54 protein-coding genes and 1 pseudogene (1 of these 55 running past the window's edge) are annotated in these 57,167 nt (G+C 60.7%); 9 read left to right on the forward strand and 46 right to left on the reverse strand.

Annotation, left to right across the window (positions count from 1 at the left end; translation table 11 throughout):
- The first annotated feature begins 18 nt into the window (after nt 1–18).
- Nucleotides 19–255: an IS3 family transposase gene (locus tag DWZ15_RS10890; RefSeq protein ID WP_369833242.1), complete on the forward strand. Its 237-nt coding sequence runs from the start codon at nt 19–21 to the stop codon at nt 253–255.
- Nucleotides 256–1,022: 767 nt separating this feature from the next.
- On the opposite strand, the gene rplX is transcribed toward DWZ15_RS10890, so the two are convergent.
- The 25 genes and pseudogenes from rplX to DWZ15_RS06265 form a co-directional block, all read right to left on the reverse strand.
- Nucleotides 1,023–1,328, reverse strand: coding sequence for a 50S ribosomal protein L24 (gene rplX / locus DWZ15_RS06145; protein ID WP_006235043.1), 306 nt, complete (start codon nt 1,326–1,328; stop codon nt 1,023–1,025).
- A gap of 13 nt (nt 1,329–1,341) precedes the next feature.
- A complete protein-coding gene (gene rplN / locus DWZ15_RS06150; protein ID WP_006235041.1) occupies nt 1,342–1,710 on the reverse strand; it encodes a 50S ribosomal protein L14 in 369 nt (122 codons plus the stop codon).
- A gap of 118 nt (nt 1,711–1,828) precedes the next feature.
- Complete coding sequence (rpsQ, locus tag DWZ15_RS06155; RefSeq protein ID WP_006235040.1) at nt 1,829–2,089, reverse strand: 30S ribosomal protein S17; 261 nt, start codon at nt 2,087–2,089, stop codon at nt 1,829–1,831.
- A 16-nt stretch (nt 2,090–2,105) separates the two neighbouring features.
- The gene (gene rpmC / locus DWZ15_RS06160; RefSeq protein ID WP_006235039.1) at nt 2,106–2,321 is read right to left on the reverse strand and encodes a 50S ribosomal protein L29; all 216 of its coding nucleotides are present in this window, start codon (nt 2,319–2,321) and stop codon (nt 2,106–2,108) included.
- A gap of 107 nt (nt 2,322–2,428) precedes the next feature.
- Nucleotides 2,429–2,824, reverse strand: a pseudogene (gene rplP, locus DWZ15_RS06165) (50S ribosomal protein L16); the annotation flags it as partial.
- A complete protein-coding gene (gene rpsC / locus DWZ15_RS06170) occupies nt 2,824–3,534 on the reverse strand; it encodes a 30S ribosomal protein S3 (protein WP_006235037.1) in 711 nt (236 codons plus the stop codon). The gene rpsC and the pseudogene rplP, both read right to left, overlap by 1 nt.
- A gap of 6 nt (nt 3,535–3,540) precedes the next feature.
- The gene (rplV, locus tag DWZ15_RS06175; protein WP_006235036.1) at nt 3,541–3,912 is read right to left on the reverse strand and encodes a 50S ribosomal protein L22; all 372 of its coding nucleotides are present in this window, start codon (nt 3,910–3,912) and stop codon (nt 3,541–3,543) included.
- Nucleotides 3,913–3,926: 14 nt separating this feature from the next.
- Complete coding sequence (gene rpsS, locus DWZ15_RS06180; protein WP_006235035.1) at nt 3,927–4,187, reverse strand: 30S ribosomal protein S19; 261 nt, start codon at nt 4,185–4,187, stop codon at nt 3,927–3,929.
- Nucleotides 4,188–4,219: 32 nt separating this feature from the next.
- Nucleotides 4,220–5,050, reverse strand: a complete 831-nt coding sequence (gene rplB, locus DWZ15_RS06185) for a 50S ribosomal protein L2 (RefSeq protein ID WP_118449969.1) — start codon at nt 5,048–5,050, stop codon at nt 4,220–4,222.
- Between the two features lie 179 nt (nt 5,051–5,229).
- A complete protein-coding gene (gene rplW, locus DWZ15_RS06190; protein ID WP_006235033.1) occupies nt 5,230–5,517 on the reverse strand; it encodes a 50S ribosomal protein L23 in 288 nt (95 codons plus the stop codon).
- The gene (rplD, locus tag DWZ15_RS06195) at nt 5,518–6,144 is read right to left on the reverse strand and encodes a 50S ribosomal protein L4 (RefSeq protein WP_006235032.1); all 627 of its coding nucleotides are present in this window, start codon (nt 6,142–6,144) and stop codon (nt 5,518–5,520) included.
- 46 nt (nt 6,145–6,190) lie between these two features.
- Nucleotides 6,191–6,811: a 50S ribosomal protein L3 gene (gene rplC / locus DWZ15_RS06200; protein WP_035137484.1), complete on the reverse strand. Its 621-nt coding sequence runs from the start codon at nt 6,809–6,811 to the stop codon at nt 6,191–6,193.
- Between the two features lie 449 nt (nt 6,812–7,260).
- Nucleotides 7,261–7,887, reverse strand: a complete 627-nt coding sequence (locus tag DWZ15_RS06205; protein ID WP_117655029.1) for a histidine phosphatase family protein — start codon at nt 7,885–7,887, stop codon at nt 7,261–7,263.
- Nucleotides 7,888–7,926: 39 nt separating this feature from the next.
- Nucleotides 7,927–9,081, reverse strand: coding sequence for a cation diffusion facilitator family transporter (locus tag DWZ15_RS06210; RefSeq protein ID WP_199580043.1), 1,155 nt, complete (start codon nt 9,079–9,081; stop codon nt 7,927–7,929).
- A gap of 150 nt (nt 9,082–9,231) precedes the next feature.
- Entirely contained in the window at nt 9,232–10,446 is a 1,215-nt protein-coding gene (locus DWZ15_RS06215; protein ID WP_118449971.1) for a PTS fructose transporter subunit IIB, read from the reverse strand.
- A 40-nt stretch (nt 10,447–10,486) separates the two neighbouring features.
- Nucleotides 10,487–12,205 carry an acetyl-CoA carboxylase, carboxyltransferase subunit beta gene (accD, locus tag DWZ15_RS06220; protein WP_233544649.1) on the reverse strand — a complete coding sequence of 573 codons (1,719 nt, stop codon included), beginning with the start codon at nt 12,203–12,205 and terminating at the stop codon, nt 10,487–10,489.
- Entirely contained in the window at nt 12,198–13,541 is a 1,344-nt protein-coding gene (locus DWZ15_RS06225) for an acetyl/propionyl/methylcrotonyl-CoA carboxylase subunit alpha (protein ID WP_118449975.1), read from the reverse strand. The genes accD and DWZ15_RS06225 overlap by 8 nt, the downstream gene beginning before the upstream one ends.
- A gap of 10 nt (nt 13,542–13,551) precedes the next feature.
- Nucleotides 13,552–13,974 carry a 3-hydroxyacyl-ACP dehydratase FabZ gene (gene fabZ / locus DWZ15_RS06230; protein ID WP_118449977.1) on the reverse strand — a complete coding sequence of 141 codons (423 nt, stop codon included), beginning with the start codon at nt 13,972–13,974 and terminating at the stop codon, nt 13,552–13,554.
- Between the two features lie 9 nt (nt 13,975–13,983).
- Nucleotides 13,984–14,460: an acetyl-CoA carboxylase biotin carboxyl carrier protein gene (gene accB, locus DWZ15_RS06235; protein ID WP_118449979.1), complete on the reverse strand. Its 477-nt coding sequence runs from the start codon at nt 14,458–14,460 to the stop codon at nt 13,984–13,986.
- Nucleotides 14,461–14,463: 3 nt separating this feature from the next.
- On the reverse strand, nt 14,464–15,714 hold the full coding sequence (gene fabF / locus DWZ15_RS06240) for a beta-ketoacyl-ACP synthase II (RefSeq protein ID WP_233544650.1): 1,251 nt from the start codon (nt 15,712–15,714) through the stop codon (nt 14,464–14,466).
- Between the two features lie 36 nt (nt 15,715–15,750).
- A complete protein-coding gene (fabG, locus tag DWZ15_RS06245) occupies nt 15,751–16,524 on the reverse strand; it encodes a 3-oxoacyl-[acyl-carrier-protein] reductase (protein ID WP_118449981.1) in 774 nt (257 codons plus the stop codon).
- A 30-nt stretch (nt 16,525–16,554) separates the two neighbouring features.
- Nucleotides 16,555–17,481 (reverse strand): ACP S-malonyltransferase, encoded by a 927-nt coding sequence (locus tag DWZ15_RS06250; protein ID WP_118449983.1) that lies wholly within the window; start codon nt 17,479–17,481, stop codon nt 16,555–16,557.
- Nucleotides 17,469–18,413: an enoyl-[acyl-carrier-protein] reductase FabK gene (fabK, locus tag DWZ15_RS06255; RefSeq protein WP_117862226.1), complete on the reverse strand. Its 945-nt coding sequence runs from the start codon at nt 18,411–18,413 to the stop codon at nt 17,469–17,471. Before fabK ends, DWZ15_RS06250 begins: the two co-directional genes overlap by 13 nt.
- A gap of 2 nt (nt 18,414–18,415) precedes the next feature.
- Nucleotides 18,416–18,652 (reverse strand): acyl carrier protein, encoded by a 237-nt coding sequence (locus DWZ15_RS06260; RefSeq protein ID WP_055285196.1) that lies wholly within the window; start codon nt 18,650–18,652, stop codon nt 18,416–18,418.
- A gap of 52 nt (nt 18,653–18,704) precedes the next feature.
- On the reverse strand, nt 18,705–19,664 hold the full coding sequence (locus DWZ15_RS06265) for a 3-oxoacyl-ACP synthase III family protein (protein ID WP_118449985.1): 960 nt from the start codon (nt 19,662–19,664) through the stop codon (nt 18,705–18,707).
- 177 nt (nt 19,665–19,841) lie between these two features.
- Here DWZ15_RS06265 and DWZ15_RS06270 point away from each other — a divergent pair, with 177 nt between their 5' ends.
- Complete coding sequence (locus DWZ15_RS06270; protein ID WP_118449987.1) at nt 19,842–20,618, forward strand: biotin--[acetyl-CoA-carboxylase] ligase; 777 nt, start codon at nt 19,842–19,844, stop codon at nt 20,616–20,618.
- Between the two features lie 116 nt (nt 20,619–20,734).
- Here DWZ15_RS06270 and rpsJ read toward each other — a convergent pair whose 3' ends face one another.
- From rpsJ to DWZ15_RS06335, 12 genes are all read right to left on the reverse strand, one after another.
- Nucleotides 20,735–21,043: a 30S ribosomal protein S10 gene (rpsJ, locus tag DWZ15_RS06275; protein ID WP_022094184.1), complete on the reverse strand. Its 309-nt coding sequence runs from the start codon at nt 21,041–21,043 to the stop codon at nt 20,735–20,737.
- A gap of 60 nt (nt 21,044–21,103) precedes the next feature.
- Nucleotides 21,104–23,203, reverse strand: a complete 2,100-nt coding sequence (gene fusA, locus DWZ15_RS06280) for an elongation factor G (RefSeq protein WP_118449989.1) — start codon at nt 23,201–23,203, stop codon at nt 21,104–21,106.
- A gap of 19 nt (nt 23,204–23,222) precedes the next feature.
- Nucleotides 23,223–23,696 carry a 30S ribosomal protein S7 gene (gene rpsG, locus DWZ15_RS06285; protein ID WP_006235013.1) on the reverse strand — a complete coding sequence of 158 codons (474 nt, stop codon included), beginning with the start codon at nt 23,694–23,696 and terminating at the stop codon, nt 23,223–23,225.
- 73 nt (nt 23,697–23,769) lie between these two features.
- Complete coding sequence (gene rpsL, locus DWZ15_RS06290) at nt 23,770–24,147, reverse strand: 30S ribosomal protein S12 (RefSeq protein WP_006235012.1); 378 nt, start codon at nt 24,145–24,147, stop codon at nt 23,770–23,772.
- A gap of 552 nt (nt 24,148–24,699) precedes the next feature.
- Entirely contained in the window at nt 24,700–25,776 is a 1,077-nt protein-coding gene (locus DWZ15_RS06295) for a DUF4179 domain-containing protein (RefSeq protein WP_118449991.1), read from the reverse strand.
- Nucleotides 25,727–26,245: an RNA polymerase sigma factor gene (locus tag DWZ15_RS06300; RefSeq protein ID WP_233544651.1), complete on the reverse strand. Its 519-nt coding sequence runs from the start codon at nt 26,243–26,245 to the stop codon at nt 25,727–25,729. The genes DWZ15_RS06295 and DWZ15_RS06300 overlap by 50 nt, the downstream gene beginning before the upstream one ends.
- Before the next feature lie 311 nt (nt 26,246–26,556).
- Nucleotides 26,557–31,035, reverse strand: a complete 4,479-nt coding sequence (locus DWZ15_RS06310) for a DNA-directed RNA polymerase subunit beta' (RefSeq protein WP_199572768.1) — start codon at nt 31,033–31,035, stop codon at nt 26,557–26,559.
- 6 nt (nt 31,036–31,041) lie between these two features.
- A complete protein-coding gene (locus DWZ15_RS06315; RefSeq protein ID WP_233544652.1) occupies nt 31,042–34,470 on the reverse strand; it encodes a DNA-directed RNA polymerase subunit beta in 3,429 nt (1,142 codons plus the stop codon).
- Nucleotides 34,471–35,041: 571 nt separating this feature from the next.
- Entirely contained in the window at nt 35,042–35,950 is a 909-nt protein-coding gene (locus DWZ15_RS06320; protein ID WP_118449997.1) for a UTP--glucose-1-phosphate uridylyltransferase, read from the reverse strand.
- Nucleotides 35,951–36,263: 313 nt separating this feature from the next.
- Nucleotides 36,264–36,641, reverse strand: coding sequence for a 50S ribosomal protein L7/L12 (rplL, locus tag DWZ15_RS06325; protein ID WP_117758628.1), 378 nt, complete (start codon nt 36,639–36,641; stop codon nt 36,264–36,266).
- A 102-nt stretch (nt 36,642–36,743) separates the two neighbouring features.
- Nucleotides 36,744–37,265 (reverse strand): 50S ribosomal protein L10, encoded by a 522-nt coding sequence (rplJ, locus tag DWZ15_RS06330; RefSeq protein ID WP_117758629.1) that lies wholly within the window; start codon nt 37,263–37,265, stop codon nt 36,744–36,746.
- Nucleotides 37,266–37,769: 504 nt separating this feature from the next.
- Nucleotides 37,770–38,906 (reverse strand): pyridoxal phosphate-dependent aminotransferase, encoded by a 1,137-nt coding sequence (locus DWZ15_RS06335; protein ID WP_118449999.1) that lies wholly within the window; start codon nt 38,904–38,906, stop codon nt 37,770–37,772.
- A 105-nt stretch (nt 38,907–39,011) separates the two neighbouring features.
- On the opposite strand from DWZ15_RS06335, the gene DWZ15_RS06340 reads away from it, so the two are divergent.
- Nucleotides 39,012–39,698 carry a hypothetical protein gene (locus DWZ15_RS06340; protein WP_118450001.1) on the forward strand — a complete coding sequence of 229 codons (687 nt, stop codon included), beginning with the start codon at nt 39,012–39,014 and terminating at the stop codon, nt 39,696–39,698.
- 157 nt (nt 39,699–39,855) lie between these two features.
- Here DWZ15_RS06340 and DWZ15_RS06345 read toward each other — a convergent pair whose 3' ends face one another.
- The 9 genes from DWZ15_RS06345 to DWZ15_RS06385 form a co-directional block, all read right to left on the reverse strand.
- Entirely contained in the window at nt 39,856–41,259 is a 1,404-nt protein-coding gene (locus tag DWZ15_RS06345) for a glycoside hydrolase family 1 protein (protein WP_117854529.1), read from the reverse strand.
- Between the two features lie 48 nt (nt 41,260–41,307).
- Nucleotides 41,308–42,705, reverse strand: coding sequence for a PTS transporter subunit EIIC (locus tag DWZ15_RS06350; protein WP_118450003.1), 1,398 nt, complete (start codon nt 42,703–42,705; stop codon nt 41,308–41,310).
- A gap of 51 nt (nt 42,706–42,756) precedes the next feature.
- On the reverse strand, nt 42,757–43,599 hold the full coding sequence (locus tag DWZ15_RS06355; RefSeq protein ID WP_117854532.1) for a PRD domain-containing protein: 843 nt from the start codon (nt 43,597–43,599) through the stop codon (nt 42,757–42,759).
- Nucleotides 43,600–43,977: 378 nt separating this feature from the next.
- Entirely contained in the window at nt 43,978–44,556 is a 579-nt protein-coding gene (locus DWZ15_RS06360; protein WP_118450005.1) for a uracil-DNA glycosylase family protein, read from the reverse strand.
- A gap of 3 nt (nt 44,557–44,559) precedes the next feature.
- Entirely contained in the window at nt 44,560–45,936 is a 1,377-nt protein-coding gene (locus DWZ15_RS06365) for an alpha-amylase family glycosyl hydrolase (protein ID WP_118450007.1), read from the reverse strand.
- A gap of 79 nt (nt 45,937–46,015) precedes the next feature.
- On the reverse strand, nt 46,016–47,212 hold the full coding sequence (locus DWZ15_RS06370; protein ID WP_118450009.1) for an MFS transporter: 1,197 nt from the start codon (nt 47,210–47,212) through the stop codon (nt 46,016–46,018).
- Between the two features lie 123 nt (nt 47,213–47,335).
- Nucleotides 47,336–49,696 carry a ferrous iron transport protein B gene (gene feoB, locus DWZ15_RS06375; protein WP_118450011.1) on the reverse strand — a complete coding sequence of 787 codons (2,361 nt, stop codon included), beginning with the start codon at nt 49,694–49,696 and terminating at the stop codon, nt 47,336–47,338.
- Between the two features lie 121 nt (nt 49,697–49,817).
- Nucleotides 49,818–50,138 (reverse strand): hypothetical protein, encoded by a 321-nt coding sequence (locus DWZ15_RS06380; RefSeq protein WP_118450013.1) that lies wholly within the window; start codon nt 50,136–50,138, stop codon nt 49,818–49,820.
- Between the two features lie 47 nt (nt 50,139–50,185).
- The gene (locus DWZ15_RS06385; RefSeq protein WP_118450015.1) at nt 50,186–51,085 is read right to left on the reverse strand and encodes an alpha/beta hydrolase; all 900 of its coding nucleotides are present in this window, start codon (nt 51,083–51,085) and stop codon (nt 50,186–50,188) included.
- Between the two features lie 246 nt (nt 51,086–51,331).
- Here DWZ15_RS06385 and DWZ15_RS06390 point away from each other — a divergent pair, with 246 nt between their 5' ends.
- From DWZ15_RS06390 to DWZ15_RS06415, 6 genes are all read left to right on the forward strand, one after another.
- A complete protein-coding gene (locus DWZ15_RS06390; RefSeq protein WP_118450017.1) occupies nt 51,332–51,895 on the forward strand; it encodes a PTS glucose transporter subunit IIA in 564 nt (187 codons plus the stop codon).
- A gap of 181 nt (nt 51,896–52,076) precedes the next feature.
- A complete protein-coding gene (gene asnS, locus DWZ15_RS06395; RefSeq protein ID WP_089572552.1) occupies nt 52,077–53,480 on the forward strand; it encodes an asparagine--tRNA ligase in 1,404 nt (467 codons plus the stop codon).
- A gap of 249 nt (nt 53,481–53,729) precedes the next feature.
- A complete protein-coding gene (locus tag DWZ15_RS06400) occupies nt 53,730–54,515 on the forward strand; it encodes a hypothetical protein (RefSeq protein WP_118450019.1) in 786 nt (261 codons plus the stop codon).
- Between the two features lie 160 nt (nt 54,516–54,675).
- Nucleotides 54,676–55,656 (forward strand): ABC transporter substrate-binding protein, encoded by a 981-nt coding sequence (locus DWZ15_RS06405; RefSeq protein WP_118225922.1) that lies wholly within the window; start codon nt 54,676–54,678, stop codon nt 55,654–55,656.
- A gap of 189 nt (nt 55,657–55,845) precedes the next feature.
- Nucleotides 55,846–56,769: an ABC transporter permease gene (locus tag DWZ15_RS06410; protein WP_099432089.1), complete on the forward strand. Its 924-nt coding sequence runs from the start codon at nt 55,846–55,848 to the stop codon at nt 56,767–56,769.
- Nucleotides 56,762–57,167, forward strand: partial view of an ABC transporter ATP-binding protein gene (locus tag DWZ15_RS06415; protein WP_022093887.1) — the 5' portion only. 389 nt of this gene lie beyond the right edge of the window; 406 of the gene's 795 nt are visible here — the first part of the coding sequence; its start codon is at nt 56,762–56,764; the stop codon falls past the right edge of the window. The genes DWZ15_RS06410 and DWZ15_RS06415 overlap by 8 nt, the downstream gene beginning before the upstream one ends.

The raw sequence follows: 57,167 nt of genomic DNA on the forward strand, positions 1-57,167 counted from the left end.
CGAGATGCGTTTGCGAAAGTGGTCAATTTTAGATTAGCGCTAACACGTGGAACTACGTCTGCCTGCTCGTCGACCTCTGCAACGGGGAGATCGTCGGCCACTCCGAAGGACCGAGGAGGGACGCGCGAGCTCCGAGCCAAGCTCTTGGATTACGTGCACTGGTACAACAACTTCAGGATCCACTCGACGCTGGGCTACATGTCGCCGGTCGAGTTCAGGGAGGCGGGGCCGTCCCTCCCGGAATCGTCCAAATAAGTGTTGCCAATCCATAGCCAATCCAGCCATCATCTTCGCGAAGGCGGACGTCAGGAAAAGCTCGGCTTGAGCTCGGTCGGACGCGGTCTGTGGGGCATCATTCAGGCTCAGGGGGTCTCCTTGTCTTCTTCGGTCGCAACCTGAATGATAGGGACGGCCCCTTCTCTCTTTCCCCTTCGTTTTCGACGCGTCACCCTCTCGGCGGGCTTAAGGCCCGCGCTCGCGGGTGCAGGGGCTACGCCCAAACCCCAAAAACGTAACGCCGTGCTCGAAGCGTTTCCGGACGTCAGCGTAATCTCAAATCCCGTTCGTCAACTCATGGGCAAGCCACCTGAGACTACTCATTTCTCCTACTGGCAATGAAGACCTGCGACCTGCAGTTTTGCAAACTGCTTGAAAGCCACCTGCGTTGATTCACTTCCTATTGCAGCTGGCGGCTTGCACGCGAAAAGGCATTTAAGTTTCAAAACGGGCGTTTTCGGCGCTATCGAGCCTCCAAAGGCATCCCGCCGCGCCCTTTGGGACAAAAACAAAAACTCAAAGCCCTGAGTTCGAAAATAGTTTTTGGAGTTGTCCCGACTTTTGTCCCCGAAGCCGACGAAACGCGACAGGGTGTCACCTGGCGGCACTCGATTCGAGACGGCACCGAAAACTGGATGCAACCGGAATGACAGGACGGCAGAACCGAAGCCATCGAGTGGGGATAGAAAAAGGCCCGGGTGCCATGGCATCCGGGCCTTTGCTAGCAACTTGATGTTGCGGGCAGCTTAGAACTTGTGGCCGCACTTCTTGCAGACGCGCAGCTTGTTCTTGCCGTCCTTCTCGTGACCGACGCGGGTAACCTTACCGCACTCGGGGCAAACGAGATTGACGTTGGAGGCGTCGATGGGAGCCTCCTGCGAAACGATGCCGCCCTGCTGGTTGGCAGCGTTGGGCTTGACGGCCTTCTTGACGACCGAAACGCCCTCGACAACGACCTTGTTCTCGGCGGGGAGAGCACGCAGGACAACGCCCTGCTTGCCGCGATCCTTACCAGAGAGAACCTGGACCTTATCGCCCTTCTTGATATACATATATCTCCCCTAACTACAGGGTCTCGGGAGCGAGCGAGACGATCTTCATGTACTTCTTGTCACGAAGCTCGCGAGCGACGGGCCCGAAGATACGGGTGCCGACGGGCGAACCATCGTTGTTGATGACAACGCAGGCGTTCTCATCAAAGCGAATGTAGGAGCCATCCTTGCGGCGGATCTCCTTAACGGTGCGAACGACGACGCAACGGACAACGTCCTTCTTCTTGACGTTGGCGCCAGGGGTAGCCTCCTGGACAGCACCGATGAACACATCGCCGATGCCTGCATAACGACGCTTGGAACCGCCAAGCACCTTGATGCAGCGAATCTTGCGAGCGCCGGAGTTGTCGGCGACGTTCAGCATGGTTTGCATCTGAATCATGGTAGATGTTCCTCCGAACTAAGAACCGAAGAGAGGTGCGCAGCCTTTATACGGCCCGTGGTATGCAAGCCAGGCATACGCACATCTTCGGAAACGTACAAGTCGTAAGAGCGACTGCTTATTTAGCGCGCTCGACGACCTCGATGAGGCGCCAACGCTTCATCTTGGACATAGGACGGGTCTCCATAACGCGGACGGTATCGCCCACGCCAGCCGTGCACTCCTCGTCGTGAGCGTGCAGCTTCTTGGAGCTGGTCATCATCTTGCCGTACTTGGGGTGACGCTTGCGCTCGGTGATGGTGACAACAATGGTCTTGGCACCGGAGACGGAGGTAACGACACCCGTACGGACCTTACGCGAGTTACGCGAATCAGTCATGTTCTCTCCTTAGGTCCTACTCGGCGACAGCGGACTTCTCCGCTGCGATCTCGCGGGCGCGCTGCTCCGTGAGGACGCGAGCGATGTCCTTCTTCACGGTGTTGACGCGAGCGGTGTTGTCCAGCTGGCTGGTGGCCATCTGGAAACGAAGGTTAAAGAGCTCGGCGCGCATTTCCTTCAGCTTCTCAACGAGCTGAGCGTCCGAGAGCTCACGAATCTCTGCGGGCTTCATTAGTTCTCCTCCTTGGCGGCGGCGGCGTCCTCAGCAGCCCACTTGGCCTCGAGAGCGGCCTCCTCAGCCATCTCCTTCTCGATGCGCTGCTCAGCGTTCTTGGCAGCAACAATCTTGGTCTTGATGGGAAGCTTGTGCTGTGCAAGACGTAGAGCCTCGCGAGCGACCTCCTCGGGCACGCCCTTGACCTCGAACATGATGCGGCCGGGCTTGACGACGGCCACCCACTCCTCGGGATTACCCTTACCAGAACCCATGCGAGTCTCGGCAGGCTTCTTGGTGATGGGCTTATCGGGGAAGATCGTGATGTAGACACGACCGCCACGCTTCATGTAGCGGGTCATGGCAATACGAGCGGCCTCGATCTGACGGTTGGTGATCCAATGGGCCTCGAGAGCCTGGATACCAAACTCGCCGAAATGCAGCTCGGTATTACCCTTGGCCTGGCCCTTCATGGAGCCACGCTGCACCTTGCGGTGAAGAATACGCTTAGGGGCAAGCACTACTGACCCCTCCTCTCGGAGTTACGACGACGAGGACGGGAAGAGCCCTCGAGTGCAGGGTTGGGAACGGGCTGGCCCGGGAGCTTCTCGCCCAGGTAGATCCAGACCTTCACGCCGCAAGCGCCCATGGTGGTGCTGGCGACAGCCGTGCCGTAGTCGATCTTGGCACGGAGGGTGTGCAGAGGCACGCGACCCTCGCGGTACCACTCACGACGGCCCATCTCGGCACCGCCGAGACGACCGGAGCACTGGATACGGATGCCCTTAGCGCCGGCCTTGCGGGCAGACTGGACAGCCTTGCGCATAGCGCGACGGAAGGCAACGCGGCCCTCGAGCTGCTCGGCGATAGACTGAGCAACGAGGTTGGCGTCGAGCTCGGGGCGCTTGATCTCGACAACGTCGACGGAGAGCTGGCCCTTGGAGACGCCAGCGACCTTCTCGAGCTCGGTGCGGAGGGTATCGATCTCGGCACCCTTCTTACCGATGACAACGCCGGGGCGAGCGGTGAGGATGATGACCTTCACCTTGTCGCCAGCGCGCTCGATCTCGACGCGGGAGACAGCTGCGCGGGAAAGACGCTTCTCGAGGTACTTGCGGATCTCGAGATCGTTACCGAGGGTCTTAGCGTAATCCTTCTCTGCGAACCAGCGGGAGCGCCAGTTCTCGGTGATGCCAAGACGGAAGCCGGTGGGGTAGACTTTCTGACCCATACAGCTTTACGCCTCCTTTCGAGGAGCAACGACGACGGTGATGTGGGAAGTACGCTTCAGAATGCGAGAAGCGGAACCCTTGGCGCGGGGACGGATGCGCTTAAGCGTCGGACCCTCGTCAACATAGGCAGCGGCGACAACCAGGTTGTCGGCACGCAGACCGTTGTTGTTCTCGGCGTTCGCAACGGCGGAACGGAGAACCTTCTCGACATCCACGGCGACGGCGCGGTCGCAGAAGTGGAGGATGTCGAAGGCCTGAGCGACAGGCTTGCGGCGGATCAGATCGACCACCAGGCGGGCCTTGCTGGGGGAAACACGCACGTACTTAGCGACGGCGCGAACCTCGGTGGCCTCAGTTTCAATAGACTTAGTTGCCATTTACGGTTAACCCCCTATTTGGCCTTGTGGCCACGGAACGTACGAGTCGGCGCGAACTCGCCGAGCTTGTGACCAACCATGGACTCGGTAACATACACGGGCACATGCTTGCGGCCGTCGTGGACGGCGATGGTGTGACCAACCATCTCGGGGAAGATGGTGGACGCGCGGGACCAGGTCTTCACGACGTCCTTCTTGCCAGCCTCGTTCATCGCGGTGATACGCGAGAGAAGGCGAGTCTCCACGAACGGGCCCTTTTTGAGACTTCTGCTCATAAGTGCTTTCTCCTAAAACTCGGTATCCGAAATTACTTCTTACGGCGACGAATGATGTGCTGGTTCGAGACCTTCTTCTTCTTGCGCGTACGAAGGCCCTTCGTCGGCTTACCCCAGGGGGTAACAGAGGGACGACCAGAGGTGTGGTTCTTGCCCTCGCCACCGCCGTGCGGGTGGTCGACAGGGTTCATGACGGTACCGCGGACGGTCGGGCGCACGTTCATGTGACGCTTACGGCCGGCCTTGCCGATGACGATGTTGGCGTGATCGGCGTTGCCGACCTCACCGACGGTGGCGCGGCAGGTAACGAGGATGCGGCGCATCTCGGAGGAAGGCATACGGACGATAGCGTACTTGCCCTCCTTACCCATCAGCTGGCAGGAGTTACCGGCGGAACGGGCGATAGCAGCGCCCTTGCCCGGCTGGAACTCGACGGCGTGGATGAGCGTACCGACGGGGATGTCGGCGAGGGGCAGAGCGTTGCCCGGCTTGATGTCGGCGTCAGAACCAGACATGATGGTCTGACCGACCTCGAGGCCCTTGGGGGCCAGGATGTAGCGCTTCTCACCGTCAGCGTAGTGCAGCAGAGCGATGCGAGCGGAACGGTTCGGATCGTACTCGATCGTGGCAACCTTGGCGGGCACGCCGTCCTTGTTGCGCTTGAAGTCGATCACGCGGTAACGACGCTTCACGCCGCCGCCCTGGTGGCGGGTGGTGATGCGGCCGTTGTTGTTACGACCGGCCTTCTTGGGCAGGGGCTCGAGAAGGGACTTCTCGGGCTTGATGCAGGTGATCTCGGAGAAATCGGAGATCGTCTGCCAACGCCTACCAGCGGAGGTCGGCTTAAGGTGCTTTACAGCCATTACAATCCCTTTCAATAGGAATCCGTTAGCCATCGCAGACAGGGATTCGAGGTTCTGCCTCGGGTGCGATGACACCGGACGTATACACGGTTCCGGGCGTGTCCATTTTATACGCCCGAAACCTTGAGCTCTCGCCTCCCCTATTTGGGAGGCATGAGCTCACTCAACAGCAGCGAGTCTTAGGCCTGGTTGCCAAAGACCTCGATGGTGTCGCCCTCGGCCAGCGTGACGATGGCCTTCTTCCAAGAACGGGTCTTGCCGGCGACATAGCGCACGCGCTTGGTCTTGGGCTTGACCGTCAAGGTGTTCACGCGAACGACCTTGACGCCGAAGATCTCCTCGACAGCGTCCTTGATCTGATACTTGTTAGCATCCTTGGCGACCTCGAACGTGTACTTGTTCTGCTCCATGCCGGAGAAGGAACGCTCGGACACGATCGGACGGATGATGATCTCGTGGGCGGTCATTTATGCAAGCACCTCCCCGAAGTGAGCGGCGATGTCGGCGGGCATCAGCACAGCGTTGTTGTTGACGAGATCGTAGGTGTTGGCCTCGTCAGCGGTGATGATGAACGTCTTGGGAATATTGCGGAACGACAGGTAGGCGTTGACGTCCTCATCGCGAACGATGATGGTCAGACGCTTGCCCTCAAGGCCGAGAGCCTTGAGCATGGCAACGGCAGCCTTGGTGGAAGGCTTCTCGAAGCCGTAGTCGTCGACGAGCACGAGCTCGCCATCGGCCAGCTTGGCGGACAGCGCGGAGCGCATAGCCAGCTTGACCTCCTTGTTGTTCATACGCTTAGCGTAGGAACGGGGCTTGGGGGCGAAGACAACGCCACCGTGACGCCACTGGGCAGCACGGATGGAACCCTGGCGGGCACGGCCGGTGCCCTTCTGACGCCAAGGCTTCTTGCCGCCACCGGAAACCTCAGAGCGGCCCTTAGCGGACTGGGTGCCCTGACGCCAAGAGGCCATCTGGCACTTGACGATGTGGTGCATAACGTGGATGTTCGGCTCGATGCCGTACACCTCAGCGGCGAGCTCGGCCTCGGCGACCTTCTTGCCCTCGCTGTTCTTTACTTCAAACTTTGCCATTTAAGTGTTCTCCTTGGTATGACGCTGGGCTAAATGGGCTGGGCCCTTAGGCCATACGGATGGCGACGAGACCATTCTTGGCACCCGGGACAGCGCCCTTGACCAAGATGAGGTTCTGCTCGGCATCGATGCGGACAACGGAAAGGTTCTTGACGGTAACGCGCTCGTTACCCATGTGACCGGCCATCTTGACGCCCTTGAGGACGCGCGCAGGATAGGCGCACTGACCGATAGAACCGGGGTGACGCTGGAAGTGAGAACCATGCGTCATAGGACCGCGGCGCTGACCCCAGCGCTTGATGCGACCCTGGAAGCCCTTACCCTTGGAGGTACCGATGACGTCGACCTTCTCGACATCAGCGAAATCAGCGACGGTGACGACCTCGCCGACCTTGTGCTCCTCGCCGTTCTCGACGCGGACCTCACGAAGGAAGCGGACAGGCTCGACGCCAGCCTTGGCGAAGTGACCAGCCATGGGCTTGTTCACGTTCTTGGCCTTGATGTCGCCGAAACCGATCTGGACGGCGTCATAGCCGTCGGTTGCCTGAGTTTTAACCTGCGAGACAGCGCAGGGGCCAGCCTGGATGACCGTGACGGGAACGACGTTATCGTCCTCGTCCCAAACCTGGGTCATGCCAATCTTGCGGCCGAGAATCATGCTGATCAAGATATGATCCCAACTCTCGCGTGGTCTTGGGACAATGCGTACACCACCGAGCGTACGCCCCTAGAGGACCACTACTTACACGACGTGCTCCCCAGTCTTGTATTGCGCCCGGACTACCTGACAACCCTATTAAGCAGGCATTTTGTCCAGCCAGAATACTCCCCTGGTTTCACACAGCTGTTTAGTATACACGGCTGCGGGCGTATCCATCGAGATTCATATTTCACTCACATTGTTTACGCAGGTAAAGTGCGTGGATGGCTCCCGAGCACGGCGGAGGGCCGGAGAAATATATTAAGGTCCCTGCTCTACAGTCCTGCGCAAGACGGAGAGCACATTAAGTGCTCTCCTTTGCGTGCGGAACTCGCGATGACCTTAATATATTTCTCCGGCCCTCCGCCGTGCTCGGGAGACGACACGTTGATGTCTGCTTAACTCTGCTCGCTCAGCTAATTACTTTGTTGAGGATCGATGATTTGCTGCAAGATAAACTTGGATTGGGGCGCGTTGCCTTCTTCTCCCGACTTTTCCTCTTCGAAATCGAAAATCATGATGGCGCAGTTGGGGAGTTTTGTTGGGAACTCGAAGCCCTCTGGGGCTGCAGCTTTGATGAATTGGCGGCTGGCGCTGCCGTGGCTTACTGCTAGAAGGGTTTCGATGCCCTCAGAGCCCATGAGATTGGTGAGGGTGCCCACCATGCGCTCCTGCAGGGCATGGCTTCCTTCTCCGCCAAATGGGATCAGGTCCTCGCCGGGGTCCCAGACGTCGGTGGGTAGGGCGTCGTGGGGGCCTTCTTCGAAGGTGCCGTAGCTGCGCTCGATGATGCCTTCGCAGGGCTCGACTGCTGCATCCCGGCCGAGGAGTTCGGTTGCGACGAGACTTGCCGTGTCCATGGCTCGGCCTAAGGGCGAAGAGACCACTTTGTCGGGGACGACGCCGTGGGCTTTGAGCCATGCGGCTGCCATTCCCGCTTGCTTGCGGCCCAGATCGGTCAACGGAGAATCGCAGCGGCCCTGGACGAGCTTTTTAACGTTGAATTCTGTCTGACCGTGGCGGAGTAGATATAGACGCTTCATGCTCTCCCCTTCTGTATAACTTGCTTTGCTGGCACAGCCCTACTCGTGGGTATGGCCTACGTAGTCTTCGTCGATCGTGATCTTGGCGACCGACTTGGGATATTCCGATTCGACCCGTTTCGCCAGCGCGCGCTTCAGGTCCTCGGCGCTCATCGCCAAATCCGAGGGACGTACGCAGTCAAAGATCACGTTGGTATGCGTGGGGCCCGGAACACAGCGTAGGTCGTGGATCGAGAGGCGGCTATCAATCTCTTGAGCCATAGCGTTGATGCGCAGACGCATGCTCGCCACCTTTGGATCGTCGGTCACGATGGGATCGTAATGGAGCGTGACGATCATGCCGTCTTCGACCCTAAACGACTGCTCGATGTTATCGAGCGTGTCGTGACTTTCCAGCGGGCTGGCCTCGGCTGCCATCTCGGCGTGAGCGCTTGCGAACTTCCTGCCCGGGCCGTAGTCGTGAACCATCAAATCGTGAACGCCCAAAACGCCGGGGTAGCTCATGATCTTGTCTCGAATGTGCTTGACCAGCTTTGGATCGGGTGCCTGGCCCAAAAGCGGGCTCACCGTATCCAGGATGAGCTCAAAGCCGCTCCAGCCGATATAGGCGCCAACGGCAAGGCCGACCCATGCGTCAAGATTGATGTGCGTCACCTGCGAAACAATTGCGCACGCCAGCACGGCACCCGTAGCTAGGACATCGTTCTTTGAGTCCTGAGCGGTCGCATGCAGCGTCTCGGACTCAATGCGATCGCCGAGCTTTTGGTTGAGGGCCGCCATCCAGAGCTTAACAATCATCGAAAGCACCAAGACTGCCACCAGGGCAAGCGAGAACTCGACAGGTTCGGGGTGGATGATGCGCTCAACCGAGGACTTCACCAGCTCAACGCCAATCAGCAGCACGAGCGCCGCCACGACCAGACCCGAGAGATACTCGTAGCGGCCATGTCCGTAAGGATGCTCGGGGTCGGCCGGCTTGCCCGCCAGCTTAAAGCCAAGCACGCTCACGATGTTCGAGCTGGCATCGGACAGGTTGTTCATGGCGTCCGCCACAATCGAAACCGATCCCGACAGCACGCCAATTGCACCCTTCGCAGCGCAAAGCGCAACATTAGCGAGAATACACACTATGCCCGTCAACGTTCCCACGCGCGCACGGTCGCCCTGCGCACGACGAACAATCCACTCGACCATCCTCATCAGTCCCCACGGTACTACCTATATATCTATTGCTCAAACGGATTGTAGTGTAGCCACTTTGCCCCCCAGATACAAAAAGGCCGCAACCCACACGGGCCACGACCTTGGAATGTGCCATGCGGGACTGCCCCTTTGTCGATCGATTTATGCGCTTGCTTCAGCAGCGCTCGCCACTGTTTCGAGCGAATCAGCTGCGTCTTCTGCCGCCTGCATCTTTGTCGGCACCACGCCAAAACAGCAGCTCAGCGCCGCAGACACCGCAAATGCTGCGCCGCCGGCAGCGCAGCACCACAGCAGATTCGAGATGCCGCCCGTGGCAAAGCCAATGACCATAAGGACATTCGTCATGCCGATGGTATAGGCCGTAACGTGGCCCACGGCCGCAACAAGGCCTCCGACGGCGCCGCCAATGGCCATGCATGTCAGACACCTGCCATATTTAAAGCCGCAGCCGTACAGCGCCGGCTCGCTTACGCCGCCAAGCACGCCCGAGATCGAATAGCCCAGCATGAGCGCCTTCTCGTCCTTATCCACAACGCGGAGCGACGCGCCAAAGGGCATGCCCCAAACGGCGAACGTCGCCATCGTCGCAGCGATCAGAATGCACGAATCCGTTCCCACACTCATAAACTGCGCATAGGCGAGCGATAGGACAACGTTGCTGACACCCGCGATCTTAAGAAACTCCCAACCCGCGGCAAGTCCCATAAGCGTGAGCAGCGACACGATGCCACCGGAATTGCCAAGCATAAACATAAGCTGCCCCAACAGCATGCCCAGATAGCTGCCCGCCGGCGCCGTAATACACAGCGAGACCGGAACCATGACGAGCATGGTTGCAAACGGAACAAACGAAAACGCCACGGCCCTAGGGATAACGCGCTGGAAGAAACACTCCACTCGCCATAGCACGGGTACCGAGATGAGAACCGGAATAACAGTCGTTGTGTAATCGTTGACCGGCGCGGGAAGCAGACCATACACGAAAGTCATCGCTGCCCCCGTCGTCGATGCGGCATCGACGAGCTTAAGCAGATCGGGCGCAATCAATACGCCGCCCAGCATCATGCCCAACTGCTCCGAGCAACCGAGCTGGCGGGCGGCCGCCCAACCAAGATAAATGGGCAAAAAGTAGTAGCCGGCGTTATAGAGCCAACTGTAGAACAGGCGATAGATTTCGGAATCGGCAGACCACAGGCCCAGCATGCCTTCGCCCATAATGACGGCGGCGGTGCGGAACAACGCCGCGCAAACAATAAACGGCAGCGCCGACATCATGCTTTTGGACAGATAGTCCACCACGGCCATGGCGTTTGATGAAACCGTCGTTGTAAACGAGGTGTTAGAAACTTGTGACATGGAACGCCTTTCCCAATGTGACATGCGGGCTGTCCCTTTGTCACATCGTGCGGTACTGACCGATTGCGCGGTACTTTTCGTAGCGGAGGTTTGTGAGGGTCGCGTCGTCGAGCTGCCCAAGCGTATCGAAGGCATCAAATGCCGAGGACATGACGGCACCGGCGATCTCCTCATGCGACAGGCCCCTATCGTCAACAATGCCATCGATAATGCCGAGCACCAACAGATCGGGGGCCGTGAGCTTAAGCGCCTCGGCGGCCTCATTCGCGCGCTCGGTATCCTTCCACAGGATCGACGCACAGGCCTCGGGGCTCACGACCGAATAGGCCGAGCTCGAGAGCATCAGGATGCGGTCGGCCACGGACAGCGCCAGCGCGCCACCAGAGCCGCCCTCGCCTGTCACCACCGAGACAATCGGCGTCTTAAGGCCGCTCATCTCCATGAGATTCTGGGCAATCGCCTCGCCCTGGCCGCGCTCCTCGGCACCGATGCCGCAAAACGCGCCCGAAGTATCAACCAGGCACAGAACCGGCCGACCAAATTTCTCGGCTTGGTGCATCAGGCGACGTGCCTTGCGGTAGCCCTCGGGATGTGCCATACCAAAGTTGCGACGCATGCGCTCTTTGGTCGTGGTACCGCGCTCGATGGCGATAACCGTCACGGGTCGCCCGTCTTTCCAGCCAATGCCACCCACCACGGCAGCATCGTCGCCAAAGTAGCGGTCGCCGTGCAGCTCTACGAATCCGTCGAGACCCAACGAGATCATCTCGCCTGCCGTGGCGCGGTTCGCCGAGCGAGTCTGTTTGACGATTTCGAGCGCGCTTTTTGGTGCGACCGAGCGCTTAAACAAGTGTCCCAGCTTTTTGTCGCGACGACCCGTATGCACGATCTCATGCGGTGCCCCCAGGCCGGGCGCGTGCCCTTCGTGCAGCGCCAGCAGCTCGCCTACCGTGAGCGCAATCTCACCACGCGGAACAACGGCATCGCAAAAGCCGTGCTCCAGCAAAAACTCGGAACGCTGGAATCCCTTGGGCAGACGCTTGTGCATGTTCTGCTCGATCACGCGCGGGCCGGCAAATGCCGTCAGGGCATCGGGCTCGGCCAGGATAATGTCGCCCTCCATGGCAAAGCTCGCGGTTACACCTCCGGTCGTGGGATCGGTGAGCACCGTGATATACAGGCCGCCCGCCTCGCTGTGGCGCCTAACCGCCGCAGAAATCTTGGCCATCTGCATGAGCGAGGTCACGCCCTCCTGCATGCGGGCGCCGCCCGATACGGTAAAGCCAACGACCGGCAGCCCCAACTCGGCCGCGCGCTCAAAGACACGACAGATCTTCTCGCCCACCACGGAGCCCATTGAGCCCATCATAAAGTTGGCATCCATAAAGAAGAGCGCGGTATCGCAGCCGCAGATTTTGCCCCTGCCGCACACAACGGCATCGCGCTCGCCCGAACGCTCGCTCACGCTCTTAAGCTTGTCGGCATAACCGGGAAACGAGAGGAAGTCCTTCGACGCCAGATTGGCATCCCATTCCTCAAAGGTACCCGCGTCGACCGTCATGCGCATGCGCGCGCGACCGCTCACGCGAAAGTGTTTGCCGCAACGAGGGCAGACCTCGAGGTTGTCGTGCAGGCGCGCCTCATCGATCACACGGCGGCACTCCGGGCATTTGACAAACACGTGGCGCGCGGGGAACTCGGCGCACGACTCGGTTATCGGCCCCTCAAGGACATTGACCGTCTTCGCTTTTCTATTCATCAGCATAGAGATGCCCCATCAGATCGGTGTGATACATGCCCGACAAAAACTCGTCGTTTGCCAGCACGTCGAGCTGAAGCTCGCTATTTTCGCTCACGCCCTCAATCACGAGCTCGCCCAGGGCCGAGCGCATCTTGCGAATGGCACCGTCACGCGTGGGCGCGCACACGATGAGCTTGCCGAGCATGGAGTCGTAGTACGGCGGAACTTTCGCTCCGGTAAACATGGCGGAATCCCAGCGCACGCGCGGACCACCCGGCACACGCAACGCGGTGACCGTTCCACATGACGGTAGAAAGTCCGGCGTTTCGGCATTGATGCGGCACTCCATGGCGTGGTTGCGGACCGGTACGTCCTCCTGCTCAAAGGGCAGAGGCTGGCCGGCAGCCACGCGCAGCTGCCACTTAACCAGGTCGGTATCGGTCACAAACTCCGTAACCGGATGCTCCACCTGCAAGCGCGTGTTCATTTCCATAAAGTAGAAATTGCCGTCATCTGAGTACAAAAACTCGATGGTGCCAGCGCCCTCATAACCGACGGCACGAGCCAAGTCGCGCGCGGCCTTGTGCATGCGCGCGCGAATATCGTCGCGTCCGTCGAGGCACGGCGCGGGGCTCTCCTCGATCAGCTTTTGGTTGCGGCGCTGCACCGAGCACTCGCGCTCGCCGAGTGAAAACACATGGCCCTGCTTATCGGCCATAATCTGTACCTCAACGTGATGCGCCGGCGCGACGAACTTCTCCATGTAGCACTCGCCGTCGCCAAAAACGGCCTCGCCCTCGGCACGCGCCTCGATGAACGCCTTTGCCGCGTCTTCCACGCGCTCGACCTTGCGAATGCCGCGACCGCCACCGCCGGCACGCGCCTTGATGAGCACGGGACAGCCGATGCGCTCGGCCTCGGCCGTCGCCTCCTCGGGGCTTTTGAGCAAATCGCAGCCCGGCACGATGGGCACGCCCGCGGCAGCAGCCGTTCGGCGTGCGGCGTCCTTGTCGCCCATGCTGTCGATCACCTCGGCCGAAGGACCGACAAACGCCAGACCGTATTTGTCGCAGTCGCGCACGAAGCTCGCCTTCTCTGAGAAAAAGCCATAGCCGGGATGAATTGCCTTAGCTCCCGACTTTACGGCACAGGTGAGCACGGCATCGTCGTTGAGGTAGCTCTCGGCAAGACGCGGGCCGCCGATGCAATACGCCTCGTCGGCAAGCTGCACGTGTAGCGCGTCCGCATCGGCCGTGGAATAAACGGCGACGGTCTTGATGCCCATATCGCGGCACGCGCGGATAACACGGACCGCGACTTCGCCGCGGTTGGCGATGAGCACTTTGTCGAACATGAAGCCTTCCTTAACTTTCGTGCATGAGTGCAAAAGACATATCGGCGCGGCAGCAAACCTCACCGTTGACGCTCGCAGTACCCGTCGCAAAGCGGAACGGCCCGTGCGCACGCGTGATGGAGCACACCAGATCCACCGTGTCGCCCGGGCGCACCGGACGCTTAAAGCGCACCTTGTCCAGACTCGTGTAGAACGGCGTCGCGCCGCGCGCCTCCTCATCGCCCATCAGCAGCACGCAGCAGTTCTGGGCGAGCATCTCGCACTGAATCACGCCGGGGACGACCGGGTTTCCCGGAAAATGTCCCTGCAAAAAGTACTCGTCACCCGTAATCGTGATCTTGCCGTGGGCCTCGTCGCCCACCAGCTCGGCTTCGTCGAGCAAAAGCATCGGCTCGCGATGCGGCAACAGCTTCTTGAGCTCTTCTTTGTTCATGGATATCACCTATCCGATCCTCATGAGGCAGCTGCCAAACTCCACGAGGTCGCCATCGGCCACGCAGATCTCGAGCACCTCGCCGTCTGCCTCGGCCGTCACCTCGTTGAGAACCTTCATGGCCTCGATGATGCAAAGGGTCTCGCCGGCCTTGACCTTGGAGCCCACGCGCACAAACGGCTCGTCGCCCGGCGCAGGGGCAGCATAGAAGACTCCCACCATGGGAGCAGTCACCTCGGTGCCCTTGGGCTCCGGCGCGGCGGCAGGCCCCTGCGCGGCGGGCTCCGGCGCGGCGGCAGGCATGGCGACAGGAGCCACCGCCGGAGCGGCCACGGCACCCGGCATAGGCATGGGCACGGCAACCGGCTGCGCCACACTCGCGCGCTCGAGTTCGACCGCGGTGCCATCGGGCTCCTCAACGCGTACGCGCGTGAGGCCGCGGTCCTCCATCACATCGGCTATCTCGGCAAGTCTTTTGGAATCCATGCTCTAGCTCCTCGTATATCTACGCAGCGCGATGGCGGCGTTGTGCCCGCCAAAGCCTAGGTTGGTCGAAAGCGCCCAGGTAAGGTCGGCGCGAACCGCGCGATTGGGCGTGTAATCAAGATCGCAGGCGGAATCGGGCGTGTGGTAGTTAATGGTCGGCGGCACCACGCCCTGCTCGAGTGCCATGGCGCAGGCCATGACCTCAATGGCCCCCGTGGCACCGATCATGTGCCCCGTCATCGACTTGGTCGACGAGACATGTGCGGCGCGCGCCGCGTCCTCGCCGAGCGCTCGCTTAATGCCCGCCGTCTCGGACGAATCATTAAGCTTGGTCGAGGTGCCGTGGGCATTGATGTAGAGGCCCTCGGAAGGCTTGACGTCGCCCTCGGCCACCGCCAGCGATATCGCGCGGGCAATGCCGGCAGCCTCGGGATCGGGGCTCGTGATGTGATAAGCATCATCGGTGTTGCCGTAGCCCACGACCTCGGCATAAATGTGCGCACCGCGCGCCTGCGCATGTTCCATGCTCTCGAGTACCAGCACGCAAGCGCCCTCGCCCATCACAAAGCCGTCGCGGTCTGCATCGAACGGGCGGCAAGCCGTCGCAGGATCGGGGTTGGTGGTCAATGCGCGGCAGGACGTAAAGCCTGCAACGGCATCGGGGATAATGGCCGCCTCGGCGCCGCCCGCGAGGATCGCGTCGGCATAGCCGTGCTTGATGGCGCGGAACGCCTCGCCCACCGCATGGGCCGAGGTCGCGCAAGCAGTCACGACTGGCAGGGTCGGTCCCTTTGCCTTGTGGCGGATCGCGATATTGCCCGAAGCCATGTTGGGGATCATCATCGCAATCATATAGGGCGATGCGCGGCGAGGTCCACGATCGGCGATCGTGTGGACGTTGTCGACGAGCGTCGTCATGCCGCCCACGCCCGAGCCCACGTAGACGCCCAGGCGCTCACGATCGATGGCGCCTTCGACATCAAAGCCCGCATCGTGCATTGCCTCGTCCGAAGCCGCCATCGCAAACTGAACGCAGGGGTCCAGATGCTTGGCGTCACGCTTGCCAAAGTACTCGTTGCCGTCAAAGCCCTTGACTTCGGCCGCCACCTTGACGGTAAACGCATCGGTATCGAAGTGCGTGATCGGGCCGATGCCACAGGTCCCGGCGCACATGGCCGCCCAGGTGGCAAGCGCGGTGTTGCCGAGCGGCGATACGGCACCGATGCCGGTGATTGCAACTCTCTGTTCCATCATGGTCTCCTCATCCAAGCCGTTCTTCGGCCCTGGTTTCTACATCGCCATTCCGCCGTCGACGCGCACGACCTCGCCCGTAATGTAAGCAGCCGCATCGCTCGCTAAAAAGCGCACCACGCCGGCCACTTCCTCGGGACGTGCCATGCGCTTAAGGGGAATCTGTTCCTCGGTTGCTGTACGCACCTTCTCCGAGAGCTTTGCCGTCATATCTGTCTCGACAAACCCGGGGGCGACCGCGTTCGCTCGTACGCCACGAGGCGCAAGCTCGCGCGCCACCGCCTTGGTAAGCCCTATCACGCCTGCCTTGGAAGCAGCGTAGTTGGCTTGCCCGGCATTGCCCATCAGGCCCACGACCGAGCTCATGTTGACGACGCAACCGCCGCGCTGGCGCATAAAGGTCTTGGTGAGCGCGCGCGTCATATTGAATGTTCCCTTGAGATTGACATCGAGCACGCGGTCGAAGGCATCGTCGCCCATACGCATGAGCAGGCCATCGCGGGTGATGCCGGCGTTGTTGACAAGCGCCCAAATGGAGCCAAAGTCGTTGAGGACCGTCTCCACGCACGCGTTGACGGCATCGGGCTCGGCCACGTCACATTGATATGCGCGCGCCGTGGCGCCAGCCGCCTCGCAGGCTTCGCACGTCTCACGCGCCGCATCGACGCTTCCGGCATAGATGACGGCGATATCAAAGCCGTCCTCCGCCAGGCCCACGGCACAAGCGCGACCGATACCGCGCGAGGCGCCCGTGACCAGCGCCACGCGACGCGAGTCGATGCGCTCGAGCGCGCCGTTGTTCAAGTTGCCCATGTCATTCCTTTCGGGTTACAGCCCTATGGGCTATGCGAGCTCGTTGGCAATAGCTGCGACCTGTTCTGCCGTTTCGCACGAATACACGCGAACGTCGCTCAACGTACGCTTGACCAAGCCGGACAGCGTTTTGCCAGGGCCGACCTCAATAAACGTATCGATGCCTTGATCCTGCAGAGCATGCAGCGTGTCGACCCAGCGCACGGCATGACTCACCTGGTTGGCAAGCATCTCCGCTGCCGCCTGCGGGTCGGCCGGATAGGGCGCCGCTGTCATATTTGCCATAACAGGAATGAGCAGCGGGGACGGCGCGTGACCGGCCTCGATATATGCAGCAAGGCCACAGGTCGCCTCGGCCATATAGGGGCCATGGAATGCACCCGACACCGCGACCTTCATGGCGCGACCGCCAGCCTCTTTCACTAGAACGTCGAGCTCCTGCAGCGCCTCGGGCGCTCCGGCCACAACCGTCTGCTGGGGGCTGTTGTAGTTGACCGGCCAGCAGTCCTCGCCGGCCTGTTTTGCCAAGCCCTCGACCTGCGCCGCATCGAGTTTGATGACGGCGCGCATGCCGCCGGGGTGACGCTCGGCCGCCGTGGCCATCAATGCCGCGCGCTCACATACGAGCTCAAAACCCGCTCGCGTATCGAATGCCCCCGCAAAGGTGAGTGCAGCGACCTCGCCCAGCGAGAATCCCGCACAGGCGGCAGGCACCACGCCGCGCTCGCGCAGGGCGACGGCGACAGCCAAGTCGTGCACGAACACGCAAGGCTGCGTGTTCTCGGTCTGCGAGAGCTCCTCCTTGGAGGCGCTCCGGCACTGCTCGCTGGTCCCCGGGCGCACCTCGTCGGCAATGGCGAACACCTCGGCAGCCGCCGGCGATGCTTCGATGAGGTCGACGCCCATCGCGGGGTGCTGGGCACCCTGACCGGCAAACAGAAACGCTACGCTACCCATGCGGACGCACCCTTCAGGACATGCTCGGCGCCGCCGACCAGATCGTCGACGATTTCGCGAGCGCTCTGGCGCTCGTTGACCATGCCGGCAATCTGTCCGCACAAATACGAACCCTCTTCGTAATTACCGTCCTTTGCCGCCTTGCGAAGCGCACCCGTGCCCATGGCCCCGAGCTCCTCGGGACTTGCGCCCGCCGCCTCGTTCTTGGCATACGCGTTGGTGAAGGGGCTCTTGAGGGCTCGAACCGGATGTCCCGTCGAGCGACCGGTCGCGCGCGTCGACGTGTCGCCTGCCTTGAGCACCAGCTCTTTGTACTGTTCGGATACGGTGCACTCGTTTGCGACCAGAAAGCGTGTTCCCACCTGGACGCCGGCAGCGCCGAGCATAAAGGCGGCCGCCACACCGCGGCCATCGGCGATACCGCCAGCCGCGACCACGGGAATATCGACCGCATCGACAACCTGCGGCACCAGTGCCATCGTCGAGGTCTCGCCAATATGGCCGCCTGATTCGGTGCCTTCGGCAACCACGGCGGTGGCCCCGCGACGCGCCACGAGACGCGCCAGCGCCACCGAGGCAACGACCGGGATGACCTTGATGCCCGCCTCGTTCCACGCCTTCATGTACTTGGTGGGATTGCCGGCGCCGGTCACCACAACGGGCACCCGCTCATCAATCACCACTTGTGCGACCTCGTCGACAAACGGGCTCATGAGCATAACGTTGACGCCAAAGGGCTTATCCGTCTTGGCGCGCAGCTCGTGAATCTGATCGCGCAGCCAGTTGGCATCGGCATTCATGGCCGCGATAATGCCTAAGCCGCCTGCCTCGGACACGGCCGATGCCAGCGAGGCGTCAGCAATCCAGGCCATGCCGCCCTGGAACACAGGCTTTTCGATGCCGAGCAGATCGCAGAGAGGAGACTTGAGCATCACTACTTCTCCAATGCCGCCTCGACCGTATCGACGAACTCGCCGACCGTCTTGGGGTTCTCCTCGGTATCGAGCTCAATGCCAAACTCGTCCTCGACGGCAACGAGGATCTCGACGGTACCCAGGCTGTCGAGGCCAATCTCCTCGAGCGTGGACTCGGGCTTCATCTCGACATCGTCAAGGCCGGCGGTCTCGCGGATAACGTCGCAAACGCGCTCGAAGGTCTTCTGATCTGCCATGGTAGTTCTCCTTTGTTTGTGCCCCAGGGGCGTTTTCATTTCCTATGTGCAGCTACTTCCAGCGAAGTAGATAGCCACCTACATCCAAGCCGGCGCCAAATCCAACGAGGGCGATGGTGTCGCCCGCATTCAGTGCGCCGGTATTTGCCAGTCGATCGAGAGCAAGCGGAATACAGGCGCTCGAGATGTTGCCGGTTTCACGCAACGTTCGGACCACACGGTCGTCCGGCACGCCTAAGCGCTTGACCGCCTGGCTCAAGATTCGTTCGTTAGCCTGATGGAATACAAAGTGGTCGATGTCCTCGACCGCGATGCTCGCGTCGCAAACGAGCTTGTTGACCGTGTCGCAGATGGCATTGACGCCAAACTTGAAGACGCGACGGCCGTTCATGGAAAGCACGCTTTCGCGGTCCTGCGCCGTCTTATACGGCGAGGAGCCCGCCAATCCGGGGACGCGCAGTGTTTCGACGTCAGGCGACGTCGAAAGCTCAACGGCGAGGGGATTCTCTCCCCCAGCCTCTATGACCGCAGCACCCGCGCCATCGCCAAAGAGCACGCAGGTGGCACGGTCGGTCCAGTCGAGCGCGCGCGTCATCTGCTCGGCAGCAACAATAAGCACGCGCCTGGCACGACCGCGGGCGATATAGCCCTCGGCGACATCGAGCGCAAATACGAAGCCGGCACAAGCCGCCGAAACGTCGAAAGCAGGACATGTGGCACCCAGGCGCTCAGCAATGGCGCACGCTTCGGCAGGAACGAGATGATCGCCCGTCGTCGTCGAACAGACGATAAGATCCAGCTGGCTCGCATCGATTCCGGACGTCTGGAGCGCTTGCTCGCTCGCCGCCACGGCAAGGTCGTCGAGTGACTCGGTGGTGCACACATGGCGGCTCTTGATGCCTGTGCGGGTAAAAATCCACTCATCCGAGGTATCGAGGAACTCGGACAGCTCGTCATTGGAAACACTGCACTTGGGAAGCGCCGAGCCTGTTCCAAGAATCGTGAAACCCATCACTAACCTCCTTTGAGTTGTTGACGTGTTTACATCGACCAAGAGAGGATAGCGCATTCTTCGCTTTGTTGACGTGTTAACATTAAATTGTCCAAATGCGACAAAGGCTTCACATTGTGTCTATCTCTCGACACCATTCGCGTCATTCACTTATTCATTAAGGAGGTAGCAGCCGCTATGGATGCCCAATTAACGATAGTCGACGTAACCGGATCGACCAACGACGACCTGCTCGAAGCAGGAAAACAGGGAGCGCCGCACGGCACGGGGCTTGCAGCCCGCGCGCAAACGGCAGGACGCGGCCGACGCGGCCACAAGTGGGATTCAACCGCCGGCAACCTGTTGCTCTCGATTGTCCTACGTCCACGTGTTGATCCCGCCAAGTACTCTGGTCTTGCCGCCATCAGCGGCTTAGCGGTGCTCGAGGCGCTCGAGGCGCAAGGTCTTGCTAACGAGATCGGCCTCAAATGGCCCAACGACCTCGTCGCGCGAGGGCGCAAACTCGGCGGCATCTTGGTCGAGGCGGCTCGTGACAACATGGGCATGCCCTTTGCCGTCTGCGGCATTGGCGTCAACGTAAACTACACGCCCCAAGAGGTTCCCGATGGCGGCCTGCCGGCAATCGGTCTGTCAGACTTCAACGAGAATGTTCCCACCGTCGATGTGCTGCTCAAGGAGGTCTATCACACCGTCGTAAACACTGTGGACGCGTGGGCGGATCTACTCAACGCCATGGAAGAAGACGCCGGTCCGATCGCACCCGTCCACGATGAGTATGTCGCTCATCTCAATTGGATTGGGGAGCACGTTATCGCCCGTTCCCCTGCCGGTGACGAGCTGGCGCGTGGCATCTTTCAAACGGTCGATGCCTTTGGTCGCGCGTGTATCGAAATGGAAGACGGCTTGCGTTCCTTCCATTTTGAGGAGGCATCGCTGCGTCCCATGGGTAAATAAGGCGCCACAGCCACCCGCTCGACAGCATTACCCGGTCCCCCAAGGCCATCATGCAAAACAAAAGAGCCCCGCTACCGTAATGGCAGCGGGGCTCTGTAAGCTATGAGCGATATCGCTTAGAGCTTGATGTCGATGTCGACGCCAGCGGGTAGGTCGAGACGCATGAGCGAATCAACGGTGCCCGAGGTGGGGTCGAGGATGTCGATGAGGCGCTTATGGGTGCGCATCTCGAACTGCTCACGGGAGTCCTTGTTCACGTGCGGCGAGCGGATAACCGTGTACAGGTTGCGCTCGGTGGGCAGGGGGACAGGACCGGAAACGCGAGCGCCGGTCTTCTGAGCGGTCTCGACGATGAGCTTCGCGGACTGATCGACGACCTCGTGATCATAGCCCTTGAGGCGAATGCGGATCTTCTGGGTAGCCAACTTAAACCTCCAAAGAGTGCGAGAGATGTTCTCGCGGATTACGTAACAGGGAGCTCGAACTTAGGCGTTCTTGCTCATGACCTCGTCCACGATGGACTTGGGCGCGGGCTCATAAGAGTCGAACTGCATCGTGTAGGATGCACGGCCCTGGGTCTGGGAGCGAAGGTCGGTAGCGTAACCGAACATCTCGCCCAGCGGCACCTTGGCACGGATGAGCTTGCTGTTCTTGCGATCCTCCATGCCCTCGATCTTGCCGCGGCGACCGGAGAGGTTGCCCATAACGTCGCCCATGTACTGCTCGGGGGTCTCGACCTCGACAGCCATGATCGGCTCGAGCAGCTGCGGATCGGACTTCTTGAGGGCGTCCTTGATAGCCATGGAACCGGCGATCTTGAAGGCGGCCTCGGAGGAGTCGACCTCGTGGTAAGAACCGTCGAACAGGGTGACCTTGACGTCGAGGACCGGGAAGCCGGCGATAACACCGGTGTTCAGGGCCTCCTGGATGCCCTTGTCGATGGACGGGATGTACTCCTTGGGCACGACGCCGCCGACGATAGCGTTGACGAACTCGTAGCCGAAGCCCTCCTCCATCTTCTCGAGCTTGATGACGGCGTGGCCGTACTGACCGCGACCACCGGACTGACGGACGAACTTGCCCTCAGCCTTCTCGACGTCGTGACCAGCGGTCTCGCGGTAGGCAACCTGGGGCTTACCAACGTTAGCGTCAACCTTGAACTCACGGAGCAGACGGTCGACGATGATCTCGAGGTGCAGCTCGCCCATGCCGGCGATGATGGTCTGGCCGGTCTCGTGGTTGGTGGACACCTGGAAGGTCGGGTCCTCCTCGGCGAGCTTGGTCAGAGCCAGGGACATCTTGTCCTGCTCGGCCTTGGTCTTGGGCTCAATGGCAACGTCGATAACGGGCTTAGCGAACTCGATCTTCTCGAGGACGATCTCCTTGCCCTCGGCGCACAGGGTGTCACCGGTGGTGGAGTTCTTGAAGCCGACGCAAGCGACGATGTCGCCGGCGGCAGCGTCGTCACGGTCGATACGCTCGGCGGCGTTCATCTCGAGAATGCGGCCGAGGCGCTCGCGCTGACCGTTGGAAGCGTTGACCACGTAGGAGCCGGACTCGGCGCGGCCGGAGTAAACGCGGACGTAGGTGAGCTTACCGACGAACGGGTCGGTCATGATCTTGAAGACCAGGCCGGAGAAGGGCTCGTCGAAGGAAGGATGACGCTGGATCTCCTCGCCGGTGTCCGGATCGGTACCGGTGACGGCCTCAACGTCGAGCGGGCTGGGCAGGTAGTCGACGACAGCGTCGAGCAGCTCCTGGACGCCCTTGTTCTTGTAGGCGGAGCCCACGAAGACGAGGTTAAGCTCGTTGGCCAGAACACCCTTGCGCAGAGCAGCCTTGAGCTCCTCGACGGTGAAGTCCTCCTCCATGAGGATCTTCTCCATGAGCTCGTCGTCAAAGCTGGCAGCAGCGTCGAGGAGCTCCTCGCGCTTGGTGGCAGCGATGTCGGCAAACTCAGACGGGATCTCGTCCATCGGCTCGGGGTAGGTCATGCCCTTCTCGTCGGCCTTGAAGTCCCAAGCGGTCATGGTGACCAGGTCGATGACGCCCCAGAAGTTGTCCTCGGCGCCCATCGGGACCTGAGCGGCCACGGCGTTAGCGTCGAGACGGTCCTTCATGGTCTCGATAGCGTTGAAGAAGTCAGCGCCCACGCGGTCATACTTGTTGATGAAGGCGATGCGGGGGACGTTGAAGGTGGAAGCCTGACGCCAAACGGTCTCAGACTGGGGCTGGACGCCGGCAACGGCGTCGAAGACGGCGACGGCACCATCGAGGACGCGCAGGCAGCGCTCGACCTCGGCGGTGAAGTCAACGTGGCCCGGGGTGTCGATGATCTGGATGCGGTAGTCCTTACCGTCCTTGTTCCAGAAGCACGTGGTAGCAGCGGAGGTAATGGTTACGCCGCGCTCCTGCTCCTGAACCATCCAGTCCATGGTGGCAGCGCCCTCATGGACCTCACCGATCTTGTGGGTCTTACCGGTGTAGTAAAGAATACGCTCGGTCGTGGTGGTCTTACCAGCATCGATGTGGGCCATGATGCCGATGTTACGGGTATCGGAAAGCTTGTACTTAGGCTTAGCCATGTTAGTTCCTTACCTTAACTTACCAACGATAGTGAGAGAACGCGCGGTTGGCCTCGGCCATCTTGAAGACGTCCTCACGCTTCTTGACGGAAGCGCCCAGGCCGTTGGAGGCGTCGAGGATCTCGTTGGCGAGACGCTCGGCCATGGTCTTCTCCTTGCGAGCGCGGGAGAAGTTGACGATCCAGCGGATGCCCAGAGCGGTGGAACGACGGGAGTTGACCTCCATCGGGACCTGATAGGTAGCGCCACCGACACGCTTGGGCTTAACCTCGAGCGTGGGCTTGACGTTGTCCATAGCCTTCTTGAAGGTAGCGAGAGCGTCGCCACCCTCGGACTTCTCGGCAACGATCTCGAAAGCGGTGTAAACGATGCGCTCAGCGGTGGCCTTCTTGCCGTCAAGAAGGACCTTGTTGATGAGCTGAGTCACCAGGCGGTTGTTGTAAACGGCGTCAGGCTGAACCTCACGACGATTAGCTGCTGCACGACGCGGCATGTGAAATCTCCTTAAGTGTCTACCGTGCGGCGCTTAAGCGGCACACGGCGAAAGTATCAAAACGTTATCTGGCTTATTTGGCCTTGGGGCGCTTAGCACCGTACTTGGAACGGGCCTGCATACGGTTCTGGACCGGAGCAGCGTCGTAGGCGCCACGGATGACGTGATAACGGACACCAGGGAGGTCACGGACACGACCGCCGCGGACGAGCACGATGGAGTGCTCCTGCAGGTTGTGGCCCTCACCCGGGATGTAAGCGGTAACTTCGATGCCGTTGACAAGGCGAACACGGGCAACCTTACGAAGAGCCGAGTTCGGCTTCTTGGGGCTCGTGGTGAAGACGCGGGTGCACACGCCGCGCTTCTGGGAGTTGTGCTGCAGAGCAGCGTTCTTGGACTTCTTGGGCACGGAACGACGGCCCTGGCGAACCAGCTGGTTAATAGTAGGCAAAGCGTACTCCTTCTCGAATGATTCCAGCTTTCTGTAAAGTGCAACGGCTTGAATCGAGGGGTCAGCATCCCCCTACGAAACACGCAGTTCGATAGGATACGTGGCGTTAGCTGTGCCGTCAACAGACCACGCCGCCGGGCGTATCCTAAAATCGGCACATTTCCGCAAAGCCTACACAAAAGGAATCCCCTCCTGTGCGCTTGGGAGGATCCCCGGACCGGGCGGCCCAGGTTTTAAGTTTGCTGCTCTACAGTCCTGGCTCGCACGGAGGCCACATTAAGTGGCCTCCGGCTCGTGCGGAACTCGCGACAAACTTAACCCCTGTGCCGCCCGGCCCGGGAATCCGACGTGCTCGTTGGGGCAACGTTCCCTTCCAAATAGGGACAGGTTTATTATGGTCGGTTTTATCTGGGGAAACGTCGCATTCCAGCGTTGATCTGCTCTCATCTGTCGCATGGAAATCGGCGGCGTCTTCGGAAGTATATCGCTCGGTCTAACCGTCCATTTAATGCAAAATGGGCCGCCTCCCCTAATAGGAAGCGGCCCCAAATCTTACGAATAGACGATGGTAAAGGGTTCCGACGTTTCGGCGCCCCCTGTTGAAGTGCAGCGTGTGCCCTCAAGCGTTACTGAGACCACTTGGTCGACATCAATCAACTTCGTTGGCACCCAGATGTTCTCTCCGCTATTGCGCGTATAAGAAAAATATAAGTTGAACGCCCCTGCGTCGTCATCTTCGATAATCTGCTCCGATCCATCCTTGTAGGTAACCGTCAACTTCTTCGTGACTGCGTCAATGCCCAGATCATCGATGTGCGTCTGGATGGAAAACGGGCTGATCTCGAGAGGCGAGTCATCGGAGCGGAGTTCCTTAGTATCGACGTACGCTCCAACGCTAAACTCGGGCGTCGATGCCTCGAACGGCTTCGCATCCTCTCCTTCGCCCTCGGTCCACGAGATATTCCAGGTGACCGCATGTTGAAAACCTCGCTCGCGATCCATAGAAGCAAAGTACATCGTGCCATTAATGACAGTATCGCTTGATGTGTCCTTATCAATGGTGCAGCGTGTATCAGCCCATTCCTCGCCGAAGTTCATGCTGGGTGTACCGATGCCTTGTTCTTCTTCACCATAGAGAACAAGTTCGCCAAGCTCTGCCGCCGGCTTGTAGTAGTTAACGCCATTCGGATTGGACAATGTAAACGTCACAGCACCGCAACCGTTCTCGTCGATTGCCATCTCATGAATGTCGAGCGTATAGCCGTTGCCCTCGACGGACAGATTGACCTTCTGTACTGAGCCCTCCAGGCTTTGGGGCGCGATACCATCACCAAACTCTCTGGTGTAGGTATATTTAGTCCCCGACGAGCCACCTTGAGTCCAGGTAACGGACTCTCCGTTGCCATGGTTTCCCCAGGCAGAGGCAAAATAACTGGAATTGACAACGGCGTAGGCGACTCCTCCAGTCGCCAACACCCCGGCAAGGCATCCGATCACGGCAACATACAGAGGCTTCGCGTGACCCTTTCGACGAAGCGGCTCACCCGCAGCGGCATTAAGGACACGATCGGCAAGATCGCTATCGGCTTGGACGGACTCGAAGGCCTGTTTGATTTGGTTGGATTTCACGGTCGCCCTCCTCTAGGATGAACTTGAGCTTCGATCTACCGCGGGCTAAACGCGTTCGAACTGTCGCGGCTGGTACGTGCAGCAACTCGGCAATCTCTGAAGTTGAGAAGCCCAGATAGTAATAGAGCACGATGGGGATACGGAATCGCTCCGGAAGCCGCATGACGTCCGACAGGACGGCCTTGGTCTCATCCTGCGTCGTCAAGAGCGAATCGGTCAGATTTTCGATATCCTCCACACGCCTCCACGGCTTTCGAAAGAGCGATTTGCATTCATTGATCGTGACCCGGATAAGCCATCGACGAAGATGTTCCCAGCTTTCAAATTGCGCATCGCTTTTGAGTAACTTCAGAAAGACGTCTTGTGCGACATCGTCGGCATCGGCACGATCGCGCAGGTACGTCAACGCGATTCGAAACACGACATCCCGGTGGTCTTCGACCGCCTGTCTAAAAGCTTGTTCTTCCATAATCACCTCCCGGTGACGTTATTGGTTCTCGATGAGGCCCTCACCTTAGATACGCTCTTGTCGGACTAAATGTTTCAAATTCAAGCAGGAAAAAACCTACCAAAATAAACCTGTCCCTTATTGGCAAGGGATCAACGGAACGCAACAGGTTGAACATACGCAAGCGAGCGGCCCCCAGAGCGTACAAGGTGGCATGAAAAAGGCAGGGCATTGACCTTTTGGTCATGCCCTGCCTTTTGAATGACAGATTGTAGCTCTGGGGGCCGCGCAGCGACGGAGGTCGCCGCCGTTCGTTAGAACGGCGGAACTAGTTACTCCTCGTCGTTGTCCTTGGCCTCTTCAGCGTCATCGGTGTCCACGAGCTGGTTGAGCAGCTCGTCGAGGGAAGCCATGTCCTCGTTGATGGCACCGTTGGCGGGAGCCTTCTTGTCGTCGATCGGGGCGCCCAGGAGCTCCTCGTCGGCGTCGGCGTGATGCGTCGGCGTGGCGGAGGTGCCCAGCAGGATGTCGTCCGGACCGTCGGGGCTAAAGACCATCTGCAGCAGCTGCGAGAGGTCTTCCTCGTCGGCAACGTCGTCGTTGTTCTCGAGGATGTAGAGCAGGTCGTGGGCCTCCAGGCCGTCGCGGAGCTCCTCGATCGCCTTGGCACCGATGCCATCGATGCGCAGCAGATCCTCCTCGGACTTGCCGACCAGGTCGCCGACCGTCTCGATGCCGACCTCGCTGAACTTGTTGGTCCAGCGCTGCGACACGCCCAGGTCGTCGAACAGGTACAGGCGAGCCTTCTCGGCGGAGATGGTGTGGCCGTTGCGGGTGAACGAACCGTCAGCACCACCGAACTCGTCGTAGCCGGCCCAGTCGAGCTGCTGCGGGAGCTGCTCGTCCAGGTCCTTGAGCTCAACCGGAGCCCACTCGGGCAGCGACTTGGCGTTGGGCGAAGCCGGGCCGTCGATGTCCACGTAGCCGTCGGCCGTACGATACGTCAGCTTGGCGTTGGCGTACGGCTTGAGGCCGGTACCAGCCGGGATCTTCTTACCGACGATGACGTTGGACTTAAGGTCGAGCAGATGGTCGACCTTGCCCTCGATGGCAGCCTCGGTAAGGACGCCGGCGGTGCGGATGAACGAAGCGCTCGACAGCCAAGAGTCGATGTTGGACGCGACCTTGAGCGTACCCAGGATGACGGGCTCGGCCACGGGAGCCTGACCGCCCAGACGGGCAACGCGCTCGACCTCGTCGGCGAACTCGTAGCGGTCGACATACTGACCAAGCAGGTACTTGGAGTCGCCGGGGTTGGTGATCTGAACGCGACGCAGCATCTGACGTGCGAGCACCTCGATGTGCTTGTCGTTCAGGTCGACGCCCTGGCTGGTGTAGACGTCCTTGACGCTCTCGACGAAGGTGTGCATCGTCGACTCGATGTCGGTCAGCTTGCGCAGGTTGCGGAAGTTGACGAAGCCCTTGGTGATCTGGTCGCCGGCGCGAACCTCGCAGCCGTCCTCGATCTCGGGCATAAAGCGCACCGATGCGGGGACGCGACGCTCGTCGAGGACACGGGTGTGATCCTCGGAGTCGGTGAGCGTCAGCACGTACTCGGACTTCTCGGGCTTAATCGAGAGGTGACCGGAGTACGGAGCCAGCTCGGCCTCGCGACCCAGAATCTTCTCGTTGACGTTGCCGACGATATCGAACATACGGCTGACCGTAGGCAGACCCTGCGTAATATCGTCGACGCCAGCGACGCCGCCGGAGTGAATGGTACGCATCGTAAGCTGCGTACCGGGCTCGCCGATGGACTGGGCGGCAATAATGCCGACCGCGGTACCGATGGCGACCGGACGACGGGTGGAAAGATCCCAGCCGTAGCACTTCTGGCACACGCCGTACTTGGAGCGGCAGGTGAGCAGCGCGCGGAGCTTGACCTTCTTGAGGCCGGCATCAACCATCTTCTGGATGTCGGCGACCTTCTCGATGTAGCCGTCCTGCTCAAAGAGCACGGTGCCATCGGGAGCCACGACGTCCTCAATGAAGCAACGGCCGACAAGGTCGGTGTTGAGGTCGGTGGTGCCGGGGATGATGAGGTTGTAGGTGACGCCCTCGTGCGTACCGCAGTCCTCCTCGCGGACAATGACGTCCTGGGCCACGTCGACCAGACGACGGGTCAGGTAACCAGAGTCCGAGGTGTGGGATGCGGTATCGACCAGGCCCTTACGGGCGCCGTAGGTCGAAATGAAGTACTCGAGCGGCAGCAGGCCCTCGCGGAAGTTCGCCTTAATGGGAAGGTCAATCGTCTCGCCGGACATGTCTGCCATCAGGCCACGCATGCCGCCGAGCTGACGCAGCTGGGTCTTAGAACCACGGGCGCCGGAGTCGGCCATCATGTACAGCGGGTTCTCCTCGTCGAACATGTCGAGCATGAGCGCTGCAACCTTATCGGTACAAGCGGTCCACTCGTTAACGACTTCGATGTGGCGCTCCGTCTCGTTGATGAAGCCCTCCTCGAAGTACTCGTTGATCTGGTCGACGTTGGCCTGAGCGCGGTCGAGCAGCTCCTGCTTCTCGGCAGGGATGAGAGCGTCCCACACCGAGATGGTGAGGCCGGCGCGGGTAGCGTAGTGGAAGCCGGAGTACTTGATGGCGTCGAGGATCGGGCCGACCTTGGCCTCGGGGTAACGATCGCAGCAGTCCGCAACCAGCTTGGCCACGTCGCCCTTGACCATCTTGTAGTTCATGAACTCGTAGTCTTCGGGCAGGCACTGGCGGTTGAAGATGATGCGGCCGATAGAGGTCTCGAAGCGCGCGGTCTTGTTGCCGGTGACGTCGTAGTCGACAAACTCGTTCTTGCCGTTCTTGACGCGGAAGATACGGGTGCCGTCCTCGTTGATGACATTGGCGTTCTCGGCGGACACGCGGACCTGGATCTTGGCCTGCATGTCGACCTCGGAGCGGCAGTCATAGGCGTGCAGCGCGTCGTCGAAGCTCGAGAACACGTGGTTCTCGCCCGGCAGACCGTCGCGGACCTGGGTCAGGTAGTACACACCGATGATCATGTCCTGCGAGGGGATGTTGACCGGCTTGCCGGATGCCGGCGAGCGCAGGTTGTTCGCAGAGAGCATAAGCACGCGAGCCTCGGCCTGAGCCTGGCTGGACAGCGGCACGTGGACAGACATCTGGTCGCCGTCGAAGTCGGCGTTGAAGGGCGAGCAGACCAGCGGGTGCAGGTGGATAGCCTTGCCCTCGACCAGAACCGGCTCAAAGGCCTGGATGGACAGACGGTGCAGGGTCGGTGCACGGTTGAGCAGCACGACGCGGCCGTCGATGACCTCTTCGAGGATGTCCCACACAAAGGTGGCACCACGGTCGATAGCGCGCTTGGCGCCCTTGATGTTCTCGACCTTGCCGAGCTCGACCAGGCGCTTCATGACGAAGGGCTTGAAGAGCTCCAGCGCCATGGTCTTGGGCAGACCGCACTGGTGCAGCAGCAGCTTGGGGTCGGTAACGATTACCGAACGGCCGGAGTAGTCGACACGCTTACCCAGCAGGTTCTGACGGAAACGACCCTGCTTGCCCTTGAGGGCCTCGGCGAGCGACTTGAGCGGGCGACCGCCACGGCCAGAGACCGGGCGACCACGACGGCCGTTGTCGAACAGGGCGTCCACGGACTCCTGGAGCATGCGCTTCTCGTTGTTCACGATGATCGCAGGGGCGTCCAGGTCGAGCAGGCGCTTGAGTCGGTTGTTACGGTTGATCACGCGACGGTACAGGTCGTTGAGGTCGGACGCGGCGAAGCGGCCGCCGTCGAGCTGGACCATCGGGCGCAGATCGGGCGGAATGACCGGGATGACGTCCAGGATCATGTTCGCGGGGCTGTTGCCACCCTTCAGGAAGGCGTCAACGACCTCGAGGCGCTTGACGGCCTTCTCGCGCTTCTGCTTCTGGGAGTCCTCGTCGGCGATGATGGCCTTGAGCTTCTCGGCCTCGGAGGGGAGGTCGATGGCAGCGAGCAGGTCGCGGACGGCCTCGGCACCCATGCCACCCTTGAAGTACATGGAGTAGTAGCGGGTCATCTCGCGGAACAGCGGCTCATCGGAGATGAGGTCGCGCTCGGTGAGCTTCATGAAGGCGTTGAAGGCGTCCGTGCGGAGCTGCTTCTCGTCCTTGCACTCTTCCTCGATGTCGACGATGCCAGAGGCGATCTCCTCGGGGGTCAGCGGCTCCTCGTCGGAGAACTCGTCAAAGTTCTCGGGGTCGCCCTGCTCCTTGAGGGACTCGATCTGGCGGGCGCACTCGGCATCGATCTCTTCCAGATCGGCGGCGAGCTCCTCGCGCAGGTCGTCGGCGTCGGCCTCGCGGGCCTCATAGTCAACCTCGGTGATGATGTAGCTGGCAAAGTACAGAACCTTCTCGAGGTCCTTGGACTTGATGTCGAGCATACGGCTCATCGGGAAGCTCGTGGGGCTCTTGAAGTACCAGATGTGGGACACGGGAGCGGCGAGCTCGATGTGGCCCATGCGGTCGCGACGCACCTTGGCCGAGGTGACCTCGACGCCGCAGCGCTCGCAGACGATGCCCTTAAAGCGGATGCCCTTGTACTTGCCGCAGGAGCACTCCCAGTCCTTGGCGGGACCGAAGATCTTCTCGCAGAACAGGCCGTCCTTCTCGGGCTTGAGGGTACGGTAATTGATGGTCTCCGGCTTCTTGACCTCACCGTGCGACCAAGAACGGATCTGGTCGGCGGAGGCAAGGGAGATCTTTACCGAGTCAAAATCAGTAGCTTCGAAATCTGCCACAGTCAACTACTCCTTATCAGTGGTCGTGGCGGCGACAGCCTCGGGTGCCTCGGCGGTCTCGGCATCCTCGGCCTCGACGTCGGTGTCAACGCCGGCGAGCGCAGCCAGGTCGTCGAGAGCAGAGGTCTCCTCGGCGGTCACAGGGGCGGAGGCGTCCTCGTCGGCATCGTGCATGGGCTCGATGTCCAGCGCGAGGGAGCGGATCTCCTTGACGAGAACCTTGAAGGACTCGGGGATACCCGGGACAGGAACGTTCTCGCCCTTGACGATGGACTCGTAGGTCTTGACGCGGCCCACGGTATCGTCGGACTTGACGGTCAGGATCTCCTGCAGGACGTTGGAAGCACCGTAAGCGTACAGTGCCCAAACTTCCATCTCGCCGAAGCGCTGGCCGCCGAACTGGGCCTTGCCGCCCAGAGGCTGCTGGGTAACCAGACTGTAAGGGCCGGTCGAACGGGCGTGGATCTTGTCGTCGACCATGTGGCCGAGCTTGAGGATGTAGGACGTACCCACGGTAATGGGCTCGCGGAACTCCTCGCCGGTGCGGCCGTCGAACAGACGGGTCTTGCCGCGCTCGTCAAGCTGGGTGACGAACTCGGGGCGCATGTGATCGCCAAAGGCAGCGGTGGCCTTGTTGAGCATGTTCTTGTTGGCACGACGGATGACCTCGGCGATCTCGTCCTCCTTGGCGCCGTCGAAGACGGGCGTGGCGGTGAAGAACGGACCGGGGACGTACTTGTCGGAGTCGGCCTGCTCGGTATCCCAACCGCAGGCAGCAGCCCAGCCAAGGTGGCACTCGAGCAGCTGGCCGACGTTCATACGCGAAGGAACGCCCAGCGGGTTGAGGATAACGTCGATCGGGGTACCGTCAGCCATGTAGGGCATGTCCTCGACCGGCAGAACGTTACAAATAACACCCTTGTTGCCGTGGCGGCCGGCGATCTTATCGCCCTGCTGGATCTTACGACGCTGGGCGACGTAGACGCGCACCTGCTCGTTGACGCCGGGGGCCAGGTCGTCGCCGTTCTCGCGGCTAAAGCGGACGACGTCGATAACGCGGCCGTACGCGCCGTGAGGCATCTTAAGGGAAGTATCGCGGACATCGTGGGCCTTGGCACCGAAGATGGCGCGAAGCAGGCGCTCCTCGGCGGTCAGAGCGCTCTCGCCCTTAGGCGTGACCTTGCCGACCAGGATGTCGCCAGGGCCGACCTCGGCGCCGATGCGGATGATGCCGTCCTCATCGAGGTTGGCAAGCATATCCTCGGAGAGGTTCGGGATCTCGCGGGTGATCTCCTCGGGGCCGAGCTTGGTGTCGCGGGCGTCGATCTCGTGACGGGTGATGTTGATGGTCGTCAGCAGGTCCTCGGCCACCAGGCGCTCGGACACGACGATACCGTCCTCGTAGTTAAAGCCTTCCCACGGCATGTAGGCCACGGTGAGGTTCTGGCCCAGTGCGAGCTCGCCGTGATCGGTCGAAGGACCGTCGGCCAGGGGCTCGCCCTGCTCAACGGTGTCACCGACGCGCACGAGCGGACGGTGGTTGATGCAGGTTGACTGGTTGGAGCGCTGGTACTTGGCCAGGTGATACTCATCCATGCCGCCGGCATGCTTGACGATGATCTTGGCGGCGTCGGCAAAGATGACCTCGCCGGCATTCTTGGCCAGGGTGACCTCGCCGGAGTCCAGGGCGGCGCGACGCTCCATGCCGGTACCGACATAGGGAGCGGCAGGGTGAACCAGCGGCACGGCCTGACGCTGCATGTTGGCGCCCATGAGCGTACGCTTGGCGTCGTCGTGCTCAAGGAACGGAATCAGCGTGGCTGCGACGGAGAGCATCTGACGCGGCGAGACGTCCATGTAGTCGACGTCCTCGACGGGCACGTCGGCGGGAGCGCCGAAGGAGCCATCGAAGTCGCGGGTACGGGCAATCACACTATGCGGACGAACGATCTTGCCCTCGGCATCGGTCGTGATGAACTCGTTGGTCTTGGGATCGAGCGGCGTGTTGGCCGGCGCGATGACGTGCTTCTCTTCCTCGTCAGCGGTCATCCAGTCGATCTGGTCGGTGGCAACGCCGTTCTCGACGCGGCGGAACGGGGCCTCAATGAAGCCGTACTCGTTGACGCGGGCGTAGAGGGCGAGCGAGCCGATCAGGCCGATGTTGGGTCCTTCGGGGGTCTCGATCGGGCACATGCGGCTGTAATGCGAATTGTGAACGTCGCGGACGGCCGTCGGCACGTTGGTGCGGCGGCTGGAGCCGGACTTGTGGCCGGCAAGACCACCAGGGCCGAGTGCGGACAGACGGCGCTTGTGGGTCAGACCGGTCAGGGGGTTCGCCTGGTCCATGAACTGCGAGAGCTGCGAGGAACCGAAGAACTCCTTGATGGAGGCCACGATCGGGCGGATGTTGATGAGCGACTGCGGGGTGATCTCGTCGATGTCCTGGGAGCTCATGCGCTCACGGACGACGCGCTCCATACGGCTCATGCCGATACGGAACTGGTTGGCGACGAGCTCGCCGACGGTGCGGATTCGGCGGTTGCCGAAGTGATCGATGTCGTCGACCTTGAAGCCCTGCTCGCCGGCAGCGAGGGACAGGAGGTAGCGCAGCGTCGCAACGATATCCTCGTCGGTGAGCACCGTGACCTCTTCCTCGGTGGTGAGGTTGAGCTTCTTGTTGACCTTGTAGCGACCGACGCGGGCCAGATCGTAGCGCTGCGGGTTGAAGAGCAGACCCTCGAGCAGGCTGCGGGAAGCGTCCACGGTGGGAGGCTCGCCCGGGCGCAGACGACGGTAGATCTCGATGAGGGCGTCCTCGCGGGTGAGAGCAGTGTCGCGCTCCAGGGTGCGCTTGATCACATCGGAGTTGCCGAGCAGCTCGATGATGTCGTCGTTGGTGACGGCGATGCCAAGGGCGCGCAGGAACATCGTGGCGCTCTGCTTGCGCTTACGGTCGATGGAGACCATGAGCTGGTCGCGCTTGTCGACCTCAAACTCGAGCCAGGCACCGCGGGACGGGATGATCTGGGCCTTGTAGATCTGCTTGCCCGAATCCATCTCGGAGCTGTAGTACACGCCCGGGGAGCGGACGAGCTGCGAAACGACGATGCGCTCGGTACCGTTGATGATGAAGGTGCCCTGATCGGTCATCATGGGGAAGTCGCCCATGAAGACGAGCTGCTCCTTGATCTCGCCGGTCTCCTTGTTGGTGAGACGGACGTCGGTCAGAAGCGGAGCCTGATAGGTCATATCCTTCTCGCGGCACTCCTCGACGGTGTGCGCGGGGTCGCCGAACTGATGCTCGCCGAAGGTAACCTCGAGAACATGGTTCTGGCTCTGGATGGGGCTGGATTCCTTGAACGCCTCACGAAGGCCCTCGTCCTTAAAACGCTCAAAGGATTCCCTTTGAACAGAGATAAGGTTGGGGAGCTCCATGGCCTCCGGGATTTTCCCGAAGCTGACGCGCTTGCGCTCAGTGGCAGTGTATGCGTAGGTCACCAGGTTTTTCCTCCTTCACGGAAATGCTCGGTGGGTTGGCGAGGCATAGCTTCGCCAGTTATCGCAACCTAATAGTTTATCAGGTACCGACCGTTGGGCAAGAAAAGCCTTGACGCGATTGAGTTTTTGGAGTAGCAAAGTTTTTCGACAGAAAAGGTGCAGGTAGATGTATGTATATCGAACATCTGTTCATATATTTTATGTGAACGAGACTGCTGGTGCGGACCGCTGAGTGACGGAATGGCGGCGAGGGTCGATCAAGCGGAAACTGCATCCCGTTTTGAGGCCCCAAACTGGGACGCAGTTTCCGATTGAGCCCTGTTTGGGAAAGCATATCCCGTTCTGAGCCGAAATTCCGGGTCGTAGTTTCCGCAATCCACCTGTTTGGGAAAGCGCAGCCCGGAATTCGGCCTAAAAATGAGCCGCAGTTTCCGGAGCCCCGACACAGCCCGAATAAAAAACAGGTGCAGACCGAAGTCCGCACCCGTACATGTTGATACCCGAAGGCTTACTTGCGCATCAATCCGCCGCGCTCGTCGATGGCGTCCCAGAAGGCGCTGGCAAAGCGAGGATCGCTTGCGGCCATGAGGGCGTTGGTGGCCATCCAACCAGAGGGCGTGCCGGTGTCGTAGCCCGAGAGCGGGTCGATGACGACAGCGTACATAGCCTCGCGGTCGAGCGAGCGGGCCATGGCGTCGGTCAGCTGGATCTCGCCACCCTTGCCGGCCTGCTGATCGGCGAGCAGGTCCATGACCAGCGGGCTCAGCAGGTAGCGACCGACGATGTACAGGTTGGACGGAGCCGCCTCGGGAGCGGGCTTCTCAACCAGACCGCCGATGCGCCAGACAGCGCCCGGTTCGGCATCGGCAACGCCCTCGGCGCCCTCGAGCGAACCGACGCGATCGCCAGCGATAACGCCATAGCGGCTGACTTCCTCGGGAGCGCACGCGGCAACGGCGATAACCGAAGCGCCACCGTGCTCCTTGGAAACGGCAAGCATCTTGTCGCAGATGTCACGGTTAGGCACAACGTAGTCGCCCAGAAGAACCAGGAAGTTCTCCCCTGCCACGGCGTCGGCAGCAGAGCGAATGGCATGACCGAGGCCCTTGGGCTCGTACTGATAACGGAAGTCGACCGGCATGCCGCCCGCGTGGGCGACGGCATCGGCGTAAGCATCCTTACCGCGCTCGCGCAGCAGATTCTCGAGCGAGCGATCGGGCTGGAAGTAGCTCAGCAGCTCGGGCTTACCGGGAGAGGTAACGATGATGGCGTCGTCGACCTCCTCGGGGTCGAGCGCCTCCTCAACGACATACTGAATGACCGGCTTGTCGAGCACCGGCAGCATCTCTTTAGGCGTGCATTTAGTGCCAGGCAGAAAACGCGTGCCAAGGCCGGCGGCGGGGATGATTGCCTTCATGTTATTCAAGGATCCTTTCGCAGGCGCAGAATACGCCCTGTGCGTGCGGCACAACGGCCGCAGACCAAATTGCGATACCGGAGTATCTTACCGCCGGAGACATCCGTCGCCGTAAGGCAAACGCAATTCTTCAGCAGGTCAACGCAAATTATTGGTCGAATGGTGCAATTTTTGGCCCCAGCGGTAACGGGATTGGCACGGCGAAGACAGCGGCGTTCTGCGTGTCGAGCAATGGGAATGAGGGGCTAAAACAAAAAAGACGGGACTCGCATAGCGAGCCCCGTCTGCAAAGAAATCTGGCAAGAAAGCCTGATTACTTGAGGGTGACAGCAGCGCCAGCAGCCTCGAGCTTCTCCTTGGCAGCCTCGGCGTCCTCCTTCTTGGCACCCTCGAGAACAGCCTTGGGAGCGCCCTCGACGACCTCCTTGGCCTCCTTCAGGCCAAGGCTGGTGAGCTCACGGACGGCCTTGATGACCTGGATCTTGTTGTCACCGAAGCCCTCGAGCACGACGTCAAACTCGGTCTTCTCCTCGGCCTCAGCAGCGCCAGCAGCAGGAGCGGCGACAACGGCGGCAGGAGCAGCGGCGGAAACGCCGAAGGTGTCCTCGATAGCCTTGACGAGCTCGGAAGCCTCGAGAAGGGTCATTTCCTTAAGAGCATCGATGATCTCATCGGTGGTAAGCTTAGCCATTTCTACGTCCTTTCGGTTTCCGTGTCTGTGCACGGAGATCAGTTAAAACACAGCGCGAATGCGCCAGGGGTGCGGCGTTGCCGCCGCGGGTGAAAACAGCGACTAGGCTGCCTTCTGCTCGGAGACCTGCTGGATCGAACGAGCGAGACCAGAGGAAACGCCGTTGACGCAGACAGCGATGTCGCGAGCGAAACCGGAGATGAGACCGGCGATCTGGCCGAGAAGCTGATCCTTGGTGGGCAGCTCGGCGATAGCCTTAACATCATCAGCGGAAACGGCCTTGCCGTCGGAGATACCACCCTTGATCTCAAGGACACCCTTGGAATTGGCGGAGAAGTCCTTAAGGGCCTTAGCGGCCTCGACCGGCTCGGTCTCGTAGAACACATAAGCGACGGGGCCGGCGAGGATCTCGTCGATCTCGGGCTGCTCCTGGTTCTTGAGGGCGATCTTGACCAGGTTGTTCTTGTAGACCTTCATCTCGGCGCCGCATTCGCGAAGCTGGTGACGCAGCTCCTGAGCCTGCTTAACCGTCAGACCGTTGTAGTTGACGACGAACAGACCGGCGTTCTCGGCGATACGGGACTCGATCTCTGCAACCTTGTCGATTTTGTACTGCTGGGGCATGAATTACCCCTCCTCGAATTCTTTCCGGGCACGGTCCGCCACAAGGACGTGACGGGGGCATGTCCAAAAAGAAAGCCCCCGCGCTGCATGAGCGACGGGGGCGAGAAGACATATCTACTCGACCACCTCGGCTGGCGGGATATCCCATTAAGCTCGCGGGCGATGCCCGTTTGCGCCGGCTGTCTCTGGCAGCGGATTCGTGCGTGAACCGAAAGTATTATGGCGGGGACCCCGGCGTCGGTCAACGGGCGCGAGGATTCGTACACAAACCCTGCATACGCTCCGACCGGGAGGGGCAGGGCGAGTTTTCCGCTCGGTCAAGTCCTGGGCTCGCGCGAAGGCCACATTAAGTGGCCTTCGGCTCGTGCGGAATCTACGGAAAACTCGCCCTGCCCCTCCCGGCCGGAGCTACGTTGCCTTTGCTGCGAATCCTCGTGTCCGTTGAGCGACGCGCCCCACGCATAACCCTTATGTCGGTGGGCTGATGTGTTGCATCCCTGAGGACTACAAAGTCGAAATGAAGGTGGACAGGCGATTTAGGCCTTTGTCTAGGTTTTCGTCGCTTACGCAGTAGCTTAGGCGGATGTGGCCTTCGCAGCCGAAGCAGTCTCCGGGGACTAGGGCTACATTGGCTTCTTCGATGGCTTTGATGCAGAAGTCTTCGCTTGTTAGGCCGAATTGTTTAATGCTGGGGAAGGCGTAGAAGGCTCCTGCTGGTTCTACTGCGTCGAGGCCCATGGCGTCTAAGGCTGCGAGTACGCGCTCGCGGCGGGCTCGGTAGACTTCGAGCATCGGCGACGGGTCCACGGTGAGCGCCACGCGGGCGGCGTTCATCTCGAAGGATACAGCGCTCGATACGAGGTATTGATGAGCCTTTGCGATCTCGGCAACCACCGGAGCGGCCGCCGCAAGCCAGCCCAAGCGCCAGCCGGTCATAGCCCATGGCTTGGAAAAGCTCTCGATGACTACCGTCTGCTCACGCAGCTCCGGGTGACGCTGGGCAAAGCGCTCGTAGCCATCCACATAGACCAGGCGGTTGTAGACGTCGTCGCAGACCACGTAGATGCCCGTCCGCTCCGCCACATGCGCCACGGCGTCGAGCGAAGCCGCGTTGAGGATACGGCCCGTGGGATTGTTGGGCGAGCAAATGACGATGGCTTTGGTCGCCGGCGTCACGCAAGCACGAAGGGCGTCCTCGTCAATCTGAAATTGTGCGGGCTCCGTGTCCAAAAAGACAGCTTTGGCATGGTTGGCCACGACGATGCTCTCGTACAGGCCAAAGGCCGGTGTGGGGATAATGACCTCGTCACCAGGGTTGAGCATAGCCATGAACGTTGCCGACAGGGCCTCGGTCGCGCCGTCGGTCAGGATGACCTCGTCGGCAGAAAACGTAAGACCCGCGTCGCCCATGTAGGCAGACAGCGACTCGCGCAGGGCGGGGCGACCGTTGTTGGGCGGATAGTGCGTGTCACCGCGCACCAGCGAGGTAGTCACCTCGGCGCCAATCACATCGGGCGTGGGAAAATCGGGCTCGCCAAGCGCGAGCGCGATGCACCCCGGGTGCTGAGCGGCGAGCGCATTGATCCGGCGGATGCCGGAGGGCTTGAGGCCGGCGAGCGATGTGTTCATGGGCAGACGCATGGATCTCCTCTCAAGTGCTTGATTGCATAAGGATAGCGCCGCGAGAGCGCCGAAACCTTGTTGTAACGTTGTACTGTAGAGGCCATCGACCAGAAAGAAGGAACCATGTCGCCCGATCGCGCGCACGAAAACCAGGAGGAGCTCGATGCCGAGACGCCCTCGACGCCGGAGAGCATCGCGCTCACATTTTTCGATGCCGATCCCGGACTCGTCTTTTTGCTTGAGGACTTTAAGGACGCATATACCGCCTACGCCAGAATCTCGGACACGAAACTGCCCTCGTTTGAGTCGATGAAACTAGCAGAAGGGCACCCGACCGGGACGTTTGACGCCATTGTCTTGGCGATCAGGCAAGGCGGGTCGAACACCGCAGAGGCCCTCGATGCCACCAGGCTCTCCGCACTTAGCGCTATTGCACAACACGGCACGCGGCTCTATGCGATCGTCGAAACCGACGGCACGGATCCCGAGGCAGCGCGCGGCGTGCTCGCAAGGCTACAGAGGAACGCCCAAACGGGCAACATACTCTGGGGCGGAGCCACCGTGCTCGCGATGGGCGGACTATCGGCAAAGCTCTGCGGGTCGCCCCGCATGGGCGCCCTGCGCAGGCCATTCTCCGAGGCCATCGACAAACTCGTGGGTGCCGTGCGCATGGGATGCTCGGTCAAACGGGCACAGCAGCTCGGCGGCGCCGACGTGAGCGCCTTTGACAGCGACGGCGCCGTCATGGCCAAGCCTGCGCCCCCCGCCCCGCTCTGGCACCTAGTGGCCGCGCATCAAAACCACCCCTAAAAGGGGTGGTTTGCTCTTAGGGTATAGCCCTTGGATTTCCGTTATGCGTTTAGAGGCGCCGGCCCTCACGGGTTTCGGGCCGCGCTGCGCACGGCGCACAGGCTAAGGCCTTTAATGGGGCAAAACGGGGCCGCAGGATTGCGACCCCGTCCGAAAGCTAGTCCAGGTCCTCGCCGTTGCTGGCAATAACCTTTTTGTACCAGAAGAAGCTATCCTTGCGGCTACGTGCGAGCGAGCCCTTGCACTCGTCGTCGGCGTCCACGTAGATGAAACCGTAACGCTTCTTCATCTCGCCGGTACCGGCCGAGACGATATCGATGCAGCCCCACGGCGTGTAGCCCATCAGGTCGACGCCGTCGATCTCGACAGCCTCCTTCATGGCCTTGATATGGGCACGCAGGTAGTCGATGCGATACGGGTCGTGAATCGAGCCGTCCTCTTCGACCTTGTCATACGTGCCCAGACCGTTCTCCACGATCATCAGCGGAATCTGATAGCGGTCGTAGAAGAGGTTGAGCGAGTAGCGCAGACCGTACGGGTCGATGCTCCAGCCCCAGGGGGTCTGCTCAACATAGGGGTTGGTATAGCCCGTCACGACGCTGCCGCAGTCGAGCGCCATGGCGTTGGTCTTCTTACCGCACACCATGGTGAAGTAATAGCTGTACGAGAGGAAGTCTACCGTGCCGGCGCGCAGGATTTCCTTGTCGCCCAGCTCCTCGGGCAGGACGATCCCGCGGCGCTCGAACTCCTTGAGTTTGTAGGCGGGATAGTAGCCACGACACATCACGTCCGGGTAGAACAGGTTGGTGCGCATGAACTCCTCGTTGGCCTTGACGTCGGCCGGATCACAGCTATTGGGATAGCTGAACATGCCACCGTACATCATGCCAACCTTGTTCTCCGGGTCAATCTCGTGCGCCAGCTGCACCGCCTGGGCGCTCGCCAGAAACTGGTGGTAGGCGGCCGTCATGCGGACCTGCTCGCTCGCATCGGGGGCAATGCCGCCGGCCATCCACGGGCTCATCGACATGCAGTTAATCTCGTTGAAGGTGAGCCAGTACTTAACCTTGCCCCTGTAGCGCGTAAAGACGGTCTTGACGTAGTTGAGGTAGAAATTGATGACCTTGCGGTTCTCCCACGAGCCGTACTTCTGCAGGCCGAGCGGCGTCTCGTAGTGGGAGAGCGTCACCAAGGGCTCGATACCGTACTTATGGCACTCGTCAAAGACAGCGTCATAGTGGGCAAGACCGGCCTCGTTAGGCTCATCATCGTCGCCGTTGGGGAAGATGCGCGCCCAATTGATGGACATGCGATAGGTCTTGAAGCCCATCTCGCCAAAGAGGGCTATATCCTCCTTGAAGTGACCATAGTGGTCGATGGCCACATGGCTCGGGTAGTTCTCGCCAGGCAGGCAGCCGTCGGTGATGCGGCGCGGCGTATCCTTGTCGCCCGCGGTCATAACGTCGGCGGTACTGAGGCCCTTGCCGTCGGTGAGGTAGGCACCCTCGCACTGGTTAGCAGCGGTAGCGCCACCCCACAGGAAGTTCTCAGGGAAAGACATGCTTATCTCCTATCTAAAAATTGGACAACTGATTGGAACAATCGACGATTACGCCTCGGCATCCTCGGGCTTGTAGAGGATGTAGGTGGCGATAAAGGTCACGATGGCACCAACAACAAGACCGGCAGCCATCCAGGCCATGCTGGCAAACGGGTTGTCGCCACCCAGGTATGCGGGAAGGGCAAAGAGACCTCCGGAACCAATCATGGAGTAGAGGTAGGCATGGCCAAAGCCGGCAACGAGGGCACCAAAGAAGGAGCCGATCATAGCGCCGTACATAGGCGTCTTGAGCTTAAGGTTGACGCCGAACATACCGGGCTCGGTCACACCGCCCACGATAGCCGTGACGGCGCAAGCGGAGGCGACGGAACGCAGATTCTCGTCGTGCTTGGTCTTGAAGGCTACGGCAGCGCACGCGGCACCCTGGTCGATATTGGCAACGACGTTGGCCGTGCAGATGATGGGGTCGTAGCCGACGGTAGCCATGGCGTTAACAAGATAGGGCGCAAGGGCGGTGTGCATGCCAGTCATAACAATCCACGGGAAGATCGCAGAGAGCACGGCGATGCCAAAGAAACCGGTAGTGTTGTAGAGCCACATGATAGCCTCGGAGAGGTACGTACCCACAAAGGCGCCAACGGGACCGAGCACGCAGAGAGCGAGCGGCAGTATAACGAGCAGCGTAAAGAACGGCTCGGTGATAGAACGGATCGAATCGGGCGAGTGCTTGGCAAAGAACTTCTCGACATAGGACATGACCCAAACGGTGAGAAGCGCCGGCACCACGGAGCTCGAATACGTCGTGGCATAGACAGGGATACCGTAGACGCTGAGCGCCGTGCCGTCCGTTACCGCGGAGATAAAGGACGGGTGAATAAAGATGGCGCCCATCATCATGCCGAGCGCCATGTTGGCGCCGAACTTCTTAGCCGCAAACGCGCCCACAAAGACAGGCAGGAAGTAGAAGCCCGCGTCGCCGACGAACGTCAACACCTGGATGGTGGTGTTATCAGCGGTAAGAAGGCCGAACTGCGTGAGCAGCAGCACAGCGATCTTGATAAAGCCGGCACCGATAAACACAGGGATGATCGGCGTGATCGAGCCCGAGATGGCATCAAAGACGGCGTTGATGCTGAACTTCTTCTTGTGGGCGTCGCCCATGTCCTCGTCAACGGACCCATTGCCCTCAAGGCCGGTCTCCTTGACGATCAGGTTGTAGGCGTCGGACACGGACTGTCCGATGATGATCTGGTATTGGTCGCCTACCCACTGGCAACCCATTACGCCTCGGATCTTCTCGATGTCCGAGCCCTTGACCAAGCCCTTGTCCTTGACGTTGAAGCGAAGCCTCGTCACGCAATGCGTGAAGAAGACGATGTTGTCCTTGCCGCCAACGTATTCGACTACCTTGCTGGCGAGCTCGGCATAGCGTTCTGCTTTAGCCATTGTCGTACCCTTTTCGGTTGCTGGGAGCAGCAGCGTGCCACGTTGTACGCGCTACCTTCCCGTACCTTTGATGCGGAGCCTACTCACATGGACCACCAGATACAGGCGCTCGTCGTTGCTCACGACGGCCCCATCCCATTCGCCCTCGATATGCTGGGAGATCTTTGCGACGCACGCAGCCTCGCGCGGATACTGCTCCTCGATGCCGCGGAAGCCGTTTACACAGCTGCTGTCGAGAACCTCGCCGGAGTGAAGGCGCTCAAAGAGATAGCGCATGTGCGTGGCGTAGCGCGAGAAGGCAAACGAACTGCGGTCGATGTCGATGCCGAAGTCATCCTCGATGATCTCGGTAACATCCTCGAGCATGTTATCGTCTTGGCGCTCGCGTTCCTTCTCGGCCTCGGTCGCCGCACCCAGACGCGCATTGATAATATTGAGGGCGATGCCTGTCGCCTCGCTGTTGGGCAAAGCGACGCAAAACTGCTTCTGCACGCGGCGGGCGATATGCTTGCCCAGGCGGTACTCCGCCGGGTACATCTGCTCCACGTCATAGGCGAGCGGCATACGCACCTGCATGTTCTTCTTTGCGCGGTCGATAGCAAACGAGAGGTGGTCGGCCAGGGTAAAAGCGAGATTGGCGCTCAGCTCGTAGGGCAGCTCATTGCGAACGTAGTCCGCGCAGGAGATGGAGAACTCCATCACATCCTGCGGCAGATCGTTGATCGCGCTGAAGCACCGCTCGTCAACGTTGTAGAACGTGCGCTCGACCTCGGCAAGCGTAAGCTCGCGCGGCAGCTGGCCAAAGCCGATGCCTTTGCCCATGGCGAGGAGCTCGTTGCCGGCGTTGTCCCGGCACACGGCCACGTTGTTGTTGATGCGGCGGACTGCCTTCATGCCGTTCCCTTTCCAGCCTTTCCCGGTGCATCTTTTAGAACGCGCTTCATACGATCGCTAGAAACAAAAACTCTCTGAAGCTTAACAAACAATCGCAAGGCGCAAAGCCTGCGAACGCTTGGTCGTGCCTCAGAGAGTAACATTCCAAAAAAGATGCGGTTGTGAGTAGAACAGGTCATGCCCCAAGTGGGTAACATTCCGTGTTCCAGTCTGCACGACCGATGCCACCAGAGCAACAATTCCAATGCGAACGGTAGAAAATCCCCGGTGAACGGCATTTCCTCCCTGCCCCACCCTACCCGCGTTTTAGCCGAAACTGGAGTTTCGGTCGTTTAGAATGCAACAGCCCGCTCTAGCCGACCGAAATTCCAGTTTCGGTTAAATATCGTGATGAGGTTGGGGGCGCCAGGTGACGGCAGTGGCCCAGAAGGCGATGAGGCGATCAAGGCTCCAAGCCGCGTTAGCGGGACTCGTTGAGGGCATGACCTGCGCCTTGATGCCTGTCAGAGACTCAAGGTAGCGGTGGTAGAGACGTCCCGCGGTGCCGCCGTTGCAGACGACCGCCTCGATCGGAGCCACGGCGGTAATACGCCCGATATCGATCGGCACAACGTTGCGAATGCTCGCGTCACTCGAGCCCTTAATGTCACAACTCTCGATCACATCCCACAGGGCCACGCCGCCGTTCAGCAGCATGGATCGCTTGGCGGCAATCGAGGCGTCGAGCGTCGCAGGCTCGCTGCCTGCCAAAGGGTCGCCCTCGTTGGGCGGCACGGGCACACCGAGACACGCGGCCATCACGCGCCAAAAGCGATTCTGAGGGTTGCCGTAATAAAAGGCATTGGCGCGCGAAAGCACCGAGGGAAACGACCCGAGCACCAAAACGCGCGAGTGCTGGTCGAACACGGGCTCAAACCCATGCTCAATATGTTGATAGCCCACGTCGGACGCAGCCATGGCCTAGGCCCTCAACAGATAGCGTACCTCGTAGGGTGCAAGCTCAAGGGCACCCGCTAGCTCGACTGTAGGCGCGCCGTCGGCAAGTAGGTCGGCAAAAGAGCCGTTGAGCTCACCGGCTCCAAAGGTATAGGGCTCGTTCACGGCATTGACCGCCACGAGCACCGTCGCGTCGTCGCAGGCGCGCTCGAACAGCAGCTGCTTGTTCTGGATCACCACGTTGCGGTACGCGCCGTAGTTGAGAGCGCGTGCCGCCGCACCGTCTGTCGAGCGCAGGTGCGCGAGCTGCTTGATGAAGGCCGACAGCTCGTTGGGCGCAGGCTCATCGAGCGCAGGGCGCAGCGCCCAGTCGCCATCGGGGCCGCCCTTTTCGCCAGCAATCCCCCACTCGCTGCCATAGTAGACACACGGAATGCCTGGCATGCCAAAGAGCATGCCATAGGCGGGACGCAGGCACGACTTGTCGGTGAGGATGCTTGCCAGGCGCGGCACGTCGTGGTTGTCGACAAACGACAGCAGGTGTTTGCCGCGGTAGATGCACCACGGGTCGCCGCCAAACTGACGGTGCAACGAATGGGCAATCTCGAACATGTTGACCGAGTTAAAGCTGGAGTACAGGCCCTTGTAGCACTCGTAGTTGGTGCAGGAGTCGAGCATCTCGTCGTTGACGATCTGGTTGTAGTCGCCGTGGAGCGTCTCGCCGATCAGCACAAAGTCGGGCTTGAGCTCACGGGTAAAGGAGTGTAGGCGGCGCATGAAGTCGCGGTCGAGCATATAGGCGACGTCCAAACGCAGACCGTCGATGCCAAAGACCTCGGCCCAGTGACGCACGGACTCAAGCAGGTAATCGACCACGGCGGGATTTTGCAGGTTGAGCTTCACAAGCTCAAAATGGCCTTCCCAGCCCTCGTACCAAAAGCCGTCGCCGTAGCACGAGTCGCCGTCAAAGCTGATGTGGAACCAGTCCTTGTAGGGCGAGTCCCACTTGCGCTCCTGCACGTCGCGGAAGGCCCAAAAACCGCGGCCAACGTGGTTAAAGACGGCATCGAGCACCACGCGGATGCCATGGGCATGCAGCGTCTCGCACACGGCGGCAAAATCGGCGTCCCCACCCAGGCGACGGTCGATATGGCGCAGGCTGCGCGTGTCGTAACCGTGACTGTCGGATTCGAGCGGCGGGTTAATGAGCACAGCACCGATGCCGAGTTCCTGCAGGTAGCCGGCCCATTGGGCGATCTTCATGATGGGCGCATCGGGGTTGGGCGCAGCGTTGGCAGCCTGGGCGAGCTCATCCTCGGCAACGGGCGCGGCGTTTTCGCGCGGAGCTCCACAAAAGCCCAGCGGATAGATCTGGTAGAACGTCGTCTCGTATGCCCACATAGCAACCTCCCGGTAAGCTCAACACAACGACATCCATTGTATGCCCAGCAGGGTGGCTAATTTGCGATGAGAGACGTGGCTAGGCGACAGGCTTTGCGCGGTGTATGGCTGGGAATAGCACAGTGATAGCGAGAACGACACCCACGACGGCAATCGCCCCGCCCGCACAACCGATCCAGGCGATGCCGGGACCCGACACCACGGCGCCGCCGACCGCGGTGCCCGTGCCGATACCGAGGTTAAACAGGCCCGAGAAGATCGACATGGCGACGGCCGACGAATCCGCCGGCGTGTACTTGATGAGCTCGGCCTGGAACGCCACGTTAAAGGCTGTGGAGCAGCAGCCCCATAGCGCGCAGACGGCAAGCACTGCTACGAGCGACGATGCGACCGGACCCATGAGCAGCAGAGCCACCGGCACGCCGGAGAGCGTGATAGCCAAGAACGGGAAGCGATGCCCATCGAACAGGCGGCCAAACAGCCAGCTTCCGAGCAGACCGGAGCAGCCAAACGCCGTCAGCGTCATGGTAATAGCGCTTGCATCGACGTGCGCGACCTGCGCCAGGAACGGCTCGATATAGCTGTAACCCGCATAATAGCCGGTTGCCATGAACACCGTGACCGCATAAAGCGCGATGAGGAACGGATTCTTGAGCAGCTCGGGCAGCTGCTTAACGGTAAAGCGCTCGCCCACCGGCATGGCCGGGAACACCGCGGCCTGGTACACCACCGCGGCGGCAGAGAAGGCACCGACCACGGCAAACGTCATGCGCCAGCCCACAGCTAGTCCGATGGCGCGGCCGATCGGCAGGCCAAAGATCTGCGCGATGGACGAGCCCGTGGCGATTATGCTGATGGCGAGCGCCCCGTGGCGACTGTCGACCAGGCGCGAGGCCATGATTGAAGCGACCGACCAGAACACGGCATGCGCGCAGGCGACCACCAGACGCGCGCAAACCAAAATAGGATAGGTGGGCGCCACAGCGGACAGGAACTGGCCGAGCGAAAACACGGCCAAAACGCCCAACAGCATCCGCTTGAACTCAAAGCGCGAGGCAAACACCATGAGTGGCAGCGACAGCAGCATGACGCCCCAAGCATAGACCGAGATCATGATGCCTGCCTGGGCCTCGGTGAGCGAGAACGACGCGGCGATATCAGTCAGAAGGCCGATGGGCATGAACTCCGACGTGTTGAACACGAACGCACAGCAGGCGAGCCCGATAAGCGGGAGCCACTGCTTGAGCGAGATGCCATCTTGTCTTGCCTGAGTCATGTAGGAACCCTCTCCGATTGTCTTGAGCGATGGGCGATTATATAGCAACGGCCCCGCATCCGTCAGTACAGATGCGGGACCGCAATCAACTCAATACACAGGGGTTGCGCCGTCAATAAATAGCTAAGCCAACCCCAACAATATGCCCGCCGAATGCACGACAAACGCCACGATCCAGGCGACCGTCACCTGAAACGCGAACACGGCAACGGCATAGCGCGCACCCAGCTCGCTCTTGACGGCACCGATGGCCGCCACGCAGGGCGGGTACAGCAGCGTAAAGACCAGGAACACGTAAGCGGTAAACGGCGAAAACATGGTCGACAGTGCCGCGGGCGAGGTCGCGCCCAAAAGCACCGTGAGGGTCGAGATGACACTCTCCTTGGCGATAAGGCCGGTGACGAGCGCCGTGGATGCTCGCCAATCGCCAAACCCAAGCGGCGCCAGCGCCGGCGCGATGATGCTGCCGAGACCCGCAAGCAGGCTTTGCGACTGATCGGCGACCACATTAAAGCGAATGTCGAACGTCTGAAGGAACCAGATGACCACGGTAGCGGCAAAGATAATGGTAAAGGCCTTGGTAATAAAGTCCTTGGCCTTATCCCATGCCAGCATCACCGTCGTCTTGACGCTCGGCAGACGGTAATTGGGAAGCTCCATGATAAACGGCACCGGGTCGCCCTTAAATGCCGTGCGGTTGAGCACCAAAGCCGCGATGCAACCGATCGCAATGCCAATCAGATAGAGCGAGACCATGGCGGGAACCGTCGCCTGTGGAAAAAACGCCCCGCACAGCAGACCGTAGACCGGCAACTTGGCCGAGCAGCTCATGAACGGCGTGAGCATGACCGTCATCTTGCGGTCGTGCTCGGATGGGAGCGTACGGGTCGACATGATAGCCGGCACGGTGCAGCCAAAACCGACGAGCATGGGGACGAAGCTGCGGCCCGAAAGGCCAAAGCGACGCAGTACCTTATCCATGACAAAGGCCACGCGTGCCATGTATCCGGAGTCTTCCAGAATGGAAAGGAACAAAAAGAGCACGACGATAATCGGCAGGAAGGTCAGCACGCTGCCCACGCCCGTAAGCACGCCGTCGACAGCCAGCGAGCGCACTACGTCGTTGGTGCCGAACGCCTTGAGGCCCGCATCGGCCGAGGCGATGATGGCAGCGATGCCGTCCTCCATGAGTCCCTGCAACGCCGCGCCGATCACGCCAAACGTCAGCCAAAAGACGAGGCCCATGATCACCAGAAACGCCGGAATGGCTGTGTAGCGACCCGTCAGGATGCGGTCGATCTTGACGGAGCGCACGTGCTCGCGGCTCTCGTGCGGCTTGACGACGCAACGCCCGCACACGTCGCCGATAAAGCTAAAGCGCATATCGGCCAGCGCGGACAGACGGTCGGTGCCGGCTTCGCCCTCCATCTGGGTAATGATGTGCTCGATAGCGTCGAGCTCATTGCGATCCAAGTGAAGCGCCTCGGTCACCAGCTCGTCGCCTTCAACCAGCTTGGTCGCCGCAAAACGCACCGGAATGTGCGCCGTCACGGCATGGTCCTCGATCAGGTTGGCAATACCGTGGATGCAGCGATGCAGTGCACCGCCGTCCGAGCCATCGGGCGCACAGAAGTCCAGGCGACCGGGGCGCTCGCGGAACCGTGCCACGTGCAAGGCATGATCCACCAGCTCGCCGATACCCTCGTTGCGGGCAGCGCTAATGGGGACAACAGGCACGCCCAACAGGCTCTCGAGCAGGTTGACGTCCACGGCGCCGCCGTTGGCTGTCACCTCGTCCATCATGTTGAGCGCGATGACCATGGGGCGGTCGAGCTCCATAAGCTGCAGCGTCAGGTACAGGTTGCGTTCGATATTAGTAGCGTCGATGATGTCGATGATGGCGTCGGGGTTTTCGTCCAGGATAAATTGGCGACTGACGATCTCTTCGCCCGTGTACGGAGACAGCGAATAGATGCCGGGCAGGTCGGTAACGCTTGCCTCGGGATGGTTACGGATGGTGCCGTCCTTGCGGTCGACCGTCACGCCGGGAAAGTTACCGACGTGCTGGTTGGAGCCCGTAAGCTGGTTGAACAGCGTGGTCTTACCGCAGTTTTGGTTGCCGGCGAGGGCAAAATGCAGCGGTGCGCCCTCGGGCACGGCCGTTTTTGCCGCACGGGGCGAATACGTCCCCTCGCCAAGTGCCGGGTGCTCCGTCATGCCGATTGCGGCGTTAGTGCGCGGACCCGTGTCTGTGTCGTGAACACCCACGAGCTCGATGCGAGCAGCATCGTCCTTGCGCAGCGTCAACTCGTAGCCACGCAGGCGAATCTCGAGCGGGTCGCCCATAGGAGCGTACTTCATCATGGTGACTTCGGTGCCCGGCGTTAGGCCCATGTCCAAAATATGCTGTCGGAGTGCCTGATCGTCCGATGCCACCGATGCGACAACGGCGTCCTTTCCAATCTCGAGTGTATCGAGCTTCACGCGCTCATCCTTTCGTTAGACGCGGTTAACCGTTTACCGGGGCTAACCAACTCGTAACGACAAATGATAGCGCTCTGAACTATTATATAAAGTCAAATACCGATGTTTACCTGCGCAAACTTTATGCGGTGCGCCCCGAAAGCTCTTTGCGCATACCGCTCAGCGAGATCGAAATGGAACCCGACCGCGCGGTAGCAGTGAGTCGATCACCCTCAACCGACCCCGTGCATGTAAAGGGCGCCTTGCCCATCAAGACGTGGGAGATAGTGCCCGAGAACTCAAAGAAATCGCCCCCAGCGCGGGCACCCGAGAGAGCGATATTGAGACCCCTGACGTTTAGTACTGCCCTGAGCGCGCCGTTCACCCCATGTGAAAACGTCACCTCGCCGCGTTTGCTCCCCACCGGCGTCTGGGCCAAAACCACATACGTACCCTCAAGCATGGCTCCTCCTCTAAGCAGACTTTTTGAAACGGGCAAGTAGTCTACTTTTACATATGGCGCTCCAGGAAGCGGAAGGCCAGGCGGATCCAAGGACGGACTGCCACTTGCTTGTCCTCGTTGTCGATCGCGGTATTGGCGTTGCCGAGCGAAAGGCCGTGGCCACCCTGGTCAAAGACGTGCATCTCGCATGCGACCCCTTCCTCGGCCATGCGCTGCGCAAACGGATAGACCTGCGCAATCGGCGCCGTCTTGTCGTCCGAAACGCCCCACACAAAGGTCGGGGGCATCTGGCGCGAAACGTGCGTGGTAGGGCAAATGTCGGCCAGGTGCTCATCGGTCGCCTCGCCGCCCGTCACCATCGACAGATAGTCGTTGAGCAAATCGCGCCCCGTCTTGCCACCCGTCTTGGGCACGCGCAGGTCGATGCGCGGGTCGCGCGTCTGCATATCGCGCACATAGGCAAGGTCGAGCAACGGATAGCCCAGCACCACGGCGTCGGGACGAATATCCTCCGGACGAGCCCCGGCAAGGCCCGCGAAAGGTCCGGTCTTCCACTGCGTTGCCAACGAGGCGCAGATCATGCCGCCCGCCGAGAAACCCACGATGCACACGCGCTTGGGATCGACATGCCACTCGTCGGCGTTGGCGCGCACGGTAGCGACCATCTTGGCGAGGTCCGCCTGCGGGTGCGGAAAGCTCACGTCGCCCGTGGCGCTCGTCACATAGTTGAGCACAAAGGCCTGGTAGCCGCGGTCCAAAAACGCAAACGCCACCGGGTCCTGCTCGTGCGGAGCGATATGCGTAAACCCGCCTCCGCCGCAGATGATCACCGCGGGGCGGCGGCCATTGGGCTTGTCGGGCAGCGGCTCGGCACCCAGATACGTAAACGTCGCCGGATAATCCTCGGTCGGCTCCTCGCCCCACAGCGCATGGTTCTCAATAATCATAGGTGCTCCCTCCGTGCGATTCGTGCGCACTCGTTTTTCGCACCTTAGCGTACCCCACTTGAGCCCGCGGCGCAGAAACACCCCCGCAATAAGTTGGCCTTCAACTGATATATCACAAAATCGCTGTTCAGAGGTATCGTTGGACAGCGTAAAATAGGAGCGCTGACCGTGCTGGGAAACACGTACGAAACGTTTCCGGCAAACCACACGCGTGCAACATGCGCGCCTGATACGTTGGAGGCATCTATGGGTCTGCTCGATTCGCTCAAGTCCACGTTCACTTCGTCGGGCGAGGCGTCCGTTCCGCCCGCAGCAAGCTTCGCCACCCGCGAAGGCGTCATCTACGCTCCTGTCAACGGCGTGCTCGTCAATCTGGGTGAGGTTCCCGACGAGACCATCGCCTCGGGCATGCTCGGCCAGGGCTACGGCATCGAGCCCATTACCGGCACCATTTACGCCCCCGCTAACGGCCGTATCGGCGCCACCACCGTCACCAACCACTCCATCGGCATGATCACCGAGGACGGTCTTCGCGTGTTCATCCATGTTGGCCTGGGCACCGTGGAAATGAACGGCAAAGGTTTTGCCCGCTTTGTCGAGATGGGTGACACGGTCAAGGCAGGCCAGCCGCTCATCAGTTTCGACCGCGAGGCCATCAAGGCCGCCGGTCACGAGGACATCGTGACCGTCATCGTCTCCGAGCTCGATCGTCTTAAGAGCATCGACCATGTCGGCGAGTCCGGCACGCTTATCGGCGGCAACCCGCTCGTCAAGCTGGGCGACCCGCTGCTGGTAGCCAAGACCAAGTAGCCAGGCCCCGCGCCACACAGCCAAAAGGCACCTCGTCAAGCGCCCGCGACCATTTGGCCGCAGGCGCTTTTCGTTTGAAAAACCATCCCGCCAATGCCTTATCCGTATAGCCCAAATGAGCCGAGCTGCTAAAATATCGAACTGTATGGATAACTATCATTCAACCGTTATGGGAGGATACGTGAACCGCACCAAAATCGCGCAGCTTTACGCCGATGCCGAGTCGCTTGGCGGCCAGACCGTCACCGTCGCCGGCTGGGTCAAGTCCATCCGCGACATGAAGAACTTTGGCTTTGTTACGCTCAACGACGGCAGCTGCTTCCGCGACCTGCAGGTCGTCATGAACCGCGAGGCACTCGACAACTACGACGAGATCGCCCATCAAAACGTCTCGGCCGCACTCATTTGCACCGGCACCGTCAAGCTGACCCCCGATGCGCCCCAGCCTTTCGAGCTTTCTGCCACCTCCATTGAGGTCGAGGGCGTCAGCGCCCCGGATTACCCGCTGCAGAAGAAGCGCGCAACCGTCGAGTTCCTGCGCACCCAGCAGCACCTGCGCCCGCGCACCAACCTGTTCCGCGCCGTGTTCCGCATCCGTTCTGTCGCGGCTGCCGCCATCCACCGCTTCTTCCAGGAGCAGGGCTTTGTCTACGTCAACACCCCCATCATCACCACGAGTGACTGCGAGGGCGCCGGCGAGATGTTCCGCGTGACCACGCTCGACCCCAAAAATCCGCCCCTCACCGAGTCCGGCGAGGTCGACTGGAGCCAGGACTTCTTTGGCAAGCACGCGAGCCTTACCGTGTCCGGCCAGCTCAATGCCGAGAACTTTGCCATGGCCTTTGGCGACGTGTACACCTTTGGCCCCACCTTCCGCGCCGAAAACTCCAACACCACGCGCCACGCCGCCGAGTTTTGGATGATCGAGCCCGAGATGGCCTTTGCCGACCTTAACGACTACATGGATAACGCCGAGGCCATGCTCAAGTACGTCCTTAAGGACGTTATGGCCACCTGCCCCGACGAGCTCAATATGCTCAACAAGTTTGTGGACAAGGGTCTGCTCGAGCGTCTGGACCACGTGGCAAACTCCGACTTTGCCCGCGTCACCTATACCGAGGCCGTCGAAATCCTGGAGCAGGCCGTCGCCGCCGGTCACAAGTTTGACTATCCCGTGAGCTGGGGCATCGACCTGCAAACCGAGCACGAGCGTTTCCTGACCGAGGAGCACTTTAAGCGCCCGACCTTCGTAACCGACTACCCGGCCGAGATCAAGGCGTTCTACATGCGCATGAACGAGGACGGCAAGACCGTCGCCGCCGCCGACTGCCTGGTGCCGGGTATCGGCGAGATTATCGGCGGCTCCCAGCGCGAGGAGCGCCTGGATCTGCTCGAGGCCCGCATCAAGGACCTGGGCATGAATCCCGAGCAGTACAAGTACTACCTTGACCTGCGCCGCTACGGTTCCTGCAAGCACGCCGGCTACGGTCTGGGCTTCGAGCGCTTGGTCATGTATCTGACCGGCGTGGGCAACATCCGCGACGTCCTGCCGCACCCGCGCACCGTGGGCAACGCCGACTTCTAATCGCCACAGCGCCACCAAACACGTTCCAGCGCATCACGCCAGCGCCTCTCGGCAAGCCGAGGGGCGCTTTTTTCAACAGCATCCGTCAAGCTTTTGGCAAGATTTTGGTCAGTTGAGCAGGGCTGTTGAAAACTCGACCCGCCGCTTGCCGACGACTACCGACCGCCCGGAGTGTCCTGCACCCCTGGGAAAGCCCCGCGCCCTAGGCTCCATACCGTCGCCACCCAAAACGGAAAGGACGTGGACGCCATGACCGAAACCGCTGTTGAAACTTACGAGACCACGACGAGGGGCGCCGCCTCGATGGCAGCCTATCGCGCCGTTCGCATCCTGCAATTATTAAGCGAAAACACCGGCGAGGACAAGGCCATGCTTTCCGATGAGTTGATCCGGCGTCTCGCCCATCCCGACGACCCCGCCCGCATGCCCATCTCGGCGGCGCGGCGCAGCATCTACACCGCCATCTCCGCACTTCGCCATGCCGGATACGAAATTGAATACAAGCGCGGCGTGGGGTATCGGCTCTTGACCCGTCCGCTCACCGACGAAGAGATCATCCGGCTCCACGGCATGGTCATGCGCAACCGCTCTACGCCCATCGCCATTCGAAAAAGCATGGCGCAGCACCTGGTCGCCATGGCGAGTGCCGACGTTCGCGGCTACCTCGATGCACCCGAGCCTGCTCCAAGCGCAGGCGACAAATCCACCAAGGCCATACGCACGCCCGTCAAGCGCATCGATGCCTACGAGCTCATCGAGCAGGCCATCGACCACGGAACCACGGTGAGTTTTGATATTTCGAGTGTCACGGCACGCGGAGAGGTCGAAGTGGCGCGGATGACACTCCGGCCCTTTGCCATCAAGCAACGAGACGGCATCTCGTATTTGCTGGGAACGGTCTATGACGCGCGAGGCGCCGACGACACGCTGCGTACCGTTGAGATCGGCCGCATGAGAAACGTCACCACACGTCTCCTCGACGGCAAGAAGCTCTTCGCCGTCCTGGACGAGGACGATGCCTCCTCCGCCGCATAAGACCCTCCGCCGCCCATTCGACTACCCGTACCGCCCATCCGATTCTGTATTAAAAAACCCGCCAGGCTGTTGTAAAAATGGACATCAGCGCTACTATAGTTCCACTTGCACTTTGTCCCAGTGCAGTGTTTCCAGCCATTTTTATACTGGGGGTAATGATATGAAGGACATCACCATCAGCCGCAGGAGCCTTCTGGTCTCCGCCGGTCTGCTCGCGCTCGCCCCGCTCGCCGGATGCGGCGGCAACTCTGGTTCCGGCTCTGCTGCCGCCGGTTCCGACTACACCATCGGCGTTCTGCAACTCACCGAGCACTCCGCACTCGATGCCGCCAACGACGGCTTTGTCAAGGCCATCAAGGAGAGCGGCCTTAAGGTCAAGATCGACCAGAAGAACGCCCAGAACGACCAGTCCACGTGTAAGTCCATCGCCGACAAGTTCGTGGGCGACAACGTCGACCTGATCTATGCCATCGCCACGCCCGCCGCACAGGCAGCTGCCGGCGCCACGGCCGATATCCCCATCGTGGGCTGCGCCATCACCGACTACGCCGCCTCCGGCCTGGTTCAGGACAACGATAAGCCCGGCACCAACGTCACCGGCGCCTCCGACCTTACCCCGGTCGCCGAGCAGCTCGAGATGATGCAGAAGGTCTTGCCCGACGTAAAGAAGGTCGGCCTGCTCTTCTGCACCGCCGAGTCCAACTCCGACGTCCAGATCAAGGCCGCCAAGAAGGAGCTCGACAAGCTGGGCCTGGAGCACACCGACTTCACCGTCTCGAGCTCCAACGAGATCCAGTCCGTCGTCGAGTCTGCCGTGGGCAAGGTCGACGCACTCTACTCCCCCACCGACAACACCATCGCCGCGGGCGCTTCGCAGGTCGGCCAGATTTGCAAGGAGAACAAGCTCCCCTTCGTGACCGGCGAGGAAGGCATGTGCATGGCCGGCGGCCTGTTCACCCTCTCCATCAACTATAAGGACCTGGGCTACGCCGCGGGCGAGATGGCCGTTAAGATCCTGAAGGGCGAGGCCAAGCCCGAGGATATGCCGATCAAGCACCTCTCGAGCAAGGACCTGGTCGTCGTCAAGAACGACGAGATGGCCGAGGCTCTGGGTATCGACCTTTCCGCTCTGGACGAATAACGCGTCTAGGGCCCGCACGCGCGCCACGGCTGCGTTATTCAATATCTGAGTCATTGGGGCGAACGCTAAAGGCCGGCGTTCGCCCTGCTTGTTTCAGGTAAAACAAAACGTCTGTCCGCCGCTCTTTTATGCATTGGTACCGCTATTATGGAAAATCACGTGTCCACCCTATCCTAGGAGGTATGAAGCATGCTCATTGCATTGCAGGGCGCCGTTTCGCAGGGCGTCCTCTGGGGCATTATGGTGCTTGGCGTGTTTATCACGTTCCGCCTGCTCGACATCCCCGATATGACCTGCGACGGCAGCTTTGCCCTCGGCGGCTGTGTCTGCGCCGTGCTCATCGTCAACAATAACGTCGACCCCTTGCTCGCCGTGCTGGCCGGCATGTGCGCCGGCGCCATCGCGGGCGCCGTCACGGGCATCTTGACCACCGTCTTTGAGATTCCCGCAATCCTCGCCGGAATCCTGACGCAGATCAGTCTGTGGTCCATCAACCTGCGCATCATGGGCAAGTCCAACACGCCCATCCTTGCCAAGGGCACTATCTTCTCATCCGTCAGCAACATGACGGGCCTGCCGCAGTCCACTGTTGCCATTATCCTAGGCATTGTGCTGGCCGTGGCCATCGTCGCCATCCTGTACTGGTTCTTTGGCACCGAGATCGGCTCGGCGCTGCGTGCCACCGGCAACAACGAGTACATGATCCGCGCCCTGGGCGTTAACACCAACACCACCAAAATGATCGCCCTCGTGCTCTCCAACGCCCTCATTGGCCTTTCGGGTGCGCTCATCTGCCAGAGCCAGAAGTATGCCGACATTGGCATGGGCACCGGCGCCATCGTTATCGGTCTTGCCGCCATCGTCATCGGCGAGGTGCTCGGTCGCCTGCTGCCCGGCGGCCTCACGCAGTTTAGCGTCCGTCTTGCCTCCGCCGTCTTTGGCTCCGTGGTGTACTTCCTTATCCGCGCCATCGTGCTGCAGCTGGGCATGGACGCCAACGACATGAAGCTGCTCTCCGCCGTGATCGTCGCCGTGGCCCTGTGCGTGCCCGTGGTTTGGGAGCGCTATAAGCTCCGCAGCTCCTACACGAAGGGAGATGAGGCAGATGCTTAAGCTCTCGCACGTCAAGAAGACCTTTAACAAGGGCACCGTCACCGAGAAGCGCGCGCTCACCGGCGTCGACCTCACCCTCAACGATGGCGACTTTGTAACCGTGATTGGCGGCAATGGCGCCGGCAAGTCCACGCTGCTCAATATGATCGCCGGCGTGTATCCGCTCGATTCGGGTGTTATTGAGCTCGACGGCACCGACATCTCTCGTCTGAGCGAGTCGCAGCGCGCCAAGTACCTGGGCCGTGTGTTCCAGGACCCCATGCGCGGCACCGCAGCCGACATGCAAATTGCCGAAAACCTGGCCCTCGCCAAGCGCCGCGGCCAGCGTCGCGGTCTTTCGTGGGGCGTCACCAAGGCCGAGAAGGACGAGTACGTTGAACTGCTCAAGCGCCTGGACC

The sequence above is a fragment of the Collinsella sp. AF29-7AC genome (genome assembly GCF_003475665.1).
Classification (GTDB): domain Bacteria; phylum Actinomycetota; class Coriobacteriia; order Coriobacteriales; family Coriobacteriaceae; genus Collinsella.

What these genes read in the sequence shown, in the direction of transcription:
- rplX (WP_006235043.1), bottom strand. Translation starts at nt 1,328, where the DNA reads ATGTATATCAAGAAGGGCGATAAGGTCCAGGTTCTCTCTGGTAAGGAT.
- rplN (WP_006235041.1), bottom strand. Translation starts at nt 1,710, where the DNA reads ATGATTCAGATGCAAACCATGCTGAACGTCGCCGACAACTCCGGCGCT.
- rpsQ (WP_006235040.1), bottom strand. Translation starts at nt 2,089, where the DNA reads ATGACTGATTCGCGTAACTCGCGTAAGGTCCGTACGGGTGTCGTTACC.
- rpmC (WP_006235039.1), bottom strand. Translation starts at nt 2,321, where the DNA reads ATGAAGCCCGCAGAGATTCGTGAGCTCTCGGACGCTCAGCTCGTTGAG.
- rpsC (WP_006235037.1), bottom strand. Translation starts at nt 3,534, where the DNA reads ATGGGTCAGAAAGTCTACCCCACCGGCTTCCGTCTTGGCATCACCGAG.
- rplV (WP_006235036.1), bottom strand. Translation starts at nt 3,912, where the DNA reads ATGGCAACTAAGTCTATTGAAACTGAGGCCACCGAGGTTCGCGCCGTC.
- rpsS (WP_006235035.1), bottom strand. Translation starts at nt 4,187, where the DNA reads ATGAGCAGAAGTCTCAAAAAGGGCCCGTTCGTGGAGACTCGCCTTCTC.
- rplB (WP_118449969.1), bottom strand. Translation starts at nt 5,050, where the DNA reads ATGGCTGTAAAGCACCTTAAGCCGACCTCCGCTGGTAGGCGTTGGCAG.
- rplW (WP_006235033.1), bottom strand. Translation starts at nt 5,517, where the DNA reads ATGACCGCCCACGAGATCATCATCCGTCCGATCGTGTCCGAGCGTTCC.
- rplD (WP_006235032.1), bottom strand. Translation starts at nt 6,144, where the DNA reads ATGGCAAAGTTTGAAGTAAAGAACAGCGAGGGCAAGAAGGTCGCCGAG.
- DWZ15_RS06205 (WP_117655029.1), bottom strand. Translation starts at nt 7,887, where the DNA reads ATGAAGCGTCTATATCTACTCCGCCACGGTCAGACAGAATTCAACGTT.
- DWZ15_RS06210 (WP_199580043.1), bottom strand. Translation starts at nt 9,081, where the DNA reads ATGGTCGAGTGGATTGTTCGTCGTGCGCAGGGCGACCGTGCGCGCGTG.
- DWZ15_RS06215 (WP_118449971.1), bottom strand. Translation starts at nt 10,446, where the DNA reads ATGTCACAAGTTTCTAACACCTCGTTTACAACGACGGTTTCATCAAAC.
- accD (WP_233544649.1), bottom strand. Translation starts at nt 12,205, where the DNA reads ATGAATAGAAAAGCGAAGACGGTCAATGTCCTTGAGGGGCCGATAACC.
- DWZ15_RS06225 (WP_118449975.1), bottom strand. Translation starts at nt 13,541, where the DNA reads ATGTTCGACAAAGTGCTCATCGCCAACCGCGGCGAAGTCGCGGTCCGT.
- fabZ (WP_118449977.1), bottom strand. Translation starts at nt 13,974, where the DNA reads ATGAACAAAGAAGAGCTCAAGAAGCTGTTGCCGCATCGCGAGCCGATG.
- accB (WP_118449979.1), bottom strand. Translation starts at nt 14,460, where the DNA reads ATGGATTCCAAAAGACTTGCCGAGATAGCCGATGTGATGGAGGACCGC.
- fabF (WP_233544650.1), bottom strand. Translation starts at nt 15,714, where the DNA reads ATGATGGAACAGAGAGTTGCAATCACCGGCATCGGTGCCGTATCGCCG.
- fabG (WP_118449981.1), bottom strand. Translation starts at nt 16,524, where the DNA reads ATGGGCAACTTGAACAACGGCGCGCTCGAGCGCATCGACTCGCGTCGC.
- DWZ15_RS06250 (WP_118449983.1), bottom strand. Translation starts at nt 17,481, where the DNA reads ATGGGTAGCGTAGCGTTTCTGTTTGCCGGTCAGGGTGCCCAGCACCCC.
- fabK (WP_117862226.1), bottom strand. Translation starts at nt 18,413, where the DNA reads ATGCTCAAGTCTCCTCTCTGCGATCTGCTCGGCATCGAAAAGCCTGTG.
- DWZ15_RS06260 (WP_055285196.1), bottom strand. Translation starts at nt 18,652, where the DNA reads ATGGCAGATCAGAAGACCTTCGAGCGCGTTTGCGACGTTATCCGCGAG.
- DWZ15_RS06265 (WP_118449985.1), bottom strand. Translation starts at nt 19,664, where the DNA reads ATGGGTTTCACGATTCTTGGAACAGGCTCGGCGCTTCCCAAGTGCAGT.
- DWZ15_RS06270 (WP_118449987.1), top strand. Translation starts at nt 19,842, where the DNA reads ATGGATGCCCAATTAACGATAGTCGACGTAACCGGATCGACCAACGAC.
- fusA (WP_118449989.1), bottom strand. Translation starts at nt 23,203, where the DNA reads ATGGCTAAGCCTAAGTACAAGCTTTCCGATACCCGTAACATCGGCATC.
- rpsG (WP_006235013.1), bottom strand. Translation starts at nt 23,696, where the DNA reads ATGCCGCGTCGTGCAGCAGCTAATCGTCGTGAGGTTCAGCCTGACGCC.
- DWZ15_RS06300 (WP_233544651.1), bottom strand. Translation starts at nt 26,245, where the DNA reads ATGGAAGAACAAGCTTTTAGACAGGCGGTCGAAGACCACCGGGATGTC.
- DWZ15_RS06315 (WP_233544652.1), bottom strand. Translation starts at nt 34,470, where the DNA reads ATGGAGCTCCCCAACCTTATCTCTGTTCAAAGGGAATCCTTTGAGCGT.
- DWZ15_RS06320 (WP_118449997.1), bottom strand. Translation starts at nt 35,950, where the DNA reads ATGAAGGCAATCATCCCCGCCGCCGGCCTTGGCACGCGTTTTCTGCCT.
- rplL (WP_117758628.1), bottom strand. Translation starts at nt 36,641, where the DNA reads ATGGCTAAGCTTACCACCGATGAGATCATCGATGCTCTTAAGGAAATG.
- rplJ (WP_117758629.1), bottom strand. Translation starts at nt 37,265, where the DNA reads ATGCCCCAGCAGTACAAAATCGACAAGGTTGCAGAGATCGAGTCCCGT.
- DWZ15_RS06335 (WP_118449999.1), bottom strand. Translation starts at nt 38,906, where the DNA reads ATGCGTCTGCCCATGAACACATCGCTCGCCGGCCTCAAGCCCTCCGGC.
- DWZ15_RS06340 (WP_118450001.1), top strand. Translation starts at nt 39,012, where the DNA reads ATGTCGCCCGATCGCGCGCACGAAAACCAGGAGGAGCTCGATGCCGAG.
- DWZ15_RS06345 (WP_117854529.1), bottom strand. Translation starts at nt 41,259, where the DNA reads ATGTCTTTCCCTGAGAACTTCCTGTGGGGTGGCGCTACCGCTGCTAAC.
- DWZ15_RS06350 (WP_118450003.1), bottom strand. Translation starts at nt 42,705, where the DNA reads ATGGCTAAAGCAGAACGCTATGCCGAGCTCGCCAGCAAGGTAGTCGAA.
- DWZ15_RS06355 (WP_117854532.1), bottom strand. Translation starts at nt 43,599, where the DNA reads ATGAAGGCAGTCCGCCGCATCAACAACAACGTGGCCGTGTGCCGGGAC.
- DWZ15_RS06360 (WP_118450005.1), bottom strand. Translation starts at nt 44,556, where the DNA reads ATGGCTGCGTCCGACGTGGGCTATCAACATATTGAGCATGGGTTTGAG.
- DWZ15_RS06365 (WP_118450007.1), bottom strand. Translation starts at nt 45,936, where the DNA reads ATGTGGGCATACGAGACGACGTTCTACCAGATCTATCCGCTGGGCTTT.
- DWZ15_RS06370 (WP_118450009.1), bottom strand. Translation starts at nt 47,212, where the DNA reads ATGACTCAGGCAAGACAAGATGGCATCTCGCTCAAGCAGTGGCTCCCG.
- DWZ15_RS06380 (WP_118450013.1), bottom strand. Translation starts at nt 50,138, where the DNA reads ATGCTTGAGGGTACGTATGTGGTTTTGGCCCAGACGCCGGTGGGGAGC.
- DWZ15_RS06385 (WP_118450015.1), bottom strand. Translation starts at nt 51,085, where the DNA reads ATGATTATTGAGAACCATGCGCTGTGGGGCGAGGAGCCGACCGAGGAT.
- DWZ15_RS06390 (WP_118450017.1), top strand. Translation starts at nt 51,332, where the DNA reads ATGGGTCTGCTCGATTCGCTCAAGTCCACGTTCACTTCGTCGGGCGAG.
- DWZ15_RS06400 (WP_118450019.1), top strand. Translation starts at nt 53,730, where the DNA reads ATGACCGAAACCGCTGTTGAAACTTACGAGACCACGACGAGGGGCGCC.
- DWZ15_RS06405 (WP_118225922.1), top strand. Translation starts at nt 54,676, where the DNA reads ATGAAGGACATCACCATCAGCCGCAGGAGCCTTCTGGTCTCCGCCGGT.
- DWZ15_RS06410 (WP_099432089.1), top strand. Translation starts at nt 55,846, where the DNA reads ATGCTCATTGCATTGCAGGGCGCCGTTTCGCAGGGCGTCCTCTGGGGC.